48 protein-coding genes and 2 pseudogenes (2 of these 50 cut by a window edge) are annotated in these 57,671 nt (G+C 32.5%); 45 read left to right on the top strand and 5 right to left on the bottom strand.

What is annotated here, in order from left to right; translation table 11 throughout:
* The 4 genes from LK443_RS07185 to LK443_RS07200 all read left to right on the top strand — a co-directional run.
* Positions 1 to 425, top strand: the 3' portion of a protein-coding gene (locus LK443_RS07185; RefSeq protein WP_227931256.1) for a peroxiredoxin. 67 nt of this gene lie to the left of the window's left edge; the window shows 425 of its 492 coding nt (coding positions 68–492); its start codon lies off the left edge, out of view; the stop codon is at positions 423 to 425.
* 14 nt (positions 426 to 439) lie between these two features.
* Complete coding sequence (gene pip, locus LK443_RS07190) at positions 440 to 1,381, top strand: prolyl aminopeptidase (RefSeq protein WP_227931257.1); 942 nt, start codon at positions 440 to 442, stop codon at positions 1,379 to 1,381.
* A 320-nt stretch (positions 1,382 to 1,701) separates the two neighbouring features.
* Entirely contained in the window at positions 1,702 to 5,268 is a 3,567-nt protein-coding gene (locus LK443_RS07195; protein WP_227931258.1) for a Cna B-type domain-containing protein, read from the top strand.
* A 121-nt stretch (positions 5,269 to 5,389) separates the two neighbouring features.
* Positions 5,390 to 6,753, top strand: a protein-coding gene (locus LK443_RS07200; protein WP_227931110.1) for an IS3 family transposase whose coding sequence is annotated in 2 segments (ribosomal slippage) — positions 5,390 to 5,831 and positions 5,831 to 6,753 — 1,365 coding nt in all. Because the reading frame shifts where the segments join, the coding sequence is not laid out codon by codon here.
* A 610-nt stretch (positions 6,754 to 7,363) separates the two neighbouring features.
* Here LK443_RS07200 and LK443_RS07205 read toward each other — a convergent pair.
* Together LK443_RS07205 and LK443_RS07210 are read right to left on the bottom strand one after the other, a co-directional pair.
* On the bottom strand, positions 7,364 to 7,522 hold the full coding sequence (locus tag LK443_RS07205; RefSeq protein ID WP_227931259.1) for a hypothetical protein: 159 nt from the start codon (positions 7,520 to 7,522) through the stop codon (positions 7,364 to 7,366).
* Positions 7,523 to 7,636: 114 nt separating this feature from the next.
* A complete protein-coding gene (locus LK443_RS07210) occupies positions 7,637 to 9,160 on the bottom strand; it encodes an AMP-binding protein (protein ID WP_227931260.1) in 1,524 nt (507 codons plus the stop codon).
* Positions 9,161 to 9,316: 156 nt separating this feature from the next.
* On the opposite strand from LK443_RS07210, the gene gtfA reads away from it, so the two are divergent.
* A complete protein-coding gene (gene gtfA / locus LK443_RS07215) occupies positions 9,317 to 10,759 on the top strand; it encodes a sucrose phosphorylase (RefSeq protein WP_227931261.1) in 1,443 nt (480 codons plus the stop codon).
* Between the two features lie 134 nt (positions 10,760 to 10,893).
* On the top strand, positions 10,894 to 13,533 hold the full coding sequence (adhE, locus tag LK443_RS07220; RefSeq protein WP_416217908.1) for a bifunctional acetaldehyde-CoA/alcohol dehydrogenase: 2,640 nt from the start codon (positions 10,894 to 10,896) through the stop codon (positions 13,531 to 13,533).
* 80 nt (positions 13,534 to 13,613) lie between these two features.
* Here the strand turns inward: adhE and LK443_RS07225 are convergent, their stop codons facing one another.
* Entirely contained in the window at positions 13,614 to 14,933 is a 1,320-nt protein-coding gene (locus LK443_RS07225; RefSeq protein WP_227931263.1) for an ISL3 family transposase, read from the bottom strand.
* Between the two features lie 289 nt (positions 14,934 to 15,222).
* On the opposite strand from LK443_RS07225, the gene LK443_RS07230 reads away from it, so the two are divergent.
* The 5 genes from LK443_RS07230 (at position 15,223) to LK443_RS07250 (ending at position 21,511) form a co-directional block, all read left to right on the top strand.
* Positions 15,223 to 15,630, top strand: coding sequence for a metal-dependent transcriptional regulator (locus LK443_RS07230; RefSeq protein WP_227931264.1), 408 nt, complete (start codon positions 15,223 to 15,225; stop codon positions 15,628 to 15,630).
* 37 nt (positions 15,631 to 15,667) lie between these two features.
* A complete protein-coding gene (locus tag LK443_RS07235) occupies positions 15,668 to 16,984 on the top strand; it encodes a DRTGG domain-containing protein (protein WP_227931265.1) in 1,317 nt (438 codons plus the stop codon).
* A gap of 8 nt (positions 16,985 to 16,992) precedes the next feature.
* On the top strand, positions 16,993 to 17,964 hold the full coding sequence (locus tag LK443_RS07240) for a DHH family phosphoesterase (protein ID WP_227931266.1): 972 nt from the start codon (positions 16,993 to 16,995) through the stop codon (positions 17,962 to 17,964).
* Between the two features lie 121 nt (positions 17,965 to 18,085).
* On the top strand, positions 18,086 to 19,651 hold the full coding sequence (gene rny, locus LK443_RS07245) for a ribonuclease Y (RefSeq protein WP_227931267.1): 1,566 nt from the start codon (positions 18,086 to 18,088) through the stop codon (positions 19,649 to 19,651).
* Positions 19,652 to 19,807: 156 nt separating this feature from the next.
* Positions 19,808 to 21,511, top strand: coding sequence for an IS1182 family transposase (locus tag LK443_RS07250; RefSeq protein ID WP_227931268.1), 1,704 nt, complete (start codon positions 19,808 to 19,810; stop codon positions 21,509 to 21,511).
* Here the strand turns inward: LK443_RS07250 and LK443_RS07255 are convergent, their stop codons facing one another.
* Both LK443_RS07255 and recU read right to left on the bottom strand, forming a co-directional pair.
* Complete coding sequence (locus tag LK443_RS07255; protein ID WP_227931269.1) at positions 21,512 to 24,007, bottom strand: transglycosylase domain-containing protein; 2,496 nt, start codon at positions 24,005 to 24,007, stop codon at positions 21,512 to 21,514. It lies immediately after the preceding gene.
* Positions 24,008 to 24,017: 10 nt separating this feature from the next.
* Positions 24,018 to 24,605 carry a Holliday junction resolvase RecU gene (gene recU, locus LK443_RS07260; RefSeq protein WP_227932469.1) on the bottom strand — a complete coding sequence of 196 codons (588 nt, stop codon included), beginning with the start codon at positions 24,603 to 24,605 and terminating at the stop codon, positions 24,018 to 24,020.
* Between the two features lie 233 nt (positions 24,606 to 24,838).
* Between recU and tig the strand changes: the two genes are divergently transcribed.
* The 34 genes and pseudogenes from tig to LK443_RS07430 all read left to right on the top strand — a co-directional run.
* On the top strand, positions 24,839 to 26,119 hold the full coding sequence (gene tig / locus LK443_RS07265; protein ID WP_227931270.1) for a trigger factor: 1,281 nt from the start codon (positions 24,839 to 24,841) through the stop codon (positions 26,117 to 26,119).
* 148 nt (positions 26,120 to 26,267) lie between these two features.
* Positions 26,268 to 27,506, top strand: coding sequence for an ATP-dependent Clp protease ATP-binding subunit ClpX (gene clpX, locus LK443_RS07270; RefSeq protein WP_227931271.1), 1,239 nt, complete (start codon positions 26,268 to 26,270; stop codon positions 27,504 to 27,506).
* Between the two features lie 16 nt (positions 27,507 to 27,522).
* On the top strand, positions 27,523 to 28,797 hold the full coding sequence (locus tag LK443_RS07275) for an MFS transporter (RefSeq protein ID WP_227931272.1): 1,275 nt from the start codon (positions 27,523 to 27,525) through the stop codon (positions 28,795 to 28,797).
* 2 nt (positions 28,798 to 28,799) lie between these two features.
* On the top strand, positions 28,800 to 29,393 hold the full coding sequence (gene yihA / locus LK443_RS07280) for a ribosome biogenesis GTP-binding protein YihA/YsxC (RefSeq protein WP_227932470.1): 594 nt from the start codon (positions 28,800 to 28,802) through the stop codon (positions 29,391 to 29,393).
* A gap of 5 nt (positions 29,394 to 29,398) precedes the next feature.
* Positions 29,399 to 29,824 carry a GNAT family N-acetyltransferase gene (locus tag LK443_RS07285; RefSeq protein ID WP_227931273.1) on the top strand — a complete coding sequence of 142 codons (426 nt, stop codon included), beginning with the start codon at positions 29,399 to 29,401 and terminating at the stop codon, positions 29,822 to 29,824.
* Between the two features lie 62 nt (positions 29,825 to 29,886).
* Positions 29,887 to 30,189, top strand: a complete 303-nt coding sequence (locus LK443_RS07290; RefSeq protein ID WP_227931274.1) for a HesB/YadR/YfhF family protein — start codon at positions 29,887 to 29,889, stop codon at positions 30,187 to 30,189.
* A 147-nt stretch (positions 30,190 to 30,336) separates the two neighbouring features.
* Positions 30,337 to 31,482, top strand: coding sequence for a tRNA guanosine(34) transglycosylase Tgt (tgt, locus tag LK443_RS07295; RefSeq protein ID WP_227931275.1), 1,146 nt, complete (start codon positions 30,337 to 30,339; stop codon positions 31,480 to 31,482).
* 56 nt (positions 31,483 to 31,538) lie between these two features.
* Entirely contained in the window at positions 31,539 to 31,838 is a 300-nt protein-coding gene (yajC, locus tag LK443_RS07300; protein ID WP_227931276.1) for a preprotein translocase subunit YajC, read from the top strand.
* A gap of 15 nt (positions 31,839 to 31,853) precedes the next feature.
* The gene (locus LK443_RS07305; protein WP_227931277.1) at positions 31,854 to 32,138 is read left to right on the top strand and encodes a post-transcriptional regulator; all 285 of its coding nucleotides are present in this window, start codon (positions 31,854 to 31,856) and stop codon (positions 32,136 to 32,138) included.
* Between the two features lie 356 nt (positions 32,139 to 32,494).
* Complete coding sequence (locus tag LK443_RS07310; RefSeq protein ID WP_227932471.1) at positions 32,495 to 32,719, top strand: hypothetical protein; 225 nt, start codon at positions 32,495 to 32,497, stop codon at positions 32,717 to 32,719.
* A 36-nt stretch (positions 32,720 to 32,755) separates the two neighbouring features.
* A complete protein-coding gene (locus tag LK443_RS07315; RefSeq protein WP_227931278.1) occupies positions 32,756 to 33,349 on the top strand; it encodes an ATP-binding cassette domain-containing protein in 594 nt (197 codons plus the stop codon).
* Positions 33,346 to 34,527, top strand: coding sequence for an ABC-2 transporter family protein (locus LK443_RS07320; RefSeq protein ID WP_227931279.1), 1,182 nt, complete (start codon positions 33,346 to 33,348; stop codon positions 34,525 to 34,527). Before LK443_RS07315 ends, LK443_RS07320 begins: the two co-directional genes overlap by 4 nt.
* A gap of 263 nt (positions 34,528 to 34,790) precedes the next feature.
* Entirely contained in the window at positions 34,791 to 36,917 is a 2,127-nt protein-coding gene (locus tag LK443_RS07330; RefSeq protein WP_265416414.1) for a heavy metal translocating P-type ATPase, read from the top strand.
* A 41-nt stretch (positions 36,918 to 36,958) separates the two neighbouring features.
* Positions 36,959 to 37,348 (top strand): annotated as a pseudogene (locus tag LK443_RS07335) (MarR family transcriptional regulator); the annotation flags it as partial.
* Positions 37,349 to 37,351: 3 nt separating this feature from the next.
* Positions 37,352 to 37,534: pseudogene (locus tag LK443_RS09545) on the top strand (hypothetical protein); the annotation flags it as partial.
* Positions 37,535 to 37,635: 101 nt separating this feature from the next.
* On the top strand, positions 37,636 to 38,736 hold the full coding sequence (locus LK443_RS07340; protein WP_227931280.1) for a 3D domain-containing protein: 1,101 nt from the start codon (positions 37,636 to 37,638) through the stop codon (positions 38,734 to 38,736).
* 157 nt (positions 38,737 to 38,893) lie between these two features.
* The gene (locus LK443_RS07345) at positions 38,894 to 39,670 is read left to right on the top strand and encodes a class I SAM-dependent methyltransferase (protein WP_227931281.1); all 777 of its coding nucleotides are present in this window, start codon (positions 38,894 to 38,896) and stop codon (positions 39,668 to 39,670) included.
* Positions 39,670 to 40,401 carry a class I SAM-dependent methyltransferase gene (locus LK443_RS07350; RefSeq protein WP_227931282.1) on the top strand — a complete coding sequence of 244 codons (732 nt, stop codon included), beginning with the start codon at positions 39,670 to 39,672 and terminating at the stop codon, positions 40,399 to 40,401. Before LK443_RS07345 ends, LK443_RS07350 begins: the two co-directional genes overlap by 1 nt.
* A gap of 13 nt (positions 40,402 to 40,414) precedes the next feature.
* Entirely contained in the window at positions 40,415 to 41,350 is a 936-nt protein-coding gene (locus LK443_RS07355) for an ABC transporter permease (protein WP_227931283.1), read from the top strand.
* Positions 41,347 to 42,132 carry an ABC transporter permease gene (locus LK443_RS07360; RefSeq protein ID WP_227931284.1) on the top strand — a complete coding sequence of 262 codons (786 nt, stop codon included), beginning with the start codon at positions 41,347 to 41,349 and terminating at the stop codon, positions 42,130 to 42,132. Before LK443_RS07355 ends, LK443_RS07360 begins: the two co-directional genes overlap by 4 nt.
* On the top strand, positions 42,132 to 43,646 hold the full coding sequence (locus LK443_RS07365; protein ID WP_227931285.1) for an ABC transporter substrate-binding protein: 1,515 nt from the start codon (positions 42,132 to 42,134) through the stop codon (positions 43,644 to 43,646). Before LK443_RS07360 ends, LK443_RS07365 begins: the two co-directional genes overlap by 1 nt.
* Positions 43,646 to 45,073 carry an ABC transporter ATP-binding protein gene (locus LK443_RS07370; protein ID WP_227931286.1) on the top strand — a complete coding sequence of 476 codons (1,428 nt, stop codon included), beginning with the start codon at positions 43,646 to 43,648 and terminating at the stop codon, positions 45,071 to 45,073. The genes LK443_RS07365 and LK443_RS07370 overlap by 1 nt, the downstream gene beginning before the upstream one ends.
* A 159-nt stretch (positions 45,074 to 45,232) precedes the next feature.
* Entirely contained in the window at positions 45,233 to 46,672 is a 1,440-nt protein-coding gene (locus tag LK443_RS07375; RefSeq protein WP_227931287.1) for a hypothetical protein, read from the top strand.
* Between the two features lie 9 nt (positions 46,673 to 46,681).
* Positions 46,682 to 47,674 (top strand): glycosyltransferase family 2 protein, encoded by a 993-nt coding sequence (locus LK443_RS07380; protein ID WP_227931288.1) that lies wholly within the window; start codon positions 46,682 to 46,684, stop codon positions 47,672 to 47,674.
* Between the two features lie 212 nt (positions 47,675 to 47,886).
* Positions 47,887 to 48,054, top strand: a complete 168-nt coding sequence (locus LK443_RS07385) for a hypothetical protein (RefSeq protein WP_227931289.1) — start codon at positions 47,887 to 47,889, stop codon at positions 48,052 to 48,054.
* 187 nt (positions 48,055 to 48,241) lie between these two features.
* A complete protein-coding gene (locus LK443_RS07390) occupies positions 48,242 to 48,493 on the top strand; it encodes a hypothetical protein (protein ID WP_227931290.1) in 252 nt (83 codons plus the stop codon).
* 31 nt (positions 48,494 to 48,524) lie between these two features.
* Positions 48,525 to 48,725 carry a hypothetical protein gene (locus tag LK443_RS07395; protein WP_227931291.1) on the top strand — a complete coding sequence of 67 codons (201 nt, stop codon included), beginning with the start codon at positions 48,525 to 48,527 and terminating at the stop codon, positions 48,723 to 48,725.
* A 731-nt stretch (positions 48,726 to 49,456) separates the two neighbouring features.
* Entirely contained in the window at positions 49,457 to 50,773 is a 1,317-nt protein-coding gene (hisS, locus tag LK443_RS07400) for a histidine--tRNA ligase (protein WP_227931292.1), read from the top strand.
* A 15-nt stretch (positions 50,774 to 50,788) separates the two neighbouring features.
* Positions 50,789 to 52,546: an aspartate--tRNA ligase gene (gene aspS / locus LK443_RS07405; protein ID WP_227931293.1), complete on the top strand. Its 1,758-nt coding sequence runs from the start codon at positions 50,789 to 50,791 to the stop codon at positions 52,544 to 52,546.
* A 76-nt stretch (positions 52,547 to 52,622) separates the two neighbouring features.
* The gene (locus tag LK443_RS07410; RefSeq protein ID WP_227931294.1) at positions 52,623 to 53,390 is read left to right on the top strand and encodes a DeoR/GlpR family DNA-binding transcription regulator; all 768 of its coding nucleotides are present in this window, start codon (positions 52,623 to 52,625) and stop codon (positions 53,388 to 53,390) included.
* Positions 53,391 to 53,409: 19 nt separating this feature from the next.
* Positions 53,410 to 54,120 (top strand): tRNA (adenine(22)-N(1))-methyltransferase, encoded by a 711-nt coding sequence (locus LK443_RS07415; RefSeq protein WP_227931295.1) that lies wholly within the window; start codon positions 53,410 to 53,412, stop codon positions 54,118 to 54,120.
* Positions 54,107 to 55,231, top strand: a complete 1,125-nt coding sequence (locus tag LK443_RS07420) for a Nif3-like dinuclear metal center hexameric protein (RefSeq protein ID WP_227931296.1) — start codon at positions 54,107 to 54,109, stop codon at positions 55,229 to 55,231. The genes LK443_RS07415 and LK443_RS07420 overlap by 14 nt, the downstream gene beginning before the upstream one ends.
* Positions 55,232 to 55,251: 20 nt before the next feature.
* Positions 55,252 to 56,478 carry a peptidase T gene (pepT, locus tag LK443_RS07425; protein ID WP_227931297.1) on the top strand — a complete coding sequence of 409 codons (1,227 nt, stop codon included), beginning with the start codon at positions 55,252 to 55,254 and terminating at the stop codon, positions 56,476 to 56,478.
* Positions 56,479 to 56,745: 267 nt separating this feature from the next.
* Positions 56,746 to 57,671, top strand: partial view of an Rqc2 family fibronectin-binding protein gene (locus tag LK443_RS07430; RefSeq protein WP_227931298.1) — the 5' portion only. 799 nt of this gene lie beyond the right edge of the window; the window shows 926 of its 1,725 coding nt (coding positions 1–926); the start codon lies at positions 56,746 to 56,748; its stop codon lies off the right edge, out of view.

The raw sequence follows: 57,671 nt of genomic DNA on the forward strand, positions 1-57,671 counted from the left end.
CTCCTCACTTTTCATTAGAATGTATTCATGGAGAAATAAAAACTCCAGAATCATTTGCTGGAAGAGTAACGTTAATCAGCGTTGTTCCAGATATTAATACTCGAGTTTGCGATATTCAAACAAAATCCTTCCATAAAAAAATGAAAGAACATCCAAGTATTCAATTAGTGACGATTAGTAAAAATAACAAAGACGAATTTAAAAATTGGTGTTCGGCAAATGATGTTGCTATGGAAATGTTATGTGATGTTGATTTTACATTTGGAGAAGCATATGGTATTTATGTTCCTGAATTAAGCGTAGACCAACGTTCGATTTTTGTACTCGATCAAAATGGAACAATTGTTTATCAAGAAATTGTTCAAGAAATGACAGATGAACCAAATTACGATGAAGCCATTCGAGTAGCATTAACTCACTTATAAAAGGGGGAGAAATAATGGAAAACGTTAGTTTATTTCCACCAATTGAACCTTTTAATGAGTTTTACTTAGAAGTTTCTTCAGCACATCAACTATTTGTGATGGAATCAGGAAATCCAAGTGGAAAGCCGGTCATTATTGTTCATGGTGGACCAGGAGGAGGTTCAAGTCCGGTAACCCGTCAATTGTTTAATCCGGAGGTTTACCGTATGATTCAATTTGACCAACGTGGTTGCGGGAAAAGTGTACCGTTTCTTTCATTAGAGGAGAATACCACGCAACATTTAGTTTCTGATATGGAGAAAATCCGTGAAAAGCTTGGAATTGAAAAATGGATTGTGTTCGGTGGAAGTTGGGGGACGACTTTATCTCTTCATTATGCCATCCAATATCCAGAAAGAGTTATGGGATTAATTCTACGTGGGATTTTCTTAGGGAGACAAGAAGATACTGATTGGTTGTACCAAAAAGGAGCTAGTGATTTCTTCCCAGATCAATTTGCGCCTTATTTGAACCATATTCCAGTTGAAGAACAAGATGATTTAGTAACAGCTTATTATAAAAGGTTAACTAGTGATGATGCGTCTATCCGTTTAGAAGCTGCTCGTCAATGGGCTAGATGGGAAGGTGGCATTGTTACCTTATTACCTAGAAAAACTATTGGTGAGGAATCAGACGAAGATATGCTTGCGATAGCCATTATGGAATGTCATTATTTCTACCATCATTGCTTTGTAGAAGATGATAATTATATTCTTAATCATGCAGATTCATTAAAAGGTATTCCAATTAAAATTGTTCATGGTAGATATGATGTCGATTGCCGTCCAAGTGGGGCATATGATTTACATCAAAAATTGCCACATGCTGAATTAGTCATTTCTACTGCTGCAGGACATGCACAAATGGAACCATCAACGGTCAAAGAATTAATGAGATTTGCAAGGGAGTTTGAATAATTTTCTTTGGAAGTTATTTCTGTATACTGATACAACATTAGGGGATAGTTTAAAATTTTGCTGAATTGTTTGATATGAATGACAGATAACGCTGGTAATAAAGTAAGCTATTTGATATACTATATTTATATATATAAAGATGAAAGAAGTTGACACACAATGAAAAGTATGTACACAATTTTTAGACAGACAGACAGACAGAACTAGCCTTCTGCTTATTTGATAGTATCAATTTTTAATTAGCGATAGTATACACTATCGTCATTTTTTATTAAAAGCAATTATAATAAACTAAGCAAAGTGAGGTAATTGAGGTAATTATGGTTAAAAGAAAGAGAAAATTTAAATTACTTGTATCTATCATATTGGTGTCACTGCTATTTTTAGGGCATCTGGTTTCAGGATATACAACATTTGCAGACAATCAAGGTGAAAACAATTCTGAGGATAACGAATACAGTCTTAATCTCAGATTGTTTCGTCCTGATTTTTCTAATTTTGAAAGCATATTTGCAACATACACAAATTATTGGATGCATGACCCTGAACAAAAGGTTTTTGACCAAGATGAATGGGCATTAAAAGATTTTCTTGTTGAACATGAGCTTCATATAGAGGGAGAAGCAAATACAGTTGTAAAAAATATGACATATACGGCAGAGATCTACAACTGGGATGGAAATATATCCTTTGAAGATATAAAGATTCCATACAACAAGGTAGAAGTAGAATATTATAATAAAGATGACGGAAATCCGGTGGAGCCATATCTACTTCATTATGATTTATATCTTAAAAAAGCCGATGGAAAAATGATCCTGAAAATTCCAAGACTTGCACCAAAGGCAACATATACAGGTTCAATCGAAGATGTAAAATTGATTATTGTAAAAGAAATTAAAATTGGCGAAGCTGATCCTGAAAGGAACAATGTATATTTAGATGGTGTTTCAGGCGATGATAGCTTAGATGGGAAATTGGGCAGAGCTGTCAAATCTTTTGCTCGAGCAAAGGAAATAGCTACTAACAATCAGAAAATAAAGAGAATTATTGTAATTGGTACTACTCGTATAGAAGGTGAAGTATCATTAGCAGGAACGAATGCAAAGATACTCAGAGGAAAAGATTTTAATGATTATTTGTTCCGTGTAGAGTCTGGAAAAGAAGCCACACTATCGGATATTGCAGTTGATGGCAATGGAGAAAATAATAAAACAATTGAAAAATCTCTTGTTGAGGTGAATAGTAAAGCAATATTAAATATTAATGATGGCTCAGTTTTAAAGAATAATCAAATCAAAGCTATCGAAGATACTGCAACGATAGGGGGTGCTATTTATGCGTCATCTGCAACCATAAATATGACGGGTGGAAGCGTTGAAAACAATCAAGCGACATATGGCGGAGGAATTTATTTAGATAGTTCCACAATGAATTTTTCTGGTGGAACTGTTCAAAATAATAAATCCGATTTAGTTATAGATAGAAGTGTTTCACCTACTCAATATTATTCAGCTGGTGGTGGAATACTTGCAAATGAGGGATCTACTATAAATATGTCTACCGATGCAAAAGTATTAAATAACTATGCACAAGAAATTGGTGGTGGAATCAGCTTAGGTTCTAACCAATGGGGTGCTACAAATGTTCTAAAAATGAGTGGTGGAACAATTGATGGCAATATAGCGGGTTCAGCTGGTGGTGGAATTTTTGTTCAAGCAAAGTATTTTAGTGGTGGTGCTTCTAAAGCATATATTGATGGAGGTAAAATTACCAATAATGAGATGGATGCAAGTGGATATACTGAAAAAATGTTTGGCGGTGGTAGAATCTATGTAAATGGTGCGAATAATAATTATAATGTTCAAGGTGCTAATGGTGAGCTTTACCTAAAGAATGTTGTAATCACTGATAATGAATCCATAGAAGAAGGCGCTGGATATGCTTCATGCCCAATATCAAAAACTAAAATTTATGTGACAAATGGTGCTGCTATCTACGGCAATAAAACGACTTCAAATGTTAATGAAATCTATATATTATGTATGAAAAATCTATGGCTTCATGGTGGTAATCCTGAATATGATATTTCCAAAAGGATGTTAGGAGGAGTACCATACAACTGGAAAAATGAGGATAATTCTCCTTTAGATGAAAGTAAGCATAAGGGCATTTTAAGTAAGGATGGAGAATATCTAGGTTTACACACAGATGAGAAAGGTAATGAATTAACTGCAAATCTCAAAAAAGTATTAATTAGTGGTAACAAATCAAAAACTAAAGGTGGTGGTATTGGTAGCAATGGTACTGTTACTATAGGTACAGAAGAAACGACAAGTGTATCGGTAGAAAAGAAATGGATAGAGGATAATAACGTTGATCAAAAGCACCCGGAATCAGTTACGGTTAAATTAATTGCCAATATCGAAAATAAAGAATATGAAATCGAAAGCAGACAATTAAGTGAAGAAAATAATTGGAAAACAACTTTTACTGATTTACCTACTAAAGCAGGTGAAAAAGATATAATTTACTCTATAAAGGAAGTTAAAGTAGATGGGTATACTGGGAAAATCACAGGAACAGCTAAAGATGGATTTGTAGTAACAAATACAAGAGAAGTAGAAAAAGTATTCGTTGAAGGTGCTAAGACTTGGAACGATAAAAACAATCAAGACGGAAAGAGACCAACAGAAATCACAATCAATCTGTTAAAGAACGGAACTAAAGTGGCTACAAAGAAAGTTACCGAAAAAGATGGCTGGAAATGGAAATTTGAAAATCTTGACAAATATGAAAATGGGGAATTGATCAACTACACAATCGTAGAAGAAAAGGTAGAAGGTTATACAACAGAAGTAGAAGGATATAATGTTAAGAACTCATACACACCAAGAAAGACAAGTATACAGGTAACAAAGGCTTGGAAAGATGGAAATAACCAAGATAAGAAGAGACCTGATAGTGTAACAATAGAATTACTAGCAGACGGAAAAGAAACAGGAAAGAAAGTTGTATTAACAAAAGATAATAACTGGACAGGAAGTTTCACAGACCTTGATGAATACAAAGACGGAAAGAAAATAGTATATACAGTTAAGGAAAAAGCTGTAGGAAATGGTTATGTAAGTGTTGTTACAGGAACAGCTAAAGATGGATTTGTAGTAACAAATACAAGAGAAGTAGAAAAAGTATCCGTTGAAGGTGCTAAGACTTGGAACGATAAAAACAATCAAGACGGAAAGAGACCAACAGAAATCACAATCAATCTATTAAAGAACGGAACAAAAGTAGCTACAAAGAAAGTTACGGAAAAAGATGGCTGGAAATGGAAGTTTGAAAATCTTGACAAATATGAAAATGGGGAATTGATCAACTACACAATCGTAGAAGAAAAGGTAGAAGGTTATACAACAGAAGTAGAAGGATATAATGTTAAGAACTCATACACACCAGGAAAGACAAGTATACAGGTAACAAAGGCTTGGAAAGATGGAAATAACCAAGACGGAAAGAGACCTGATAGTGTAACAATAGAATTACTAGCAGACGGAAAAGAAACAGGAAAGAAAGTTGTATTAACAAAAGATAATAACTGGACAGGAACTTTCACAGACCTTGATGAATACAAGGCAGGCAAAAAGATTGAATATACAGTCAAGGAAGAAGCTGTAGGAAATGGTTATACAAGTGTTGTTACAGGAACAGCTAAAGATGGATTTGTAGTAACTAATGTTAGAACACCAAATGTACCGCCTGAAAAACCAAATAAAGAATTACCAAAAACAGGAGATGGAATGAATTCATCTTTATATGGGGGGCTTATGTTAACATCAGGTTCTTTGCTGTTACTTATTGGATATATACGCAAAAAATATATAAAGTAGCAATAACTATTAAATAAAACACATTATCTGAGGGGCGACTATATGTAAAATAAAAACCACTAGTTCTGTACTGCACCCCAAAAGTTAGACATGAAAAATCTAACTTTTGGGGTGTTTTTTAATGAAATTAACTTATGAAGATAAAATAGAAATTTATCAACTAAGAAAACAAGGTGAAAGTTTAAAGAATCTTTCAAAGAAATACGATATTGCCGATTCTAATATTAAATACTTAGTTCGATTGATTGATCAATATGGAATAGAAATTGTTAAAAAAGAAAAAAATCGTTACTATTCACCAAAACTAAAGCAGGAAATAATGAATAAAGTTCTTTTAGAAGGTCGTTCACAAACAAGTGTGGCTATTGATTATGCACTTCCTAATCGTTCCCTACTTTCAAATTGGCTAGCACAATATAAGAAAAATGGGTATACTATTGTTGAGAAAACAAGAGGGAGACCAAATTCAATGGGACGTAAGCCAAAGAAAAAATTAGAAGAAATGACAGAATTAGAACATCTTGAATTAGAAAATCTATACTTAAAGGCGGAAATTGCTGTTCTAAAAAAGTTGAGGGAACTACGATTGAAGGAGGAAAAAGAGAAAGAAGAAAAACTGAAATTGTTCAAGAATTAATCAATGAATTTCCATTGGATATTCTTCTTAAAGTAATTAATTTAGCTCGTTCAACGTACTATTACCATTTAAAACAAATGAACCAACCGGATAAGGATCAACAGCTTAAAGATGAAATACAAGATATTTTTACAGAACATAAGGAAAACTATGGTTACCGTAGAATTCATTTAGAATTAAGAAATCGTGGCTTTAAAGTGAATCATAAGAAGGTACAACGCTTAATGAAAGCACTTGGTTTAATTGCCCGTATTCGTCGTAAACGCAAATATTATTCATACCAAGGAGATGTTGGAAAGAAATCAGATAATCTGATTCAACGTGATTTTGAAGGATCTAAACCAATGGAAAAATGTTACACAGATGTAACGGAGTTTGCCATTCCAAGTAGTGAACAGAAACTATATTTATCACCAGTCTTAGATGGATTTAACAGTGAAATTATTGCGTTCAATCTTTCTCGTTCACCTAACTTACATCAACTAAAGGCAATGTTAAACGAGGCATTTACAGATGAAAAATACAAAAATACTATTCTCCACAGTGACCAAGGTTGGCAATACCAGCATGATTCTTATCATCGATTTTTAGAAAGTAAAGATATAAAGCCGTCTATGTCACGTAAGGGGAACAGTGCAGATAATGGTATGATGGAATCTTTCTTTGGTATTTTGAAATCAGAAATGTTTTATGGATTTGAAAAAGAATTTAAGTCTCTTGAGGAATTAGAGAAAGCTATTATCGATTATATTGATTATTACAACAACAAACGTATAAAAATTAAACTGGATGGACTAAGTCCTGTAAATTACAGAATAACTCATTCAAACTCTGCTCGTATTGCTTAACTAGTAAATCTAATTGAAAGTTTAATAATATTTCCAAGAAAAAACGCGCCAAAAATTTTGGCGCGAACCCCCTAGGGGGTTATTCATACATTTTGTTTTATTAATCAAAAAGAGACGACTTAAGTCGTCTCAAAAAAGTCTAACTTTTTGGGGTCACTTCATTCAACTAGTGGTTTTTATTAATACTTATTTATAGACTTTTTATCATACTCTCTTGGGGAGAGTGTATAAACGGCCTCTCTCAACATATTTTTTATATTAAAAATTGCACTGATTACTCAAATACACAATAATTAATGAAGCGATAAAAATGAAAACAACCAGCTTAATTGCTGAAGAGAACTTTTGTGTATGTATCAACTGTTTTGAAACTTCATTCAAGCATCGATATTAAAAGAATCAACTCTTAGAAGTCGATTTTTTTAGTGGGTGCATGTGCAATTTCTATCGTGTAATTGTATCAATTTTATAGTTGCAATGAACCATTTTCGGTGTGAATTGTTCGAAGATATCTTGACATTTTCATTTTGTTTTCTTTTTTGTACACGTAATTGTTTCTTCTTCAGTTTCCTCTTCTGACGTTTCTTGTTGAGACATTTCTTCTTCCGAATCAAACAAACTCATTTGATTTGGATGTACTGTCATTTTTTTCTGAAGATTTACCGAACAGTTTTTTAAAAATTCTAATTCTTAGTTTTAGGATAGGTGTATGTTTTTTCCTCTTTTGTGTTTTTTGATGAACGTTTAGTGGCACAATTTGTTTTGTCATTTTACTTCCTCCATTTCTACTGCTATAGAAGAAGTTACGAACCGATGATAGACACCTTGTTATAGGACGCTTATGTTCGATACGGAAGTTTCTTTTGATGTTTTGGTTAAAATTTTAATGAAACAACAATTGTTCTAGTTCACGTCGTTGTACTTTCATGGTTGCTGTTCTTGGGATTTTTTCGTATTCCATCATAATTGGCTCATTTAGATGAGGTAAGTTTTCAATAGCTTTAAACCATAATTCATCTTGGAAGAGTTCTCCATCGGCAATAGCTACAATTGGTTGAGGATAGCCCTGATTATCACGAATAATGACGACTTCTTCTAGGAAGGGTAGATGGTCTAGTAAATAATCTTCAATAGCTAGTGTACTTTCCAAAGTTTCTACTAGGTCTACTTGACGGTCATGAAGGAGTAATTCACCTTTATCATTGATAAGCCCGTAATCACCAGTATCCCACCATTCATCATATACATTTTCTTGGAATCGAGCATCTTCTTTAAAGTACGTTAACGCTCGTCCTTTAGAATATAATTGAATGTTTCCTGGTGTATTCGCTGGTAGAAGTGTTCCGTCATTTGTTGCAATTCTTGCTTTTGTAAAATGTTCAAATCCAATCCCCATATTTCGGATATTGATTGCTGGTAATGATTCTAATGTGTGTTTACGAACGATTGCAGGTCCGCATTCACTTTGTCCATATATTTGTAAATAAATACCATTTTTCTCACGATTCGTTTTTAAGAAAGTAGCCATCGTTTTTTTATTAATCGCATCAAATGTCGAGTGATAATAGCGAGTATGTTCAAATAAGTCTGGGCGATTTTTAGCCAATGTAGCCCATTGAACAAAATTATTCGGATGTGTTTCAATTCCAATTGGTTGGTATTGTTGCAGTAAATGCTCGATATTTTGAATACTAGGATCTTTAATCGCTAAATAAGGAAATCCTAAACTCATTAAAGAAGACATTCCAATATTAAAACGAGAGTGTACTGGAGAAATATGGAATGCTAGCAATCCTTTTTCTTCCATTTTTGAAAAAATACTTTTTTGGAAAGCAGTTCTCCATCCCATGCTATTAGCAGAGTGTGCAATTAGTTTAGGAATACCGGTTGTACCAGAAGTGTGTGTCATATAACTAATTTCATTTGGATTAAGAGAAACGAAAGGGGTAATGGTTTCAGTTTGTTCTTGGATATCTTGTATAGAAAGAGCCTTCGCTTTATTCTTTTCTTGTAAAAGCATCACTTTCTCTGCTGTTTCATCATCATAAATTAACCAAGCATCTTCTAATCGGTCGAAAAATGTATCGATAATGGGAGTAGGAAGATGAGCAGAAGTCATGACAGGAATAGCTCCTAAATAAGAGATTGCACAAGCTAACCAATATGTATCGACAGCAGAAGATTTGTATACCATTACCTTTTCTGTTGCTTTAATTCCTAAACTAACTAATTGGAAGGCACGTTTTTGAATGAATTTCAAACTTTCTTGATACGTAGTTTTTAATCCAATTTCAGGAAAAGCAGATAACATTTCATCAATATAAATTTTTTTATCTGGAAAATTAGAACAAGCTTTTTCATAATTTTTGTATAAGTGTAAAGGTTCATGTTCGTATATATTAGGCATAATAACTTCCTTTCAAAAATAGTCTTTATCCAGTATACAGGAGAGATATAAAATTTGCAAAAAAATTTAAGCATAGCAGTATGCAAACGCTTTAATTTTTGGTAAAATATATTTATGCAACCGGTTTAATACTGGTACGAATAGGAGTTGATAAATGTGCAAATAAAAAACGAAGCAATGCTGATTACTTATTCAGATAGCTTAGGGAAAAACATGAAGGATCTAAAATTTGTTTTAGAAACTTACTTTAAAGAATCAATTGGAGGAGTACATTTACTTCCATTTTTTCCTTCAACAGGTGATAGAGGATTTGCACCAAGTGATTATACGACAGTTGATCCAGACTTAGGAAGCTGGGAAGATGTCGATGCATTAGGAGAGCAATATTACTTAATGTTTGATTTTATGATTAATCATATTTCTCGTGAATCAAAATTTTTTCAAGATTTCAAAAAGAATCATGAAAATTCTCCTTATAAAGATATGTTTATTCGTGTGCATGAATTTTTCCCACCAGGACGTCCAACACAAGAAGATATTGATTTAATTTATAAGAGAAAAGATAAAGCGCCTTTCCAAACAGTTCATTTCGAAGATGGTACAACAGAAGAAGTATGGAATACATTTGGCGAAGAACAAATTGATTTAGATGTCAAAAAAGAAATTGTAAAAGCATTTATTCGTGAAACGATTAAAGATATGGCAAGTCACGGATGTTCTTTAATTCGTTTAGATGCTTTTGCCTATGCTGTGAAAAAATTAGATACAAATGATTTCTTTGTAGAGCCTGAAATTTGGGATTTATTAGATGAAGTACGTGCAGAAGCTGCTAAATATCAAGTAGAATTATTACCTGAAATTCATGAACATTATTCGATTCAAATGAAAATTGCAAATCATGATTATTTCGTTTATGATTTTGCATTACCAATGGTTGTGTTATATTCACTTTATAGTGGGAAATCAAATCGCTTAGCTAATTGGTTAAAAATGAGTCCAATGAAACAATTTACAACATTAGATACACATGATGGCATTGGTGTTGTAGATGCAAGAGATTTATTAACAGATGAAGAATTAGATTATACTTCAGAACAATTGTATAAAGTTGGTGCGAATGTTAAGAGAGTGTATTCTAGTGAGAAATATAATAACTTGGATATTTATCAAATTAATAGTACTTACTATAGTGCATTAGGAAATGATGATGCCAGTTATTTATTATCAAGAATTTTACAATGCTTTGCTCCAGGAATTCCTCAAATTTATTATGTAGGATTATTAGCTGGAGAAAATGATATTGAACTTCTTGAAGCAACAAAAGAAGGACGTAATATTAATCGTCATTACTATACGTTAGAAGAAATTGAAAAAGAAGTTGAACGACCAGTTGTTAAACAATTAATATCATTATTACGCTTTAGAAATACTTCAAAAGCATTTGATTTGGAAGGGAAAATTGAAATTTCAACTCCAGATGAATCAACGATTGAAATTGTTCGTACAAGTGCTGATCAACAAACGAAAGCTCGTCTAGTAGCAAACTTAACAACAAAAGAATTTACGATTGAAGAAAATGGTGTAACCATTCAATTGTAAAATAGCAGTTATAAAAATCTGTTTTCAATCTTAATGAAATAATTTTCTTTTAAAAAAATTGTTTTCTCCTATTTACAAAATGAAGAAAATAGGTTATTATAATTATGTGATAAAAATAACAAGCAACGGAGGAAATCACAGTGACTGAAGAGAAAAAAGTAGTAGACTCTCAAAAAGAAGTGAATGAATTAGTAGAGAAAGGGCTAGTAGCTTTAGAACAATTTAGATTGCTCAACCAAGAACAAGTTGACTATATTGTAGCTAAAGCATCAGTAGCAGCTCTTGACCAACATGGTGTGTTAGCAGCACACGCTATCGAAGAAACTGGTCGTGGAGTATTCGAAGATAAAGCGACTAAAAATTTATTTGCATGTGAACACATAGTTCATAATATGCGTCATACGAAAACCGTTGGAGTTATTGAAGATGACGAAGTAACAGGTTTAACATTAATCGCAGAACCAGTTGGGGTTGTATGTGGTATTACACCAACAACTAACCCAACATCAACAGCAATTTTCAAATCGTTAATTGCATTGAAAACACGTAACCCTATCGTATTCGCATTCCATCCATCAGCTCAAAAGAGTTCAGCTCATGCAGCTCAAATCGTTCGTGATGCAGCGATTGCAGCTGGAGCACCTGAAAACTGTATTCAATGGATTGAACACCCATCAATTGAAGCAACAAATGCTTTAATGAATCATGATGGAATTGCAACTATCTTAGCAACAGGTGGTAACGCAATGGTTAAAGCTGCTTATTCATGTGGAAAACCTGCTTTAGGGGTAGGCGCTGGTAACGTACCTGCTTATGTTGAAAAATCAGCAAACATTCGTCAAGCTGCTCACGATATCGTAATGAGTAAATCATTTGATAACGGAATGGTTTGTGCTTCGGAACAAGCAGCTATTATTGATAAAGAAATTTATGATGAATTTGTAGCAGAATTAAAGAGCTACCACACTTATTTTGTATCTAAAAAAGAAAAAGCATTACTTGAAGAGTTCTGCTTTGGAGCAAAAGCTAACAGCAAGAACTGTGCTGGTGCTAAATTAAACGCTAATATCGTAGGTAAACCTGCTGCATGGATTGCAGAACAAGCAGGATTCTCAGTTCCAGAAGGAACAAACATTTTAGCAGCTGAATGTAGCGAAGTAGGGGAAAAAGAACCTTTAACTCGTGAAAAATTGTCTCCAGTCATTGCAATCTTAAAATCAGAATCTCGTGAAGATGGTGTTGAGAAAGCAAGACAAATGGTTGAATTTAATGGTTTAGGACACTCTGCAGCTATTCATACAGATGATGCTGATTTAGCAAAAGAATTTGGACGTATTGTTCGTGCGATTCGTGTAATCTGGAACGCTCCATCTACATTTGGTGGTATCGGGGATGTTTACAATGCCTTCATTCCATCTCTAACATTAGGTTGCGGTTCTTATGGACGTAACTCAGTTGGTGATAACGTAAGCGTTGTGAATCTATTAAATATCAAAAAAGTAGGGAGACGTAGAAATAATATGCAATGGTTTAAAGTTCCTTCGAAAATCTATTTCGAACGTGATTCAATTCAATACTTACAAAAAATGAAAAATGTAGAACGTGTAATGATCGTAACAGACCAACAAATGGTTAACTTAGGATTCTTACAACGTGTCATTGAACAATTAGAATTACGCCCTAACAAAGTACTTTATGAAGTATTCTCAGATGTTGAACCGGATCCAGACATTACAACAGTTAACCGTGGTGCTGAAATTATGAAATCATTTAAACCAGATACAATCGTAGCTCTTGGTGGTGGTTCTGTAATGGATGCTGCTAAAGTTATGTGGATGTTCTACGAACAACCTCAAATTGACTTCCGTGATTTAGTACAAAAATTCATGGATATTCGTAAACGTGCATTCAAATTCCCTGAATTAGGTGAAAAAGCTAAATATGTTGGTATCCCAACAACTTCAGGTACAGGTTCTGAAGTAACTCCATTTGCTGTTATTTCTGATAAAGCAAATAACCGTAAATATCCTTTAGCAGACTACTCATTAACTCCAACAATTGCAATTGTTGACCCAGCATTAGTTATGACAGTTCCAGGATTTGTTACAGCAGATACAGGTATGGACGTGTTAACTCACGCAGTTGAAGCATATACTTCAACATTAGCGAATGACTACACTGATGGTTTAGCATTACAAGCAATCAAGTTAGTATTTGAAAACTTAGAAAGTTCAGTTAAAAATGGAGACTTCGTATCAAGAGAAAAAATGCATAATGCTTCTACAATGGCTGGTATGGCATTTGCCAATGCATTCCTTGGAATGTCTCACTCAATGGCTCATAAAGTTGGTGGATTCTTCCATACAGTTCACGGACGAACAAATGCAATCTTACTTCCATATGTTATCCGTTACAATGGTACTCGTCCAGCTAAAACTTCTACATGGCCTAAATACAACTACTACCGTGCAGATGAAAAATTCCAAGACATTGCTAGAATGTTAGGATTACCTTCATCAACTCCTGAAGAAGCAGTAGATGCATTAGCAAAAGCTGTTTATGAATTAGGAGAACGTGTAGGAATTGAAATGAACTTCAAAGCTCAAGGTATTGATGAAAAAGAATGGAAAGAAACAATCCGTGAAATCGCAATGTTAGCTTATGAAGATCAATGTTCACCAGCGAACCCTCGTTTACCAATGGTTGCTCATATGGAAGAAATTCTTGCAGATGCATACTATGGATACAAAGCTCGCCCAGGACGTTTAAAATAATCGATTAAACAGATATCAAGCGTAGTAGTTTTTTGGGCTCTTTGTCAAATAGGGTTGATGAAACAATTTTAGTGAAGGAATTAAGCAGCGTCAGGTTGCTTAATTCCTTTTTTAGTTGTTGGAGTAAATAGTTTAGACATTAGTAGAATTCTATTTCTAAAATGAGTGAAACTAGTGTAGCCATAAGCGTTTTTTTTAAGTACTTTTATCTTGTTGTTAATCCCTTCAATAGGTCCATTTGAAAGTGTTGGATACTCACAAGAATTTTGTAAATACGGTAAAAATTTCTTAAATGTTTGGAGAACACGATTTAATCCATCAGACAGAAGTTTTGGTTGTACACTCATCAATTCTTCTTTAAATTCAATGAAATTTCTCTCTTTAAAAGCTTCTCTTAATTGATGTACTGTTTCATATTCTGGTTTAAGTGAAGGTACTTCTTGTAATAAATAATCTACAATTCCTTGAGAATGCGTTAACCAATCGAATAATCGGTAATAGCTGTAGTGATAGGATTGAAGGTCATCTCGATTTTTTAAGATTAGTTTCCAGTAACGTTTTAATTTATTATAAAGACGTCTGTCTTTATAACGTACTTGATTCATTTTTCTTGTTCTTGTCTTGTTTAATTCTCTATTTAAAGCTTGAATAATATGGAATGAATCAATAATAATTTTAGCCTTAGGGAATAAATGTTTAATCACTTTAATGTATGGAGCATACATATCAATCGAAATTGTTTTAACATTTAAGCGAGTTTGTAAAGGAAATCGGTTGAAATAACGAACTAAATTCTCCATTTTTCTATCTTGAACAACATCAACAAGTTGATGAGTAATAGCGTCACAATAAGCAAAACTCATACTAGCTTCAGCGGAGGCTACAGACTTAAATTCATCCCAACACATATGTTCAGGTAACTCATTTAAAGGTTTAATTCTAAGAGATTCAGCAGTTTCATTGACAACTCTACGAACAGTATGAACGGAAACATTCATTTCTTTGGCAATATGGGATTCAGAAACTGTTTCGCAAGCTTTAACTTTAATTTCATTTTTTACATTTTTAGAAATAAAAGCATTAAGGTCTACAATACTAGTTGTATCAGCAGTAAAACTATGAGAGCATTCACGGCAGAAGAAACGCTGTTTTCTTAATTTAAGAAAAGCAGGCAATCCAGAAACCGGATTAAGCGTAATTCTAGAAGTACGAGTACCGTTTTTAACAATAGAAAAATCACGCTTTACACAACCACACTTAGGGCAAGCATCTGGGCAATAGGTATAGGTAGCGAAGAAAAACAAGCTTTTTTTCTTCTTAAAATACCCTTCTTCTACATTATCTTCCCATTTTACATTTTTATCTTTGATTTGTAGCACAACTTCTTGTATAGTAGTCATAGGGTTTCATCTCCTCTTAAATAGTTTAGACGCTTTTAATATAAGGGATGAAGCCCTTTTTGTATACACTAAAATAGGGTTGGTGGATTTTCTCCATCAACCCTATAAATTATAGAACCGTTTTTTGACTATTACGCTTTTTCTTTATATAAAATTTTACTGATTAGAATCAATACTAATACAGATGTTCAGTTTATTTTAATACAGTTTTGTGGTATACTATTGGAGGAATAAAAGGTTATTCAATCTTTTAAATAAGTTGTCAGTGAGGATTAAAGGAGGAAACAATATGACCCCTAATAAAGAGGATTATATCAAGGTAATATACAAATTAGGCGGTAATCATGAAATCGTTTCTAATAAGTCAATCACTAAGATGCTTCAAATATCAGCAGCGTCTACAACTGAGATGCTCAATAAGCTAGTAACAGAAGATTATGTAGTTTATGTAAGATATAAAGGAGCTAGACTGACAGAAAAAGGGATTTTATTTGCTGAACGTTTAATTCGTACACATAAAATATGGGAAGTATTTTTAGTACAGTCATTAGGATTTTCACCAGATGAAGTTCATGCGCAAGCAGAAGTTTTAGAACATGCCTCTACACCTGAATTGATTAATCGTTTAGTAGATTTTCTGGATGATCCTACACATTGTCCACATGGAGAAATTATTCCTACAATACATGAAAATTAAGCAATGCATGAAATAAATACTGATTTGGAGGGGAAATATGTCAACCAAACATCAACGAATTATTGAATACATTGAATCTTTGCCTGTTGGTGAAAAAATTTCTGTCCGTAGTATCGCTAAAAATATGCAACTAAGCGAAGGTACTGCTTATCGTGCGATTAAAGCAGCAGAAAATTTAGGAGTAGTCTCAACTATTGAACGTGTTGGGACAATTCGAATTGAACGTAAATCTAAAGAAAATTTTGAAAAACTTTCTTTTGGTGAAATTGTAAAAATTATCGAAGGGGAAGTATATGGTGGTTCTGAAGGTTTAGATAAAATTTTAAATCGATTTGTAATCGGTGCGATGACAGAAGATGCGATGACTCGTTATATTCATCCAGAATCATTAGTGATTATTGGGAATCGTAAAGAAGCTCAATTATTAGCACTTGAACAAGGGGCAGCTGTATTAATTACAGGAGGATTTACTGCATCAGATGAATTGATTCGTAGATCTGATGAATTAGCAATACCGGTAATTGGAACAACTTATGATACATTTACCGTTGCGTCACTGATTAATCGTGCAATGACGGATCAACTGATTAAGAAAAAAATCATAATTGTGTCAGATATTTATACGGATTATTCACACACACATTATTTAATGATTGATGATACAGTGGAAGATTATAGAAAAATGAATCACAAAACTGGAAATTCTAGATTTCCTGTTATTAATCATTCTAATCGTCTTGTAGGAATTGTAACAGCTAAAGACGTTATTGGAAAAAGTGATCATCTTGTTGTTGAAAGAGTGATGACGAAAAATCCAAGCGTGACTAAATTGCATGCCAGTGTTGCCAGTGTTGCCCATTCTATGATTTGGAACGGATTAGAAATGCTTCCTGTTGTTCAAGATAATATGGAATTATTAGGTATTATTTCTAGACAAGATGTGATGAAAGCTATGCAATTAGCGCAACGTCAACCTCAAGTTGGGAATACTTTTGAAGATGATGTAGCTGAAAGTTTAAATGTGTTAGAAATGGATGCACAACAAGCTAAATTTCAATTTACGGTAACACCTCAAATGACGAATAATTTAGGGATGTTATCATTTGGTGTTCTTTGCGAAGTTGTCAGTGTAGCATCGAAAGAATTTATTTCTCGTAGTCAAAGAAGAAATGCAGTTATTGAACAATTAGATTTGCATTATTTAAAAATGATTCCAATTGACAGTGAAATTGTTTTAAAAATTGAATCCTTAGATAATGGAAGAAAAGTAACAAAATTAGATGTTTCAGTATATCTAGAAAATACACTTGTAGCAAAAGCTGTCATGTCTAGTCAGTTAATGGAAAGGAATTAATTATTAGAATGAATAAACAAGAATACTTATTAGCGATTGATCAAGAAATTCAAAAGGCGGATTCTATTGTAATTTTACGACATGAGTTACCTGATCCAGATGCCATTGGTTCTCAAATTGGGTTGAAAAAAATTATTGAAGCAACTTACCCAAATAAAACAGTATATGCTTTAGGAGAAATGAATGAAGATTTAGCATACATTGGTAAAATGGATGCCGTTTCTCAAGAAGTATTCGAAGCTTCATTAATTATTGTGAATGATACTGCGAATACTCCTCGTATTGATTCGCCATATGAAGTAACTCCTTCAGAAGTGATTAAAATTGACCACCATCCTGATAGAGATGTTTATGGAAAAATTTCATACGTTGATACAACTGCTAGTAGTACTAGTGAGATTTTATGTCAATTTGTATTTAGTGAAAATTCACCTTGGAAAGTAAACGAAGAAGTTGCAAATGCGTTATATGCAGGAATTGTAGGAGATACAGGACGTTTCTTATATCCTGCAACAACAACAGTGACATTTGAAATGGTTTCTAAATTATTAGAGTTCCCAGTAAAAATTTCAGAAATTGCTTATCATATGATTACGAATCCTGTTTCAGTGAGTCGTTTAGCAGGGTATATTTACCAAAATATGGAAATTTCTGAAAATGGTGTAGCGATTACGATTTTAAGTCAAGAACAATTAAAAGAGTTTGGAGTAGAAGAACATCAAACTCATGGAGTCATTTCATTACCGAGTACAGTTGAAGGAGTTCATTGTTGGTGTCTATTTGTAGAGCAACCAGATGGTACATATCGTTGTAATTTACGTTCAAAAGGACCAATTGTAAATGAAATTGCAGCAAATCATGGAGGTGGAGGTCATCCGCTTGCTTCTGGTGCTGTCGTGAAAACATTAGAAGAAGTTCATCAAATGGCAGAAGAACTAAATGAATCTTCTAAAAAATTTCTTGCTGCATTGAATAAATAAAGACTTATAGTTGACTTTAGTTGGATAGAATAATACAATGGTTATTGAGTTGGATTATTCTATCCAACGATTGTTTATGCAATTAATTTTGAAAAATTAAAAATGAGACGGAGGTGACTCAATGAACTCAGGACTATTAACTGGAGGCCTCGCGATCTTAACTTTAGTAATCGGAATTGTTGCTGGATATTTTGTTTTCAAATCCAATTATGAGAAAAAAGTTGTAGCTGCTCGTGAATCGGCTGAAATGATTTTAGAAGATGCAAAAAAAGATGCTGACCGATTGAAAAAGGAAGTATTATTAGAAGCTAAAGAAGAAAATCATAAATATCGTACTGAAGTTGAAAATGAGTTAAAAGAAAGAAGAAATGAAGTTTTACTTCAAGAAAAAAGGATGATTCAAAGAGAACAAAATCTTGATCGTAAAGATGAAGTTCTTGAAAAACGTGAACAATCTATTGAAGATAAAGAAAATAAACTTCAAGAGAGAGCACAAGTCATGACTGGAAAAGAAGAAGAAATTGACGCTGTGTTATCTGAACAAAAAGCGGAATTAGAACGCATTTCAACGATTAGTCGTGAAGAAGCACAACAAATTATCATGCAGGAAACACGTGATGAATTAAGACACGAACGTGCTATCATGATAAAAGAAGCTGAACAACGTGCAAAAGATGAAGCAGATAGAGCTGCTAAAGGAATTATCTTACAAGCCATTCAGCGCTCAGCTGCTGATTTAGTAGCAGAAAATACAGTTACTGTGATGACACTGCCGAATGACGAAATGAAAGGACGAATTATCGGACGTGAAGGAAGAAATATTCGTACATTAGAATCATTAACAGGGATTGATTTAATTATCGATGAAACACCAGAAGCTGTAGTACTAAGCGGATTTGATCCAATTCGTAGAGAAATTGCTAAAATGACTCTAGAAAAATTAATTGCAGATGGACGTATTCATCCTGCAAGAATTGAAGAAATGGTTGAAAAATCTCGTAAAGAAATGGATGAAAGAATTCGTTCGATTGGGGAACAAGCAACATTTGAAGTTGGAATTCATTCATTACATCCAGACTTAATTAAAATTTTAGGTCGATTATATTTCCGTACAAGTTATGGACAAAATGTTTTAAATCATAGTATTGAAGTTGCTAAACTAGCAGGAATTATGGCTGGTGAGCTTGGAGAAGATGTAAATATTGCTAAAAGAGCTGGTTTACTTCATGATTTAGGAAAAGCCTTAGACCATGAAATTGAAGGTTCACATGTTGAAATTGGTGCGGAAATAGCTCAAAAATATAAAGAAAACAAAATTGTGGTTAATGCGATTGCATCTCACCATGGGGATGTGGAAGCAACCTCGACAATTGCGATATTAGTAGCAGCAGCAGATGCTTTATCAGCTGCAAGACCAGGAGCACGTAGTGAATCATTAGAAAACTACATCCGTCGTTTAGAACGCTTAGAAACTATTGCAAATGAACATGAAGGTGTTGAACGTAGCTTTGCTATTCAAGCAGGTCGTGAAATCCGTGTGATGGTACACCCAGAAAAAATTGATGATGCAAGTTCTATTTTATTAGCACGTGAAATTCGTAAACAAATTGAAGAAGAACTACAATATCCAGGACATATTAAGGTTACAGTTATTCGTGAAACAAGAGCTGTAGAGTATGCTAAATAATGAAGAGGCTGGGCAAAAAGTCTCAAAAATAGAAGAAAGCACTATAAAATTCTGAAACAGGATTTTATAGTGCTTTTTAGTCTTATAAATTAAACATAGGAGTCTACCTCTGTTATAATAAGTTTGAATGAAATAAAATAAGAAAGGGTGACTCCTATGTACAAAAATTATACCACACCAACAGATACTTTAGAACTAAATTTTACATTAACCGTCCCTAAAAACCACATTGCTCAATTTATTAATCAGTTTGTAGATTCTATTCCAGATTCTATTATCTTTCCTAATACAACATCAAAAATGGGTAGACCTGCTCATCATCCTCGTATGTTATTAAAAATGATTCTCTTCGCTTATACTCGTTCTACGTATAGTGGTAGAAAAATTGTTCAATTAAATGAAGAAAATATTCCGATGCAGTGGCTTTCTCAACAAACTTATGTCTGTTACCATGTTATTAATAATTTTAGAAGTAATGAACAGTTTTCCTCTATCATTAAAAACATTTTCGTATACTTTACTTTATTACTCCAACACTATCATATTATTGATTCAGATAGTTTATTTATTGATGGTACAAAAGTTCAAGCAGATGCCAATCGTTATTCATTTGTATGGCGTAAAGCTATTGAAAGATATGATGAAGCTTTAAATGAAAAAATTAGTACATTATATGATCAATTAATTCAAAATCAAGTGAATATTGCTTTATCAGAAGAAGAAAAAATTACTGAATATGGTGTTCATGCCATGATTGAAGCTACTAATAACTCTCTAGAACAGTTAGAAGAACTCATTGAAGAAGAACCTAAACATATTGTTGGTGGTTCTAAAAACAAACAGAAAAAACGCTTGTTAAATTCTTTTAAACGTCAACTTGAAAAAGATTTTCTGCCTCGTAAAGAAAAATATACGATAGCTAAGGAAACATTTGATAACCGGAATAGTTATTCTAAAACAGATAACGATGCTACTTTTATGTGTATGAAAGAAGATGCCATGAAAAATCGAGAATTAAAACCTGGCTATAATCTTCAAATCGCAACGAATCATCAATATGTTTTAGGTTTTGATGTATTTCCTAATCCTACAGATATGCGTACTCTTAAACCATTTTTAAATTCATTTAAACTATTAGACAAATTTTCTATTATTATTGCGGATGCTGGATACGGTAGTGAAGAAAACTATCAATTGATTCTTGAAGAGTATGAAAAGACACCTTTGATTCCTTACACAATGTACGAAAAAGAACAAACGAAGAAATTTAAAAATGATCCATCTAATAGACAAAATTGGTATTACAATGAAGAGGAAGATTATTATATTGATCATTTAGGTGTAAAATTTAGTTTTAAATATTATTCAACAAGAAACGATAAGAATGGATTTACTCGTAGATTTAAAGTGTATGAGACAGATTCAATTCAAGAAACAGAAGCATTGGATGAATTAGCGAAAACTCCTACTGGACAACAACGTCAAATCCGTGTAAACCAAGTTTGGGAATCTTATAAAGAAACGATTAAAGAAGCGTTACATAGTGACCGTGGAAGTAGTATATATGCTCAACGAAAAATTGAAGTTGAGCCAGTTTTCGGTCAAATGAAGCGCAATTTTGGCATGCGCAGAACTCATGTTAGAGGTAAAAATGCAGTTCATAATGACATTGGTCTGCTCTTTTTAGGGATGAATTTGCAGAGATTAAGGAAATATATCTTAAATAATATGAATCAAGGGTGGTTTATCCCCCTTGATTTTACTGAATTTATTAAAAAGCACGTCCTAATTTTGATTTCAGTCAAAATCGGGACGTGCTTTCTTCTATTTTTGAGACTTTTTGCCCAGCCTCTTTTATGATTAATTGTTTTCTCCAGTTGCCTGTGTTGTTAATTCATTTCTTACAGGATCTTGGGTCGTTTGCCTATTTTGCTGTGTTGATTGTTGTTGCTTAGGATTTTGTGGGTTTGCTGTTGTGCTAGTTTTTTCTTTTTCCTCTGGCTTAGTACTTAACTGAAGTTCATGTGTTACTGGATCAGAAGTTTTATCTTTAATTGTAACAGTTAGACTAATCGTAACAGTTTCACCTGCAATATTTTTGAAGGTAGCACTTGTTTTATCAACAGTTTGTGTTTGACCTCCAACTGTTATGGTATATTTAGGTTTCTCTTCGTCAGATTTTACAGCATTCCAAGTAATGGTAATTTCTTTTTTATTAGCATCGTAACTAACATTTAATCCAGTAGGAGGGTCAATTTTTTCTTCTACATATTGTTCAGTTGGTAAGGCTCCTTTGACAAATAATTCTGTACTTACTTTATCAGATGGAGTTTTATCGGTTGCCAATACTAAAGGATTTGAACCCACAACAATTCTTGAAGAAGTAACACTAGAAGGTTGCTCCCAATCTTTAACCGGAGTTTGTTTCATGGCAAAATTCATTAAGTGACCGTAAATCCATTTTGAATAATTGGCTTCAGTTTGAGATAATCCATGACCTTTTGTATAAGGATTATCATACCCAGTCCAAACAGAAATGGTGTATGTAGGAGAGTATCCAATAAACCATGAATCTGGAATGACAAATTCATTATCTGAAGCTCCAATTTGTTTTCTTTGTTCTGGTGTATAGTTCGTTGAGCCGGTTTTAGCAGCATGTGGAAGATTTCCCATTTTTAAATCATTCGCAAAACCATAAGTGAAAGTATCTTTAAGCATATTTGTAATCATATAAGCTGTAGAGTCTTTCATAGCTTGATGTTGTTCAGGTTTAAACTGTAATACTTGTCCGTCACGGGTTGTAATTTTTGTAACCGTATATGGTTTAGAATAAGTACCATAGTTGGCAAATGCAGAATAGGCTGCAGCCATTTTTAATGGAGATAAGTTTGCTCCAATGGAGTTACTTTCTACTAAAGATTCTTTTCCATCATTTGTAACAGATAAGTCTAACTTTTTAAGGAAAGCTTGAATATTATCATTTCCAACTGCTTTAAATGTTTGATAGGCAGGTGTATTACGAGACAATACTAATGCTTTACGCATCGTCATTGTTCCCATATATTGATTATCCCAGTTATTTAATTCAAAACCATTAGAGTATTTTGTTGGTTTATCGACCATTGTTTGCCCAGTAGAGTAATTTAAGTATTCAATGGCTGGACCGTAATCCATAATTGGTTTAATCGTTGAACCAGTACTTCTATCGTTTTGAATAGCACGGTTATAAGCTAATAAATTTGTTTGCTTACGACCACCATTAATCGCTCTTACAGCACCTGTGGTAGAGTCTAACATAACAACCGCATTTTGTACGTTATCATCTACATATTGAACGTAGCGATTTGTATTCAGAATTTCATATAAATAATTTTGCGCCTGTGAATTAACAGTAGTTTCAATGGTTAATCCATCGGAGTAAACATCTAAACCAGTTTTTTCTTTTACTTCATCAGCAACCATTGTTAAAAATGAATCGAAAATTAAACGGTTATCATCATTAGAAACTTGTTCGTGCTCTTCTACTAATCCTTCGTCTATAGGAGTCGATTTAGCTTCTTTTAATTGAGCATCTGTTAATTTGCCATTGTCTTTCATAGATTGCAGTACAAGGTCACGACGTTCTTTTGCTGCTTCGGGATGAGCATATGGATCATAAGAACTTGGTGCTTGTGGCATCCCGGCTAGTAGGGCTAATTGAGGAATGGTTAATTCTTTTAATTCTTTTCCAAAATAGTAATTAGCAGCAGTTCCAAATCCATAAGTATTATTCGCCATATATACTTTATTCAAATAATAAGTTAGAATTTGCTCTTTTGAAAATTCACGTTCGATTTGTAACGCTAATAAAATTTCTTGGATTTTACGTTTATAAGTTTGATCTTCTTTTTTAGTAGAGAAAACAGATAGTTTAATTAATTGTTGAGTAATCGTACTACCACCTTGAGTAATATGCCCTGCACGTAGGTTGCGAACGAAAGAACCAACAATACGAAGTGGATCAATACCCATATGAGAATAATAACGTTTATCTTCAATAGAAGTAATTGCGTCTTTTAATCCTTGAGGAACTTCTTCCGGAACAATTAAATCACGATTTTCTCCCCCTAATTTTGTAATGAGTTCTTGATTCATATCAAGAATTTGTGTTTCTGTAGCTCCTTGTAAGTCAGCTGTTGTAACTTCTGGTGTAGTGGAAGCATAATAGAAAACTAATCCAGTAAAACAAACAAAGGCAAGTACAAAGATTGAAAATAATGTCATGAATATTTTTTTCCAAACAGATTTATTTTTTTCGTTACTTGTTTTATTTGTTTTACTGTGTTGTGTACGTCTAGTTTGGCGTGATTCTGGCATAAAAAACCTCCTAAATTTTATCAATCAATTTATCAACTATTGGAATATAATCCAAAATGGATTGAACGGTTAATGAAATGGGTTCTCCATATTGTTTAATATACTCTAATGGAATTGATTTTTTATTTTCTTTATTCTCCTTGATAAAGGAAAGTAAATACTGACTTTCTAATAAATAGTATTCATTTAATGAAGAAAAGTAAAAAATAACAAATACAATTCCACCTTGATAGATACATTCTTCCATATGTTGTAATTGATGTTCATGTATATTTATCAAAGGAAACGAAGTTTTATTTTTCGTTTCTTTTGCTTCGAAATCAATATAGCATCCACGATAAACTCCATTATAGTCTGTTGTAGATGCATGACGATAATAAGCTTCTTTAATCACTGCTGCGCTTCGTTTTGGATAATCTACTTTAACGACTTGAATAGGAGTTGGCTTTTTATGGATAACAGCTATTTTTTTTAATCGATAATAATCATTTGTTTGATTCAATAAAGTTTCTAAGAACATTCCACGACTACCATATGAAATAGTAGAAGTTTGAGTAGAAGAGACTCTTTGTTGTCCTGTTGGGTATTGAATCATAATATCACCTCAAATCTATCCTTATTATACCATTGATTGAACACTAAAAGCTAAAATTATTGTTAAAAATGACAACAACTATATTACAATTTTATTTCTAAACAGAATTTTAGAGAATTATTTTTAAAAAATAAACAGAAATATTTTACAATTTTACAAAGGTAGTGTAAAATAAATGAGTATGTAAAACCCTCATCGATTTATTTGATGAAGTAAGAATTTTTTGGAGGAAAGCTATGACAGCAAAATTTGAAAAAATCAACACAAATGAAGTTGTGTTAACATTTGAAATTTCAGAAGAATCAATTAAACAAGGTTTAGAAGTTGCTTTTAACCGTGTGAAAAAGAACTTAAACGTTCCTGGTTTCCGTAAAGGTAAAGTAAGTCGCCAAGTCTTTAATAAAATGTATGGTGAAGAAGCATTATATCAAGATGCATTAAACTACTTATTACCAGATGCATATGACAATGCAGTAGAAGAAACTGGTATTTTCCCAGTAACTCAACCAAAAATTGATATCGAATCATTAGAAAAAGGTCAACCATGGGTAATTAAAGCAACTGTAATTGTTAAACCTGAAGTTAAATTAGGTGAATACAAAGGATTAACTGTTGAAAAACAAGATCGTACAGTTTCTGAACAAGATGTAGAAGATCGTTTGTTACAAGAACAAGCTAAATTTGCTGAGTTAGTTGTTAAAGAAAGTGCAGCTGAATTAGCAGATACAGTAGTAATCGACTTTGAAGGTTTCTTAGGTGAAGAAGCATTTGAAGGAGGAAAAGGTGAAAACTACGCATTAGAATTAGGTTCAGGCTCATTCATTCCTGGATTTGAAGATCAATTAGTAGGCGCTAAAGAAGGCGACAATGTTGAAGTGAAAGTTACATTCCCTGAAGAATACCATGCAGAAAACTTAAAAGGTCAAGATGCTGTATTCAAAGTAACAGTTCACGAAGTTAAAACTAAAGAATTACCAGAATTAACAGATGAATTCGCTAAGGATGTTGATGATTCAGTTGAAACATTAGCTGAATTAAAAGAAAAATTCCGTAAAGAATTAGAAGAAGCTAAAGTTGAAGCAGCTGACGAAGCAGTAGCTGACTTAGCATTACGTCAAGCAGTTGCAAATGCTGAAATCGTAGAATTACCAGCTGAAATGGTTCATGAAGAAGTACAACGTCAAATGCAACACTACTTAAACGACATGCGTCGTAACGGTATTACACCAGAAATGTACTACCAAATCACAGGTACAACTGAAGCAGACTTACACCAAATGATGGAAAAAGATGCTGACGTTCGTACAAAAACTAACTTAGTATTAGAACAAATCGTTAAAGATGAAAACATTGAAGTAACAGATGCTGATGTTGATGCTGAAGTGAAAGAATTAGCCGCTCAATACGGTATGGAAGAAGGAGCTGTTCGTTCAGCTGTTTCAGTTGAAATGTTGAAAAACGATATCTCAATGAAAAAAGCATTAGCTTTAATTACTGATTCTGCAGTAGAAGCTTAATATTACAATGACGAGAGAACAATCTTGGAAACAGGATTGTTCTTTTTTATGGAAAATTTTCATTCTAGGATGGACTTTTCTTGTTCAAACTACTCAGATATGCTAATCTACTATTGTAGTGTCAAAAAATGAAATGGAGGGTTCTTAGTTGTATAAAGATGAACCAAAACATGTCTGTTGTTCATTTTGTGGGAAGTCACAAGAGCAAGTGAAGAAAATTATCGCTGGACCAGATGTTTTTATTTGTAATGAATGTGTAGATTTATGTAAAGAAATTATTGATGAAGAATTATTAACACAATTTTTTGAAGGTGAAATTACAGTACCCAAACCACAAGAAATTCGTGAAATTTTAAATGAATACGTGATTGGACAAGACAATGCTAAGAAAGCATTGGCGGTTGCAGTTTATAATCACTATAAACGAATCAATCATTTTGTGGAAGAAGATGGGGTTGAGTTACAAAAGAGTAATATTTGTTTAATTGGACCAACTGGTTCTGGGAAAACTTACTTAGCTCAATCATTAGCACGTCTATTAAACGTACCATTTGCAATTGCAGATGCAACAACATTAACCGAAGCTGGATATGTTGGGGAAGATGTGGAAAATATTTTACTAAAACTTCTTCAAGCAACAGATTATGATGTTGAACGTGCACAAAAAGGAATCATTTATATTGATGAAATTGATAAAATCGCACGTAAAAGCGAAAATGTATCCATTACTCGTGATGTAAGTGGTGAAGGTGTACAACAAGCTTTATTAAAAATTTTAGAAGGAACGATTGCATCAGTTCCTCCTCAAGGTGGACGTAAGCATCCACAACAAGAATTAATTCAAATCGATACGACGGATATTTTATTTATTGTTGGTGGAGCTTTTGATGGCATCGAAACAATTATTAAAGAGAGACTAGGAGCTAAAGTCATTGGTTTTGGTTCTTCAAATAAAAACTTTAGCGAGCATGAAAGTTTAATGCAAATGATTATTCCGGAAGATTTACAAAAGTTTGGATTAATTCCAGAATTTATTGGACGTTTACCAATTATTGCAGCATTAGAAAAATTAGAACAAAAAGATTTAGTATCTATTTTAACAAAACCTAAAAATGCATTAGTGAAACAATATCAAAAACTATTCTTAATGGATGAAGTTGAATTAGAGTTTGCTCAAGATGCGTTAGATGCAATTGCAACAAAAGCCATTGAACGTAAAACAGGAGCTCGTGGACTTCGTTCCATTATTGAATCTGTGATGATGGATTTAATGTTTGAAATTCCAAGTAGAGAAGAAGTCTCTAAAGTCATTGTAACAAAAGAGGTTGTAGATAATGAAGAACAACCAGAGTTGTACAATAAAAAAGGAAAATTATTGAAAGCTTAATTTTAGGAGGAGTTTTATGTCTGCAATTCGTAAGTTTTTTGCAAGTCGATATACGAAAGAAGAATTTTCGTGGATTTTACAAGATTGGGCTAATTCAGTGTATTCATTAATGATTACTACCGCTATTTTTCCAATTTTCTTTAAAACAGTAACAACTAATGCAGGAGTAACTGCTGCTAATTCAACCGCTTATTTAAGTTATGCAAACTCAATTGCTACATTTGTCGTTGCAGTGATGGCACCAGTATTAGGAGCACTAGCAGACTATCGAGGATACCGAAATCCTATGTTCACCATTTCAACGATGGTAGGGGTATTTTCTGTATTAGGAATGATGTTTGCTGGTAGTGATCAGTGGATGTTTTTATTAATTTTATATACTATTTCTGCTATTGGATTTTCTGCATCGAATATATTTTATGATAGTTCGATTATGGACGTAACTACGTACGAAAGAATGGACAGAATTTCTGCTGCAGGATTTGGATATGGTTATATCGGCAGTGTTATTCCATTTGTAGTATTTATGATAATTATGCAATTTTCTCAATTGCCTGGAGATGTCATTGTTAAAATCGGATTTTTCATTACTGCTGTTTGGTGGTTTGTTTTTACCATTCCATTTTGGAAACATGTAAAACAAAAACACTTTATGGAACATGATAAACATCCTGTTTATGACAGTTTTTCACGATTATTTACAACGATTAAACATATTCGTGAACATAAACATGTGTTTTTATTCTTAATTTCTTATTTCTTCTATATTGATGGAATTGGAACAATTATTAAAATGGCAACAGCCGTCGGTAGTGATGTGGGATTAGATGGAAATAGTTTGATTGTAATATTACTAATTGTACAAATTGTAGCATTCCCATTCAGTATTATTTATGGTTATCTAGCAAAGAAAATTGGATCGAAAAACACTGTCTTTTTAGGAATTGCTACTTATGTGATTATTTGTATTTTAGCAACAGGATTAAAAACTTATACGGATTTCTTATTATTAGCCATTTGTATCGGTACAGCTCAAGGTGGGGTACAATCGATTAGTCGTTCTATTTTTGGACAAATTATACCGGCAAATCGTGCGAATGAATTTTTTGGATTTTATAATATTTTTGGAAAATTCTCATCTATTTTAGGAACAACATTATTAGGAATCACAGCCCAAATGACGGGTAATTCATTACATGGAGTCTTTTCTCTTATTCTTCTATTCTTAATTGGAGGAGGATTATTATTCTTTGTTAAAATCAATCCTCAAACAACAGAGGAAGGAGCATAATGATGAAAGTGACAAATGCTGAATTTACGATTAGTGCGGTGGGTCCTAATCAATATCCAACGGATCAAAAAGTGGAAATTGCTTTATCGGGTCGTTCAAATGTTGGAAAATCATCTTTTATTAATCGTTTAATTCAACGAAAAAGTTTAGCTAGAACTTCTAGTAAACCAGGTAAAACTCAGACATTAAACTTTTATCATATTAATGACTTATTTTACTTTGTCGATGTTCCTGGTTATGGATACGCAAAAGTTTCTAAAAAAGAACGCGAAAAATGGGGAAAAATGATTGAGGAGTACATTACAACTCGTGAAAATCTTGAACTCGTTTTAATCCTCGTTGATTTCCGTCATGAACCTAGTACAGAAGATGTTCAAATGCGTGAGTTTTTAGAGTATTATGAAATTCCTTATCGAATTATTATGACGAAGTGTGACAAAATACCTCGTGGTAAATGGAATAAACATGTGAGTCAAATTCGAAAAGCTTTTGGGAAACCATCGGAAGAATTATTTTTAACATTTTCTTCGGAAACAGGAGAAGGGGTGGAAAAAGCTTGGGAATGGATTGAATCAATCGTATTAGATGAGGAGTGAATAGGTTGATTGGCTATAAGATAAATGATGCAGTTTCTTTTGAAGAACTATTTCCATTATATGAAGCAGTAGGATGGACGAATTATACGTCTAATCCAATCATGCTTCAAAATGCGTTAGAACATAGTTTATTGTTATTTTCTGCAAGAGATGAAGAAGGAAAGTTAATTGGATTTTTAAGAGCAGTAGGAGATGGGTATTCGATTGTTTATATCCAAGATATTATAGTATTGCCTGAGTATCAAAGACAGGGAATTGGTACACAATTACTTCGTCAAACACTGGAGTATTTTAATGAGGTGTATCAGATTATTTTAACAACGGATAGTGAATTAAAAACAATCGCATTTTACGAAGCTAATGGATTTACAGCTTTGTCTCAATATGGGTGTACTTCTTTTATGGCTAATCCATTATTGCAAGCAAAGTAAAAGCAAGATTTTAGAAATTATGGTAAACTATCATCAAGAAATGAAGTTAAAGGATGGGACGTATGAAATTAACAATTGATGAAAAATCACAATTATGGTTTGAAGAAGAAATGGGAGTTTCTAAAGAACGAGGTGTTCGTTTTTTAGGAAAAGTTTATGGTTGTAGTCCAATTCATGAAGGCTTTTCTTTAGCTGTAGAAGTTGATGCACCAAATAATCCATTTGTTAGTGTCGAAAAAAATGGGATTACCTATTTTGTTGAAACAGGTGATGAATGGTTTTTCCAAGGACATGATTTAGATGTTGTCTTTGATGAAAAATTAAAAGAACCATCCTATAGTTATCGTGCCATTCAAACTGCATAATGAAAAATTTAACTTCAAAAGTTAGAAACTTTATCTGACTTTTGAAGTTTTTTCGATTATTTGCTCAAAATCTTATAAAATATTGGACAAATAGAGCATAGTAAGATACAGTTATATAGTTGAATGTACAAAGAAAGGAATGTAGCAATGACACAACCAGCTGTAACTTATCGCTTAATAAAAACAGAAAAACATACAGGTGCTCGTCTTGGAGAAATTATTACACCACATGGAACTTTTCCAACTCCAATGTTTATGCCTGTAGGTACATTAGCAACTGTAAAATCAATGTCTCCTGAAGAATTAGATGAAATGGGAGCAAATATTATTTTAAGTAACACTTACCACTTATGGTTACGTCCAGGTGCGGATATTGTAGATGAAGCAGGAAAACTACACAATTTTATGAATTGGAAAAAAGGAATTTTAACAGATTCTGGTGGTTTTCAAGTATTCTCTTTAAGTGATATGAGAAGAATTGAAGAAGAGGGCGTACATTTTAGAAACCATTTAAATGGGTCAAAATTATTCTTGTCTCCAGAAATTTCAATTGATGTTCAAAATAAACTTGGAGCGGATATTATTATGAGTTTTGATGAATGTCCAGATTTCCATCATACTCATGATTATGTGAAAAATTCCATTGCTCGTACGACAAGATGGGCAGAACGTGGATTGAAAGCTCATAAATCTCCAGAAACTCAAGCTTTATTTGGAATTTTACAAGGGGCAGGATACAAAGATTTACGAATGGATCATGCTAAGGATATGATTTCACTTGATTTTCCAGGGTATTCTATTGGTGGATTATCTGTAGGGGAAACAAAGCAAGAAATGAATGAAGTACTAGACTATGTGACACCACTGATTCCATCTCATAAACCACGTTATTTAATGGGAGTAGGTTCTCCTGACTCATTAATTGATGGAGTGATCCGTGGAGTTGATATGTTTGACTGTGTACTTCCAACACGTATTGCAAGAAATGGTACTTGTATGACGAGTGCCGGACGTCTTGTTGTGAAAAATGCGAAATATGAACGTGATTTCCGTCCAATCGATGAAAAATGTAATTGCTACACATGTCGCAATTACTCTCGTGCCTATATTCGTCATTTATTTAAAGCAGATGAAACATTTGGCTTACGTTTAACAAGTTACCATAATTTATACTTCTTATTAAACTTAATGAAACAAGTTCGACAAGCCATTATGGATGATAATTTATTAGAATTTAGAGAAGCATTTTTCGAAGAATATGGATTTAATAAAGAAAATGCTCGTAATTTCTAGTATTCTTTGGAAAAATTTGATACAGTAGTAATACATTAAATGAAGGAGTGTTAAAAATGAATCAATTAGCATTAATGTTACTTTATATTGTAGCTTTAGGAGGAGCTTGGTGGTTTTTTGGTCGTAAAAATCGAGAGCGTACTAAAAAAATACAAGAGCAAATGAATGCTTTGAAAGCAGGTGACCACATTGTTACGATTGGTGGTTTACATGGAGTTGTTCATTATATTGATACGGATGCACAAACTGTTGAAATCGATTGTGAAGGTGTTTATTTAACTTTTGAACGTCGTGCGATTCATCATGTTGTTCCAACTGTAGGCGATAGTGGTTTAGCTGTTGCTGATGCAGAATAGTGTTTTTGTGTTGGTATGATGAATAAGCAAGAGGAATTATTGGAACAGTTTCGTCCTTGGTTAAGTTATAAAATTATTGAATTTATAACTCAGGGATATGAATCGATTTCTAGTTATGATATTGCCACTTATTTTGTGACGTATCGCTGGAAGAAGCAGAAGCCTGAAAATTTGTTTGAACAAATTTATCAGTTGAATCAATTAACGATTAATGATTATTTTGATTATGAATCGATTATGGCTCAAACTTCAACGGAAATGACATTGGATACGATTGATTTGAGTGATTTGTTAGATTAGGAAATTTTAATCGTGAAACGTAACAACACTGTAATATGGTTGTTACGTTTTTCTTGGTTTTGTAGTTTAATGAAGTAAAAAGATCCCTAAGTATAGATTTAACATTGTTTTGGTAAACTTAGAAAAATGCAAACTTTTTAATTAAGAAGTGATAAAATTGAAATAAGAACATTTCGGTTAAATTATTAGAATTTGTTATAGAGTTTTTATTTTTTTAATTTTTTCTTAATAATTTTATTGCAAAAAAATAAATAATATGTTATATTGTAAGTGCTTTCGAAAGTGGTTGTATAAATTATAAAAATGAGGTGTATACAATGAAAAAAATATTAAAAGTAGTATTATTAACTACACTATTGTTTATCGGTCTTTTACAATCAAGAGCTTCTGCTGTTTCAGTTATTAAAAGTTATCGTTATGATTGGAATACGTACTTGAAATATAGCGGTAATTACCATAATTATCAGGAGATTGACATTCCTTCTTGGTCTTATTATGAAAGTTATGATGAGTATCCTGTTGGTGGCGATTGGAATTATGTTCGATACGAAGTGCTTAACCACTATTCTGGTGGATATTAAATGATAAGTTAGTTTTTATAGGAAGGAGAGTTTTATATGATTACACTTAGTAATGTTACCATAAAAACACGACAAACCATTATCGAAAATATTGATTTTACTTTTAATAAGGGAAAGGTTTATGGGATTGTTGCTATAAATGGGTCTGGAAAAACAACATTGTTTCGTGCTATAAGTCAGTTAATACCAGTAAATAGTGGAAATATAACAACTCTTTCTTCCTTTTTTTATTATGAAAATATAGAATGGTTCGATTTGAATTTAAGTGGAATTGACTATTTAAATTATATAAAAAATATCTGGAAATCAACTCAAAGTTTAAATGATGAAATAGATTTCTGGGAAATGAATGATTTTATTTATCTTCCAATTCGTAAATATTCATTAGGAATGAAACAACGATTATTAATTGCAATGTATTTTATTAGTCAAGCAGAATGTTGGCTAATGGATGAAATAACAAATGGATTAGATGAATATTTTCGTACTAAATTTTTTAACAGAATCGATAAATTAAATAGGGAAAATCACCTCATTATTTTAACTTCTCACTATAAAGAGGATTTAAGTAAAGTTTGTGATAAGCTTTTAACGATTGAAAATGGTGAAATTAAAGAGGGACAACTATGAAACAATTATTTATATTTTTATTTAAAAAAATTTTAAAAAGTCGTTTAAACATAGCAATTATTATCTTATTAACAATATGTCTTAGTGTTTCTTTTTATTTCAATAGTCAAACAGCACAACATCTTACCTTAGAAAATCGCTTAGAAACACATATTACAGAGAATGAAAAAGCAATCCAAAAAAATGAAGAAAAATTATCTACACTGAACGACACTTTATCTGACGAATATCAGTTTGCAAAAAATAATTTAGAATTACAAAAAGAACTATTGAAACAAAGAAATCAAATTCTTTCGTTATTAGAACAACAAAATTGGAAAGAAGCTTATTTCTTACAATGGAAAAACGAAGAAAGAAATTATGAAATTGTTTCGAAACAAGATTACAGTAGTACTGAGTTAAAAGTGGCTATTAATCTAGAAAAGGAAGTCTATAAATCCTTGTACCCACTTAACATAAAAGCTCATAACTTAGATTTTCCAACTTATGGTATTGATCAAATTGTATGGGTATCAAGTGCGATAATTCCAACATTATTTTTAATTTCAATTATTTTCTTAATAACTCAGTTGTTTACAGATAGGTATAAAGATGGTTTAGATACATCAATATTACTCCCTTTTTCAAGAGTGAAGTATGCGATTTGTACGCTTGGAGTAGGATTGAGTTATGTAAGTTTATTATATATCGGGCTTTGTATTTTTTCTTTATTATCAGGTATTTTTAACAATGGTTTTGGCAGGTTGGATTATCCATATCCAATATTAGATGTTGTAAGTCAGAATGTGTCTATTGTTAAAATACAAGATATATTATTCCATAGTTTAATGTTAAATTTTTTAACGTTTATTGTGATTGTTGAAGTTGTTTATTTAGTTAGTTTATTTTTAAAACAAAAAACAGTTTCCTTATTTATTTCATTAATTCTGATTGTTGGGTTAATTTTTGGAACAAATGCCATTCAACCTCTTCAAAAATATGCACATATTATTCCATTTACATATATACGTGCAGTTGACATATTATCTGGAAGATTTCCAATAAGGATTCAAAATGTTAATTTGAATGGGGATTTTGGGATAATGATTCTTCCTTTATTCATAGTCATCTTGTTTATTTTAATTATATTTTTTGAAAAATTTGATACTATGTCTGTAAAGAAATTATGGAACAAATAATTGAGTATAAAACGTAACAACACTGTAATACGGTTGTTACGTTTTTTTATATCAAATTTGTATATAGGATAAGTTATCGTTTGTTGCACTTGACTTGACAATTCACGGAATATTTTTATTTACTTGACTTATGATATAATAGCAGACGGATGCCAGCAAACCCGCGGTTTCATGATCTGCTATTATAATAAGTCATTTATTTTTTTATTGACATATGAATAAATATTCATGTATAATCAATTTAGTAAGAAAGGGAGTGGAGTATGAAACATCAATTTAAAGCTTTAGAAGAATTTATGGAAGTTTTTAAACTAAAATATCATCAATTATTGAATGGAAGAGCAACTGAAGAATCACATCATCATGAAGAACGCTCTGATGAACTGGAAGAACAGCACAGTCATCATCACACTCATGAACACGGGAAACATCACCACCATCATGAACATCACCAAGATGCCCATTGCCATCATAATCATGATTCTCATGAACATCATTCTCATACTCATTGTGGAAGTTGTTCTGGTCACCATCATCATGAAATTTCTTGGCAACGTTGGGTTCTTGCTATTGGAATGTTTATAGGAGCATTGATTTTAGAAAGAAGTGTAGGATGGATTGCGAATGCTTTATTCCTTTTAACGATTGCTTTTATTGGGAAAGAAATCATTGCTGAAGGCATTATGGATACAATACAGGAGACTAAACAATTTAAACAGTTTCGTCCAAATGTTCATTTACTGATGACACTTGCTGCTCTTGGAGCAATTTTTATTGGAAAATTTGAAGAAGCAGCAATGCTAATTGTTATTTTTACGATTGCTCATTCACTTGAAGAATATGTAGAAAAGAAAAGTCGTAAAGATATGACTCAATTATTACAATTGCAACCAAAAGTTGCATTAAAACAAATGAGTCATGGACATTTTGAGGAAGTGGATGCATCTTCTTTAGAAATTGGAGATATTATTCAAGTATTGAATGGAAGTCAAATTTCAGCAGATGGAATGATTATTGAAGGAATGTCTTCTGTTAATCAAGCTTCTGTAACTGGTGAATCTATTCCAGTTGAAAAAGAAGTAGGGAATGAAGTATTTGCTGGAACTTTAAATCTGACACAAACATTGCTGGTTAAGGTTACTAAAAAACAACAAGATAGTGTACTTGGAAAGATTATTACTTTAGTGCAAGAAGCCGGTCAATCATTAACTCGTACGGGAAGTTTTTTAAAGAAATGGGAACCAGTCTATGTCACAATCGTATTGGCTTTATTCCCTGTTGTATTAGCGATCGGAATTCTATTTTTAAACTGGGATTTCTTAACAGCTTTTTATCGTGGAATGGTTTATTTAATTGCCGTATCTCCATGTGCACTAGCCGCTAGTGCAACACCGGTAACAGTAGCTGCTATTTCAACTTTATCTAGAAAAGGAATCTTTATTAAATCTGGAGCTTCTTTAGAAAAAATGTCTGAAGTTGAAGCGATTGCTTTTGATAAAACTGGTACACTTACAAATGGAACACCGAAAGTTGTGTCCAAAGTAATGGATAAAGATCGTGAATTTGAATTATATTCCATTCTTGTATCGATGGAGAGAAAAGTAAATCATCCATTAGCCTTTGCAATCGTAGAATCTGGATTAGCTTATCCTACTTATTCATTATCTGTTATACCAAAAGTAGGAATTGGATTAGAAGCAACTTATAGAAATCGCACGTATCGTGTTGGAAAACCTTCTAGTTTCGCTACATTAGGAAAATATGCAGAAATTGTTGAACAGTGGATGAATGAAGGGAAAACCGTTGTAGTTTTGAGTGAAGACCATTTAGTAGTTGGAGCAGTAGCGCTATTAGATACTCCAAAAGAAAAAGCAAAACAAGTGATTGATTATTTCAAACAAGAAAATATTCAAACGATGCTTTTAACGGGAGATTCTATTCAAACGGCTGAGGCAATTGCTAACGAATTAGAAGTGGATGAAGTTAGAGCCAATGTATTACCAGAAGAAAAAGCAAATACTCTAAAAGAGTGGACCATGAAATATCCGACAATTGCAATGGTAGGAGATGGTATTAATGATGCACCAGCATTAGTGAGTGCAGAAGTTGGGATTGCAATGGGAAAAGGAACTGATGTTGCAATGGAATCAAGTGATATTGTATTAATGACTAGTCAATTAGATTCTTTAAAAACATTACATAAAGTTTCAAAATTAATGATGACCGTTACAAAGCAAAACTTACTTTTTTCACTATTTATTGTAATTTTATTAGTGATTTTAAATTTTCTAGGATGGAGTGATCTAACTCTTGGAGTCATTCTTCACGAAGGAAGTACAGTAGTAGTGCTATTACATGCATTAAGGTTAATTTTTACGCCAATTGAATAATCATGAAAATGTTTGATATTCAAACTAATTAGTAGAAAGGAATGGAAACAACTCTAGAGAAAATTAATGAGTATTTGGTAGACGTCCTTAATCAAATGCTTGATATTGAAGAATCTTCATTGGCGCAAAGTCAATTTAAAGATTTATCCATTAAAGAAATGCATGCCATTGAAGCAATTGGTATGTACCATGAACATACAACAACAGAAGTTGCCAATACATTAAATGTAACGGTTGGGACGCTAACAGTAGCAGTTAATGTACTAGTGAAGAAAGGATATGTTGTACGCTTAAAAGAGATTTCAGTTACAGTTATTGGAATGCAAAAAGGTCATACGTTACAAGAAAATATCGAGCGAAATTTTGGGCAAGTTCATCCAGAAGGATTTGCTTCGATTTTGTGGAAAGATAGTAAAAAAGCTGAACAAGCAAGTGAATTAATGAAGTTTACAAGTAAGAAATTAATGAAAGAAGGAATTGTCGATAAAATTATTTTAGAGAAAAACCGTTCGTTAAAAAATAGCGACAGAACTTCAAACTACTTTATTGGTATCTTTAAAAGAATGGCGTACCAAATCAAAAGAGGAACTAGTAAGCCAACGCTTAGAAAAATTTAGAAAATACTAATCGTGAAACGTAACAACACTGTAATATGGTTGTTACGTTTTTTTTATATAGAATTTGTATAATGAAGAATACTATGAGAAAAGTGTGGTGAATGGATCTGGATAAGCGATTAAGAAAAAATATTGTCATTACGGGAGTAGTAGGTCTATTATTGACACATTCTCCTATATCCATACATGCACAAGAAATCTCTCAAGAATCCATTCTTCAATTAGAGCAAGAGCTTTCTCAAAAATTAAATTTTGCTAATGAGAAATATCGTCAAGTTGCAACATTAAAGAACGATTTAAAGGAGTTAGCATCCAATCAAGCGTTATTAGAACAACAAATTAATCAACAACAAGAAAAATTAGTGGAGAAAGAATCAGTTGTGAAACAACGTTTATTAGCATTGCAGTCAAGTGGTATTGTTTATCAACGGTTTATTCAACTGGTTCAGGCAGCGAGTATTTCTGATTTTTTCCATCGCTTTTTTACGATTCAAGAGTTATTCAAAGCAGATATTTTAACAATACGAAACTATAAACAAGAAGTTCATTCATTAGTCATTTCAAAACAAGAATTAAAAGAGAATGAAGATAGTTTATTAAAAAAACAGCAAGATTTACAAACAGAATCTACTTTATATGAAGAAAGTATTCAAGTTTTAAAACAAAATCTTTCTACTAATAAAGAAGCATTGTTAGCAATTCGTGAAAAAGTAAAACAGTCGAGTGAAAATGAAGAACCAACCACTCATCACTCTCCTAGTGAAAGTAAAAAAGAAGAAAAGGTTAAAGAGTCTTCTATTGAAAATTCTAAAGAAACCACTTCAGCAACAGGTAAGAAATCTCTTGAAAATCAACAGCTAAACCAATCTTCTTCAAAGAGTAAAACAGTAACTAGTGAAACAAATTCTAGTTCTGTTGGAAAAGAATTTGTTGCAGAAGCAACAGCCTATTCTTATAAACAACCTGGGCTAAATAATTATACAGCAATGGGCATTGATTTAAGACAAAATCCTAATGTCATTGCAGTAGATCCCACTCAAATTCCATTAGGAACTTTAGTGGAAGTTCCAGGGTATGGAATTGCGATTGCTGGAGATACAGGTGCAGATATTAAAGGAAATCGAATTGATTTACATTATCCTGAAGTACAGCAAGCAATGGATTTTGGAAGAAAAAAGATTACGATAAAAGTGATGAATTAAGAAGAATTTCAGATTAAATCTGGAATTCTTTTTTGTTAACATAAGTTTTATAAAAAAATATTTTTTAAATGTGATGATTTGTTAACATTAAACCGAAAACTCTTTGATAAACTTGTAACTGAATTTATAAAAGTAAGATGAAAAGGGAGTAACAAATGTGAACCTGTTAGAAGAAATACAAAACTATTGGAATCATCGATATACAGGATATTCCAAAGTGAATCAAAAAGAATTAGAAGGAATTCAAAGAAAAAGATGGAAAGAAGAATTGAAGCGATTGTTACCAGCTAATCCAAATCTTAAAGTATTAGATATAGGGACAGGCCCCGGTTTTTTTTCAATTATTTTAGAAGAATTAGGTTATACAACTATAACAGGTATTGATGTTTCCGATAAAATGCTAGAAGTTGCCAAAGAGAATATTCAAAAATATGGCAAAGAACATTCAAGTATACAACTCATTCAAATGGATGCACAAAAGCTAGAGTTTAAACCAGAAAGTTTTGATATCATTGTAAGCCGAAATTTAACTTGGAATTTAGAAAAACCACAACAAGCTTATTCAGAATGGTTAAGAGTCTTGAAACCAAATGGAAGATTATTTATTTTTGATGCTAATTGGTATGCGTTTCTTCAAAATGAATCATTAGAAAAAGAGTTTGAAGAAAAACGTAAAAAAGCTATTGAAGAGAAGTTAGAAGATTATTGGCAAGGTGAAGGTGTTAATGAGGAAAAAATGAATTGGATTGTTGAGCAATTACCTTTGACGTATCAACAAAGACCGCAATGGGATAGGAATTATTTTTTGTCACAGAAAGGTATTTCAGTAGAAACAGAAGAAAACTTTGGAGATTTGGTGTGGGATTATGAAGAACAATTAAATTATGGTGCAACACCAATGTTTTGTATCAAAGTCGTAAAGGAGGATGTGTAATGACACCAGAACAAACGATACAAGAACGTGTTAAAAATTATTGGACAAATCGAAGCTCTTCTTTTCTTGAACAACGAATAAGAGAATTTCATAGTCCATTAAAAGATCGATGGATTACCGAATTTAAAAAATATTTACCACAAGAAAAATCATTAAAAATTTTAGATATTGGTTGTGGAACAGGATTCTTTACAGGCATTTTAAGTCAATTAGGTCATGAAGTAATAGGGATTGATTTAACAAAGGAAATGATACATTCAGCTACTGTTTTTGCTAAACAAGAAAAGTTTGATGCGCAATTTTTAGTCATGGATGCTCAAAATTTAGGATTTGCTGATGCAAGCTTTGATATTGTTATTGCAAGAAATGTCACTTGGACATTGCCAGATGTTCCAAAAGCTTATCGTGAATGGCTTCGAGTATTAAAAAAAGGTGGATTACTCATAAATATTGATGGAAATTATGGTGCTTCGAGCATGACAGATACGAGTCATTTACCACAGCATCATGCTCATCATCATTTAAGCAAAGATACTTTAACAGAATGCGAAATGATTCAAAGAAGCTTATCCATTTCTAGTGAAGTACGACCTCAATGGGATGTGCACTATTTATTAAATCAAGAAGTGGAATCTTTGCAAATTGATCGATCAATTAGCCAAAGGATTTATCTAGAAAAAGATGAATTTTATAATCCAACACCTTTATTCTTACTATGTGCTAAAAAGTAAGGAGTGGAAGTAAATGATTAAAGTAATGAAAAGACTTTTAACCATATGTATACTTTTTGTTGGCATTTCATTTTTTGTGTTTTTACTCATTCATATAGCACCTAGTGATCCAGCATCTGTAAAAATGTCAGCTGGAACAGGGAGAGTTTCCACAGAGGCTCTTGCACTCATGCGTGAGGAAATGGGACTCAATCAACCTTTACTAGTACAATATGGAAATTGGCTTTTTAAATTTCTTCAAGGAGATTTTGGGAAGAGTTTAATGTCAGATATACAAACAGAGAAATTAATGATTCCAGCAGTTATGAATACGATTCAATTAGCAGTGATAACATTAATGGTTTCACTAGGAATCTCAATTCCTTTGTCTATATTTTTTGTACGATGTCAAAACCGGATTGTAAAATCACTCTTGCAATTGATTCTATTTTTCAAAATGTCATTGCCATCTTTCGTGATTGGTTATTTTTTAATGTATGTATTTAGTGTTCAATTAAAATGGGTTCCATTACTAGCAAAACAAGGTGGTATTGGTTTAATCTTACCGATTATTACGATTGTTATTCCAGTGAGTGCAAAATTTATTCAACAATTTTCAGCGTTGTTAGAACAAGAATTGCAACAGGAATATGTTAAAGTGCTTTATTACCGTGGAATGGAAGAGTCAAAAATCTTTCAACGTCATTTAATGAAAAATATATTTCCTACAATGGTGACGATTATTTTACTATCGTTTGGTTCTTTAATGGCGGGTGTCGTTGTAGTTGAAACCATTTTTTATTGGCCAGGAATTGGGAAGTTATTAATGGATAGCATTAGTTCGAGAGATTATCCACTCGTACAAATGATTGTTGTATGTATAAGTTTTTTTTATTTATTGCTCACTCAAGTATCTGATGGATTACAAAATAGAACAGATACTCGTATTAAAGGTGGTGAGTGGCCATGATAAATAAGAAAAAATGGAGAATTGAAATTATTATTTTAGTAGTTGTATTACTATTGTGTAGTACATTATGTTTAAATTACGAAACAATGAATGCCAATGATTTGTTAAATCCACCAAATTCTCGTCATTGGTTTGGTACGGATGATTTTGGTCGTGATGTTTTTATTCGAGTGATTGTAGGAGCTAGATATTCGATTGGAGCTTCTCTGTTTATTGTTGGATTATCTTATTTAGGGGGAATGCTTTTAGGAGGACTAGCGGGAGTATTTGGTGGATGGATCGACAGAATCATAACAAATATGGTAGATATTTTATTAGCCATTCCTAGTTTACTCATTGCCATTACGGTAGCTGGAGTATTAGGGGGAGGGTTAAGAAATGGCGTCATTGCTCTTGTCATTAGTTATTTGCCGTATTATGCCAAATTAACAAGAGGAGAAATTCGTAATATTAAAGTTCGAGAATATGTCACCGTAATGTATATGCAAGGAGCTCCATTATGGTATCGGATGATTATAATTTTAAAAAATATCCAACTACCATTAGTGACGTATATGATGGTCAATATTTCGAGTACTATCTTAAGTTTAGCAACTTTATCTTTTTTAGGGATAGGTGTAAAAGTTCCTCAACCAGAATGGGGAGCAATGCTAAATGAAGGAAGATTATCGTTTGAACAAGCACCATGGTTAATGATTGCACCAGGACTTGCAATTACGATAACGATTATTATATTTAACGGAATTCACAATTGGATTCAACAGAAGAAAGGGAGAAAATGATGAAATTAAAAAATATGTTATTAACCATTGCAGCAGCAGTATTAGTGGGATGTGCACCTGTACAGCCAACCTCTCAACAACAAGAAAGTTCGCAAAATTCAACGTTTAAAATTGGATATTCTCAATTTACTGCAGGAATTGACCCCGCAAAAGATTGGGAAGGTTGGTATACGATTCGGTTTGGGATTGGTGAAACATTATTCCGTTTAACAAAGGATTTTGATGTAGAACCATGGTTAGCATCCTCTTATAAGATGATTGATGATCAAACATGGGAAATTCATTTAAAAGAAAACCTTACATTTTCAAATGGAAATCCTGTGACTAGTGATGCGGTTATTGCTAGCCTTCAAAGAGTAGGAGAAAACCATAAGTCAGGTAAAATTTTTAAAACAGCTACTTATACAGTACAGGATGCATTAACGTTTACAGTAAAAACTGAAAAAACAAGTCCTCAATTTATTCATGAATTAGTGGATGCAAAAACAGCTATTGTAGATGTAACTAGCACGGACAAAATAATAGGAACTGGTCCTTATGAAGTGACAGAGTTCAAACCAAATGATTCCATTTCATTAACGGCTTCGACTCATTATTGGGATGGCAATGCTTCGATTAAGGAAGTTCATTATCAATTAATTCCAGACCAAAAAACATTGGAATTAGCGATTAAATCAAAAGAGGTAGATGGTGGATTAGATTTAAATGATGATGTTGCTGATTCATTAATGAAAGATTCTTCTGTTCAAGTATATAATCAACCAAGTACGAGAACGTACCATTTAGAATTGAATAAAGCAAGATTACAAGATAAAAAAGTTCGTCAAGCGATTTTACATGCGATTAATAAACAAGAATTGACACAAGACTTCTTAAAAGGTCATGTCACTCCTGCAGACGGTGCCTTTTTAGATTCTAGTATTTATTCAAGTGGTACATTTGCTAATAAACAATACCAACCAGAATTGACGACAAAATTATTAGCAGAAGCTGGCTATAAAACTAAAAATGCAGATGGTATTTTAGTGAATGCTCAAAATGAGCCATTACAAATTGTTCTAAAAACTTATAAGAGATTAGCCAATAAAAAAATTGCTACAGCTTTGCAACAACAATTCAAACAAGTGGGGATTGATTTGAAAATTGATATTCGAGAAAAAGTCGACGGATTAAATCAATTAGATTATGACATTGCATTAGCTTCAGCATTAACATTGCCAACGGGAGATCCTCATTATTTCCTAAATGCAACTTTATCTAGTGAAGGGGCTTTGAATTATGTGAAAAATTCAGATTCATGGTTAGATGAAAAAATTTCTAACTTAGCTCATGAAGTAGATACCGATAAAATTCGTAGTGAAGTGGCAGAAATTCAAGATTATGCAAGAGATGAAGCAGTGGTTGATTATATTGGATTTGTTAACTTACATGGGGCAATGAACAATTATATTCATCATTTTGAACTTTCTCCATCTGATTTTTATCATATTACGAATAAATTGGTAAAAGACTAATGGGAAAAACAGTTTTTGACGTTAAACAATTAAATGCTTCATATGGAAAAGAACTAGTCCTTAAAAATTTAGACTTTTCAATTGCAGAAGGCGAAGTTATTGGGATTATTGGTGAGTCTGGAATTGGAAAATCGACTTTTTTAGAATGTATTCTTGGAAATATTCATCAAAAAGTAATAATGAATGCGACTGAAATGAAGCTTTTAGAAGAAAACTGGTTGAATTTAGAAAGTAAAAAAAGAAGAGAATATTTGAGGCAAGATATTGGCATTATTTTTCAAAATGGACAACATAGTTTGGACCCGTTATTTACAATTGGTCAACAGTTGGAAGAATTAATGGTACAATCAGAACCACAAAAAATAATCGAAACTCTGAAAATGCTTCAATTAGAAGAAAAGGTGTTGCACTTATATCCTCACGAATTATCTGGAGGAATGTTGCAAAGAGTTATGATTGCAATGGCTTTTATCAATCAGCCGAAATTAATTATTGCTGATGAACCCTTTAGTGCATTAGACGCTCCTTTGCAAATGGAAATGATGAAACTAATCGTTACTGTTGCTAAGCATCATAAAGTAGCAACCATTATGGTGACACATCAACAAGAATTAGCCTATCAATTTTGTACGAAAGTGTTGACTTTAGAAGAGGGACATTTTGTAGAAAAAGAGGAAGCACTACAAGAAAGAATTCCATTTGTTCGAGGCACTGCTGTCGAAAAAGAAGTATTTTTCCAATTGAAAAATGTATCCAATCATTATCAAAGTAATGATGCGATTCTTCAAAGCATTACGGTCGATATTCCAAAATACAAAGTAACCGGAATAATGGGTCATTCAGGAGCTGGAAAGACAACTCTTGCAAAGATTTTATCAGGCTTTATTCCATACGAAGGCAAAATTGAGATTGAAGGAAAAGAATTAGGAGAATTATTGATTCATGAAAAACAAAGTTATTACAGAAAAGTTCAATATTTATTCCAAAATAGCTTGTTATCTTTTAATCCGAATCAAACGATTTTGAAAAGCTTGGAAGAACCGTTAAGATTTATGCGAAAAATAAAATGTCGTCTGGAACGAATTCGAATGATACAGGAATTATTTACAAGCCTAGAGTTAGAATTCGATTGGTTAGAAAAATATCCTCATCAATTATCTGGAGGACAATGTCAAAGATGTGTGATTGCAAGAGCTGTTTTAGCGCAACCTGAGTGCTTGATTTGTGATGAAATAACAAGTTCACTAGATGATGCGAATCAAGAAAAGGTTATAAAAGTGTTACAAAAAATTCAAGAAGAAACAAATATGACGATACTTTTTATTAGTCATAATCAGTCGTTAATTGAATCGTTTTGCTCGAATGTTATTGTGTTAACAAAAGGGCGAGTGATGGATAGTTTTGATTTAGAAAAAATATCTGAATGAAAATTAAAAAAGATTTTAAAATAGAATATATTATTTGAGAATCCTTTACTAATAAAATGGTAGGGATTTTCATTTTACAAAATATTAAAGATATTCGACGAATTTTATTAGATTATGATATAATACTTGTACATTATGATACATTTAGGGGGATGTTCATTGAAATTTAAAAAGGATTTTTTCATTGGTAATTTTGTATCCTTTGTTTTAATGATAATAGTTTGGTTATCAATGACGACAAGTGTTCGAAAAGGTTTAGCACTTTATGATGCAAGTATATTTGAATATTTTGGATATGCGATGAATCATGGTCAAGTAATGTATACTAATTTATTTGATCATAAAGGACCATTTATTTTTATTTTTAATGCTTTAGGCTACTTTATCGCAGGACCATTAGGGATAAAAGCATTATATTTATTGTGTATATATTTATTTTTTTATTGGTCTTATCGTATCTCACGATTATTTTCGGATAAAACCATTTCTATATTGGTTAATGTTATTGTGTTTATTATTTTTGAAAAGTATTTTGAAGGTGGATGGGGATTAGAAGGTTATATTTTACCTTGTATCAGTTATTCTTTATATGTATTTTTAAACTATTCATTAACTTGTAAAATTAAACCAATGGAAGTTGTACTAAATGGTTTATTTTTCTCTATTGTATTTTTTACAAAAGCTAATATGGTAGGAATGTGGTTATTTTTTACTTTATACATTACTGTAAATTTAGTCTATCAAAAAAAGTATAAAGACTTAATTCAATTAATAGGATTATTTTTAAGTGGAATTCTTCTAATTCTTGTGCCATTATTTTTATATTTAATGATGAATGGTGCATTAACTGATATGTTTTATCAGTCGTTTATTGTAAATATGATTTATTCGAAACAACCGAGTGAGTATTCGTTAAAAGAAGTAATCGAATGGTATTTATTTCAAACCAATTATCTACAAATTAACTTATTCATTGTATTATCTAGCCTACTAGCATTAAAAAAATATCATTGGAAAGTCATTGCTTATAATCTATTAGTGATTTTTTGTATTGTGGTTGCATTAGTTTCAAAGAGAACATATTTCCATTATTTATTAGTGTTGATTCCATTATATGTACCTTATATTAGTATTTTTATGGAGCATTTTAACAGTTATTTATCAAAATATGGAATTGTGATATTACTAATTGGAATGTGTATCATTTATTATCATCCTTTAAAGGAAATAAAAGATAATATTTCACATCGTTATCAAGACTTGTCTGTTAATGAGAGAGAAGTAGCTAACTATATTCGTACTCATACATATAATGACGATAGAATTTATTCCCATAGAATGAATGGAATTATTTATTTAGAAAGTGATCGATTAGCTAGTACAAAATTTTTCTTTATTCCATCGTTAAAGGATGAAACACCTTTAATTGATGATTTTAAAAATTCTATCCTAAATAATCCACCGAAATATATTGTTTTTGATTCAAGATGGGATTATCGTAGATTAACAGATGAATTTATTAAAGAATATATAAAAGAATACTATGATTTTGAAAAAGAAATTGAAAGTATGAGTATTTATAAATTTAAAAATAATTAAGGAGTTTCAATGAAGAAAAAGCCAATCTTATATATAGTTATTCCATGTTTTAATGAAGAAAAAGTTTTACCTTTTACCAATGTGAGTTTTAAAGATAAAATTCAAGAATTGGTAGAAAAAGAAATCATTTCTCAACAATCAAGAGTGATGTATGTGAATGATGGAAGTACTGATGATACGTGGAATTTAATAGAAGAATATTTAAATAATGAGTTCGTTGTTGGAATTAGCCAAAGTAGAAATCGTGGACACCAAAGTAGTGTTTTAGCAGGACTATTCGAGGCTAAAACATTTGCAGACGTAGTTATTACCATTGATGCCGATGGACAAGATGATATTCATTGTGTAAATAAAATGCTAGAAGCTTATGAAAAAGGTTCTGAAATTGTATATGGAGTAAGAGAAAATAGAGAAACAGATACATTTTTTAAAAGATTTACAGCGGAAAGTTTTTATCGTTTAATGAGCTTTTTTGGTGCTGAAATTATATTTAATCATGCAGATTATCGTTTGATGAGTAAACGATTTATTGAAGAATTAAGTAAATATAAAGAAGTTAACTTATTTTTAAGAGGAATTGTGCCTTTAGTTGGTTTTCAATACTCGATTGTAACTTATAAACGAGAAGAAAGAATCGCAGGAGAGAGTCATTATCCACTTTCTAAAATGGTTAAATTAGCAGTTGATGGTATTACAAGTTTATCTGTAAAGCCTATTCGTATGATTACTATTTTAGGAGTTTGTACATCATTTTTTAGTTTTCTACTAATTGTTTGGGTTCTATGGACTAAATTTACAGGAGAAAGTGTTGCAGGATGGGCTAGTACCTATGCTATTGTTAGCTTATTAGGGGGAGTACAACTCATTAGTTTAGGGGTTATTGGTGAATATATAGGAAAGATTTATTTAGAAACTAAAAACAGACCCAGATATATTATTTCTAAAAGAACATATGAAGAAAACAATAGTAGTGAATACAGAGATGGTTTATTTAATGAATAAAAAATTTATCATCAAAATTTAACATTTCTATTCACATTACTGTTAAGTGCAAATTAAACTGAGCCGAAATATCCTAATTTGTAACATTAATTGGATAGTACCACTTGTTTATGACGGATGACAGCGTCAATGGTTCTCTCAATTGACTGAGAAGCGTTATAAAGAGTATAATATAGATAATTATTATGGTAAATTAAATAGGAGGTTTAGATATGGCTACAATTAGTATTACTCGTGAGATAGTTTTTACTGAAGAAGATTTGAAAAAAATTAAGCAATCAGCTCCAACTAAAAAATTCCTAGATGCTATTAAGAAATCTTCTAAACCAGTTGAAAGACCAAATAGGACAGAAGGCAGATTTGATGCTTACCTCAGATGATTTAGTTATGACCCCATTAAAAGAGTTCTACAAGGATGTCATCTACAATACTATGTGGAAAAAATGGATTGAAGATGGAAGGCTAAATCCATCTAATGAAAAAAGTGTTAATCATTTTAAAGAAGAAACCTAATTAGCTCTTTCTAATCTGGTAATAGAAGAGTTTGATTTTAATGGAAACCAAGATATGCTTGATTATTTTTCTAAATTAGCTATAAAGGATGAGTTGGATAATAAGACACGTTCGTTTATTGTGGAAGCGCCGAATTCTTCTAGTGATTTGCTTGGAGTTTTCTCTCTAACATTGAAAGTTGTTAAAATGGATGACTTATCAAATAGTCAAAAGAAGAAGCTTTTGAGCAGTGGAAAGCGTTCTGCAGCAAAACATATTTCAGAAATTCCAGCTATTCTAATAGCCCAATTCGGAAAAAAACTATAAAGCTGATAAGAGAATCAGTGGTGATGAATTGATGAATTTAGTTCTTACTCAAATTCAAAAAGCTCGGAAGATTATTGGTGGACAGACTATTGTGTTGGATAGTGTAAACCATGATAAGGTAATCAATTTTTATGAGAGTTTTGGTTTTACTAAATATGGTTCGATAGTAAGTGATGAAAATCAATCTTTTCAGCCGATGGCATTAGACTTGACTAAGCTTGAGAATTCGTAATGCTGTTGTTTTGCTTTTTAACACTTTATAGAATCAAAAAGGCTCCTAAACCTTGTTACGACAACGTTTTAGGAGTTTATTTTCTTTTTTTAAAATGCGTACTTTTTACTGCTATGTAAATTTTTAACATGAAGAATACTAATTAAAAGTACAAATAAGAGAAGTGAAAAAGCTAAATATAGTTAGATATAACAGAAGACCCAGCAAAGGTTGGAACGCTTTCGTAATCTCGTTCTTCCACTATTGGTAGATAAGTCATTAGTATATTCATACAAGATGTAACGTAGGAAAAAATAAAATTGCGAATTCTGTTTTTTTTAAATTATAACATTGAATGGAGCATATTATTTGGCATATTTTTACGTGTGTTTAATTGTGACATTATCACTTGTGTTTGACACAAAATTTAACAATTCAATCCACATCACTTGACAAATTGTCAACTTTTTAGTAAATTAGTATCAATTTCATAGGAAATCCATTGAAGGAGCTAAGTAGATTCGCAGCAATTAGAGAGAGAAATCATGGCTGAAAGTTTCTCAAAAGACTGAGAGAATTGAAAGACACTCTGGAGGAGAATAATGCAAAGTTATTCCGGTAAAATAGCCGTTATTTAGTAGAGGAATAGAGAAAACTCTGTTCAAATTTAGGTGGTACCACGAAATAATCGTCCTGACTCATTGAGTCAGGATTTTTTTACATATTTTTTATACATAGAAAGTAGGGATAAAATGATTCAAAAACCAAAAGGAACAGCCGATTTATTACCAGAGGAAATAAAGATTTGGCATTATATTGAAGAAACAGCTCGCATCATTTTAGGTGATTATCAATTTGAAGAAATGCGTACACCAATGTTTGAAAGCTATGAATTATTTAGCCGAGGTGTAGGTGATACTTCAGATATCGTTTCAAAAGAAATGTATGATTTTTATGACAAGGGTAACCGTCATATTACATTACGTCCAGAAGGAACTGCAGCTATCGTTCGTGCATATGTAGAAAATAAATTATTTGGTCCAGAACATAAGAAACCTTATAAAGTATATTATATGGCACCAATGTTCCGTTATGAACGTCCACAATCAGGTCGTTTAAGACAATTCCACCAATTAGGGGTAGAAGTATTTGGTTCAACAAATCCAGCAACAGATGTTGAGACTATTGCAATGGCATGGGATTTATTAAAAGAACTTGGTTTGTCAAATATGCGCTTAGTGATTAATTCTCTTGGTAAAACAGCTGATCGTATTGCATACCGCCAAGCTTTAATTGATTATTTAGAACCATTTACAGAAGAATTAAGTGAAGATTCAAAAAATCGTCTTCATAAAAATCCATTACGTGTATTAGATAGTAAAGATAAACGTGATATCGAAATCGTTAAAAATGCACCACGTATTTTAGAATTTTTATCTGATGAAGCACGCACTCACTTTGAAAAAGTGCAACAATATTTAACAGCCTTAGAAATTCCATTTGAAATTGATGAAACAATGGTTCGTGGATTAGATTATTATCAAGATACAATTTTTGAAATTATGACGGATTCAAAATCATTTGGTGCTAAAACTACGATTTGTGGTGGAGGACGTTATGATGGTCTCGTTCAAGAGTTAGATGGACCGGAAACTCCGGGATTTGGGTTTGGATTAGGAATGGAAAGACTTGTATTATTAATGAAAGATGAACAAGTTGAAATTCCTGACTTACAAGAATTAGATGCTTATATTGTCAGTTTAGGGGAAGAAACAGAAGAAGAAGTATTAAAACTTTCTATTTCATTACGTCAACAAGGTTATTCTGTGGATCGTGATTTCTTCGGTAGAAAAGCAAAACCTCAATTTAAAAATGCTCAAAAATATGGAGCAAAAGTTGTGATTACATTAGGGGAAGAAGAGTTGGCAAGTCGTCAAGTTCCACTGAAAGTAATGAGCACTGGTAAAGAGGTAAAAGTTGACTTAGCAGATGTATATGAAGATTTTGATAGTTTATTCCGTCAAGCAACAATGGATACGACAGCAATTGATGAATATTTTGGCAAATAGAAAGTAGGGATTTGTATGAAAAAGAGATCAATTTACTGTGGATTAGTCACAGAAGAATTAGTAGGAAAAGAAATTACATTACATGGTTGGGTACAAAAACGTCGTGACCATGGTGGGGTTATTTTTATCGACTTACGAGACCGTGAAGGTGTGATGCAAGTTGTATTTAACCCACAACATAATCAAGTAGCTTTTGAAATTGCGGACACATTACGTCCTGAATACGTTATTGAAGTAACAGGGACTGTTGCTTTACGTGGTGAAGGATTAACAAATCCAAATTTAAAAACAGGTACAATGGAATTAGAAGTTCACCATGTTGAATTATTAACAAAAGCTAAAACTCCACCAATTTACATTGAAGATGACAAAGTAGCTTCAGATGAATTACGTATGAAATATCGTTATTTAGATATGCGTCGCAAACCTGTATTAGAAAACTTGCGTTTACGTCATAAAACAACTCGTGCGATTCGTGAATATTTAGATACGGAAGGATTTATCGATGTAGAAACACCATACTTAGCAAAATCAACTCCAGAAGGAGCTCGTGACTACTTAGTACCTTCTCGTGTACATGAAGGAAGTTTCTATGCATTACCACAATCACCACAAACATTTAAACAATTATTAATGGGTGGGGGATTAGACCGTTACTACCAAATCGTTCGTTGCTTCCGTGACGAAGATTTACGTGGAGACCGTCAACCTGAATTTACACAAGTCGATATTGAGACAAGTTTCTTATCAGCTGAAGAAATTCAAGAAATGATGGAAGGCTTATTGAAAAAAGTCATGAAGGATACATTAGGAGTAGAAGTCACAACACCATTCCCACGTCTTTCATTTGCTGAAGCAATGAGCCGTTATGGGAATGATAAACCAGATACTCGTTTTGCATTAGAATTAATCGATGTAGCCGATATTGTAAAAGATTCTGACTTAAAAGTGTTTAGTACAGTTGTTGAAAATGGTGGACATGTCAAAGCTTTAAACTTAAAAGGATTAGCAGATGCATATTCACGTAAAGATGCCGATAACTTAGCTCAATTTGTTGCTAAGTATGGTGCAAAAGGATTAGCTTGGTTGAAAGTGGAAGAAGATGGTCTTAAAGGTCCAATTGCTAAATTCTTAGTGAATCAAGAAGCAGCGTTAAGAGAACGTTTAGATGCAGAAGTGGGAGATATTATTTTCTTCTGTGCGGATAAACCAAGTGTTGTAGCTCAATCATTATCTGAATTACGTTTGCACTTCGGTAGAAAACATGAATTAATTGATCAATCTAAATTCAATTTCTTATGGGTTGTTGATTGGCCATTATTAGAATATGACGAAGATGCAAACCGTTATCAAGCAATGCACCATCCATTTACTCGTCCAGTTAATGAAGATTTCAATGCTTTATTAGAAAATCCAGCAGCAGCTAAAGCTCAAGCTTATGACATTGTATTAAATGGATATGAATTAGGCGGAGGATCATTAAGAATTTATAGAAGAGACATGCAAGAAGCAATGTTTGAAGTATTAGGATTCACAAAAGAATCTGCACAAGAACAATTTGGATTCTTAATGGATGCGTTAGATTATGGATTCCCACCACACGGAGGAATTGCATTAGGATTAGACCGTTTAGTCATGTTATTAGCTGGGGAAGATAACATCCGTGAAGTGATTGCATTTCCTAAAAACGGTTCAGCAATGGATACTATGACACAAGCACCAAGTCCAGTATCTGAACAACAATTACAAGAATTATCACTAAAAATTCGCTAAAATCAATGAACAATGGAGAAGTCGTCAATGAAGGCTTCTCCTCTGTTCTTCATAGAGAATAAAGGAACGAATACTAATGAAAAATAGCAAAGGTGTTGTGTTTAAGAGACAACAAGAAATTTTGAAATTATTACAGGAACATAGGCAATTATCTGTGGAAGAATTATCTTCCAGATTAGAAGTTTCTGAAATTACAATCCGTAGAGATTTACAACGTTTTGAAGATCAAGGATTGATTGAACGTTTTTATGGTGGAGCAAAATATATTTCAGGTAAGATTGAAAAAGAAAATATTGATCAAAAACAATATAATTCCACTAAGAAAAATATTGCACGTCGAGCTTCTGGTTTAGTCCGTGAACATGATATGGTCTTTATTAATTCAGGTTCTACTGCCTTTTTATTATTGAATTATTTAGCAGATGAAAATGTTACAATTTTAACGAATAATGGACGTTCTATTTTTAAAAAAGCCTCTTCAAAAGCTTCGATTGTGTTAAGTGGAGGAGAAATTTTTGAGCAAAAGAAATCTTTAGTCGGAGATTTTGCCATTAACTCTTTTTCAAAGGCTCGTGCCAATATTTGTTTTTTAGGTGTCGGTGGCATTAATAAAAATGGAATTACGACTGTTGCCTTACCTGAAACAGCTGTTAATCGTGTGATTTTAGAACGAACGAATGGTCCTAAAATTGTTGTTGCAGAAGGAGCGAAAGTTGGAAGAGAATCCAATTTCCATACGGCAGATTGTTCCATGATTACGCATTTAATTACAGATTATTCGGCAGATGCTGAAACAGTAGCCTATTTAAAGAGTATTGGTGTAAAAGTTTTATTTATTTCTTAATGTGAGAAAGGAGTAAGAGATGTCAGTAGAATTAAGCCCAAGACTAAAAACAGTTGCTTCTTTTTTAGAAGGAGTGACATTATTATGTGATGTTGGTTCTGACCATGCTTATTTACCGGTTTATGCGATTCAGCAAGGATTAATTACTAGCGCTATTGCTGGAGAAGTTGTAAAAGGTCCTTTCGAGTCTGCCCAACAAACGGTTCAAGATTATGTTCTAAATGATAAAATTTCTGTTCGTTTAGGGGATGGATTAGATGTTGTCACTTCTAATGATAAAGTTTCAGCCATTTCTATTTGTGGAATGGGCGGAGAATTGATTGCTCGTATTTTAGAACAAGGTCGAGTAAATGGAACTTTAACAGGGAAAGAAAAATTAGTGTTGCAGCCAAATGTTGCAGAACATTTATTAAGACAGTGGTTGGTAGACCATCACTATGAAATTTTAGAAGAAGTTGTAGTGGAAGATCATCATCGTTTATATGAAATTATTGTAGCTGCAAAAAGAGAACAGAGTATCTCCTTAACAGCAACACAAATTAAATTTGGTCCAAAATTAATAGAGAACCCAACGGAGTTAGTGGTTCGTAAATGGGAACGTCAGTTACGCAAAATTGAAGAAATTTTAGCGCAATTGAAAGAGAGCAAAGAACTTCCAACTGATAAAGTAGAAAAATTTAACCATCAATATCTTGAATTGAAAGGACTGATTGAAGATGTCAACCGTTAGAGAGATTATTCGTAAATTTGAACAAAGAGTTCCGAAGTCTTTAGCAATGGGAAAAGATCCCATTGGGTTACATTTTGGGGATTGGAATCAAGAGGTTCAAGTAGTGATGACGACGTTAGATATTCGTCCTTCAATTATTCAAGAAGCGATTGAAAAAAATGTTGATTTAATTATTGCACATCATCCACCAATTTTTAGACCCGTACAACAATTTGATTTAACAAATCCGCAACATAAAATGTATCAAGAAATTTTAAAACATGATATTGCGATTTATGCGGCTCATACAAACTTGGATGTTGTATCAGGGGGTGTCAATGATTGGTTAAGTGAAGTGCTGCAATTAGAAGAAGTAGAAGTACTATCTCCAACAGGAAAACTTCGTCAAATGAAAATTTCTGTGTTCGTACCGAAAGAACAAGCAAGCACAGTTCGACAAGCAATGCATGAAGCAGGAGCAGGACAAATTGGTGATTGTTATAAGGATTGTAGTTTTACAACTAGTGGAGTAGGTCGCTTCACAGCAACAGAAGGAGCAAATCCTGCTATTGGACAAGTGAATCAACCAGAACAAGTAGCAGAGGAAAAAGTAGAAGTCATTTGTTATGAAAACCAAGTAGACGCTATTATTATTGCTATGAAAGCTAGCCATCCTTATGAAGTTCCAGCTTATGAAGTTTGGGCATTAGAAAATGATGCAAAAACACTAGGGATTGGACGTATTGGACAATTACCTAAAGCATTATCTGTTGAAGAATTTGTCACTTATGTGAAAAATCAATTCCAATTAAAAGGATTACGTTTTGTTACTCCAAGAAATCGTTCGTTAGACAAAATTCGTAAAGTTGCCGTTTTAGGCGGTTCTGGTGGAAGCTTTTACCAAGCTGCTGTAAGTAAGGGAGCAGATGCTTTTGTAACAGGCGATATTACGTATCATGTCGCTCATGATATTCAAGAGTCACCAATGTTATTAGTGGATGCAGGGCATCATATTGAAGTCGTTTGTATTGAAAAATTAGCGAACTGGCTTGTACAATGGAATCAAGAAGAAAATTGGAATGTAAAAGTGATTAAGAGTACGACTTTTACGGATCCATTTGAATTTTTATAAGAAGAAAGAAGGAATTAAACATGCCAAATCAATTAGTTGATCGTTTTATTCGTTATGTAAAAAAAGAAACTCGTTCAGATGAAACAAGTACAACTGTTCCGTCAACACCAAGTCAAACAGAGTTTTTAAAAGATTTAGTAGAAGAATTAGTAGCATTAGGATATCAAGATGTAAGATTAAATCCTAAAAATAGCTTCGTAACGGCAACAATTCCAGCTACCACTACAAAAGAAGTACCAGTTGTTGGATTTATTGCTCACGTAGATACAGCTGATTTTGAAGCTCGTAATGTACAACCACAATTCCATGAAAACTATGATGGAGAAGCGATTGTATTAGATAAAGAAGGTAAATTTGTTTTATCTCCAAAAGATTTTCCTAATTTAAAAAAATATGTTGGGAAAACATTAATTACAACAGATGGTACAACTCTATTAGGAGCTGACGATAAAGCAGGGGTGAGTGAAATTGTAACAGCAGGTGCTTACCTATTAGCTCATCCTGAAATCGAACACGGAAAAATTCGTGTAGCATTTGGCCCAGATGAAGAAATTGGACGTGGTGCTGATTTATTTGATGTGGAAGAATTTGGCTGTGACTTTGCCTATACAATGGATGGAGGTCCAGTTGGAGAATTAGAATATGAAAGTTTTAATGCTGCTCAAGCTGAAATTACAATCCAAGGGAAAAATGTTCACCCAGGAACTGCAAAAGACACAATGGTGAACGCCTTAGAAATTGCTCGTCAATTCCAAAATGCTTTACCTGAATTTGAAGTACCAGAACATACTACTGGACGTGAAGGATTCTATCACTTAATGTATGCCAATGGCGTCGTAGAAGAAGCAAAATTAGTCTATATTATTCGTGACCATGATCGTAACTTATTTGAAGCGAAAAAAGCTTATTTACAATTAGTTGCAGATCGACTAAACGCATCGTTAGATAGCAATCGTATTTCAATTGATATGAAAGATCAATATTACAATATGGCTGAAATCATTGAAAAAGACTTTAGAGCTGTTGAAGTGGCTCAAAAAGCAATGGAAAACTTATCGATTACGCCAATTATTGAACCAATTCGTGGTGGTACAGATGGTTCTAAAATTTCATTTATGGGCTTACCAACTCCAAACATTTTTGCAGGTGGAGAAAACTTCCACGGACGTTACGAATTCGTCGCTGTAGAATCAATGGAAAAAGCACGAGATGTCATTATTGAAATTGCACAATTACTAGCCAAATAGAAAGATAAAATATGGCTTTTAGTAGCTAAGGACGGCAGCAGCTTCGCAAAGCGAATCTCATTGCGCCGTAGCTACTATAGAAAAGCTAATTGTATTTGTCATTTATGATGGCTTTTTATCATATCAGTAGATAAATTTGTTAAAAATCGTTACAATAGAGTAGAGTTTAACAGTAAAATCTAATCTAATAACAATACAAAATATAATAGATTTGGATTTATAATTAGATAAATTCAAATCTATTTTTTTATCTATATGGAGGAAGTTATGACATTTGATGGTTTGTTTACAAAATGGATGACGGATGAAGTTTCTAAAGAAATTATTGGAGGAAGAATTAGTAAAATTCATCAACCCCTTCCTTATGAAATTCAATTAACGATTCGTTCCAATCGAAAAAATTATTTATTATTATTATGTGCTCATCCAATGATGGCACGTTTTCAGTTTATCGCTGAAAAAGGGGATAATCCTGAAATCGCTCCTAATTTTTGTATGATTTTAAGAAAATATCTTGAAGGAGCCATTATTCAAGATTTTACCCAAGTTGGAGCTGACCGAATCATTCATTTAGATGTGGATACAAGGGATGAACTTGGGGACGAAGCAAAATGGCGTTTGACACTTGAAATGATGGGAAAACATAGTAATGTTTTCTTAGTGGATCGAAGAAGTCAGCAAATTATCGATTGTTTAAAACGAATTCCATTAAGTCAAAATACGTATCGTACCTTACAACCAGGGGCTACTTATCAATTACCTCCACATCAAACAAAATTGAATCCATTTGAAATGACTCTTTTTGAATTAGATGCCAGATTGAATAGAGAAATTTCTGAAGATTCATTAACCAAATCATTAATGAGTATTGTACAAGGGATAAGTACGCTAACTGCTAATGAAATTGTTGAACGTTCTATGATGTTTGATGAAACAATTGCTGAAAGTTTATGGAAGTTTTTAGAACAAAATAATGAGAAACCAACACCAACTTTGGCAAAATTATCTAATGGAAAAAGCTACTTCACAGTATGTCCATATTACTCATTCCAAAATGCTGAAAATCAATCATTTGAAACATTGTCTGAATTATTAACAGCTTATTATGTTCATAAAGTTCAGGAAGAAAAAATTCAACAGCTGGCAGGTAATTTACTTCAAATGTTGAAATCAGAATTGAAAAAAAATCGAGA

The sequence above is a fragment of the Granulicatella elegans genome (assembly GCF_020735385.1).
GTDB classification, from domain to species: Bacteria; Bacillota; Bacilli; order Lactobacillales; family Aerococcaceae; genus Granulicatella; species Granulicatella elegans_B.

What these genes read in the sequence shown, in the direction of transcription:
- LK443_RS07340 (WP_227931280.1), top strand. Translation starts at nt 37,636, where the DNA reads ATGGATCTGGATAAGCGATTAAGAAAAAATATTGTCATTACGGGAGTA.
- tig (WP_227931270.1), top strand. Translation starts at nt 24,839, where the DNA reads ATGACAGCAAAATTTGAAAAAATCAACACAAATGAAGTTGTGTTAACA.
- LK443_RS07210 (WP_227931260.1), bottom strand. Translation starts at nt 9,160, where the DNA reads ATGCCTAATATATACGAACATGAACCTTTACACTTATACAAAAATTAT.
- LK443_RS07305 (WP_227931277.1), top strand. Translation starts at nt 31,854, where the DNA reads ATGATGAATAAGCAAGAGGAATTATTGGAACAGTTTCGTCCTTGGTTA.
- aspS (WP_227931293.1), top strand. Translation starts at nt 50,789, where the DNA reads ATGAAAAAGAGATCAATTTACTGTGGATTAGTCACAGAAGAATTAGTA.
- LK443_RS07330 (WP_265416414.1), top strand. Translation starts at nt 34,791, where the DNA reads ATGAAACATCAATTTAAAGCTTTAGAAGAATTTATGGAAGTTTTTAAA.
- LK443_RS07410 (WP_227931294.1), top strand. Translation starts at nt 52,623, where the DNA reads ATGAAAAATAGCAAAGGTGTTGTGTTTAAGAGACAACAAGAAATTTTG.
- tgt (WP_227931275.1), top strand. Translation starts at nt 30,337, where the DNA reads ATGACACAACCAGCTGTAACTTATCGCTTAATAAAAACAGAAAAACAT.
- LK443_RS07235 (WP_227931265.1), top strand. Translation starts at nt 15,668, where the DNA reads ATGTCAACCAAACATCAACGAATTATTGAATACATTGAATCTTTGCCT.
- pepT (WP_227931297.1), top strand. Translation starts at nt 55,252, where the DNA reads ATGCCAAATCAATTAGTTGATCGTTTTATTCGTTATGTAAAAAAAGAA.
- LK443_RS07395 (WP_227931291.1), top strand. Translation starts at nt 48,525, where the DNA reads ATGAATTTAGTTCTTACTCAAATTCAAAAAGCTCGGAAGATTATTGGT.
- LK443_RS07415 (WP_227931295.1), top strand. Translation starts at nt 53,410, where the DNA reads ATGTCAGTAGAATTAAGCCCAAGACTAAAAACAGTTGCTTCTTTTTTA.
- yajC (WP_227931276.1), top strand. Translation starts at nt 31,539, where the DNA reads ATGAATCAATTAGCATTAATGTTACTTTATATTGTAGCTTTAGGAGGA.
- pip (WP_227931257.1), top strand. Translation starts at nt 440, where the DNA reads ATGGAAAACGTTAGTTTATTTCCACCAATTGAACCTTTTAATGAGTTT.
- hisS (WP_227931292.1), top strand. Translation starts at nt 49,457, where the DNA reads ATGATTCAAAAACCAAAAGGAACAGCCGATTTATTACCAGAGGAAATA.
- LK443_RS07365 (WP_227931285.1), top strand. Translation starts at nt 42,132, where the DNA reads ATGAAATTAAAAAATATGTTATTAACCATTGCAGCAGCAGTATTAGTG.
- LK443_RS07380 (WP_227931288.1), top strand. Translation starts at nt 46,682, where the DNA reads ATGAAGAAAAAGCCAATCTTATATATAGTTATTCCATGTTTTAATGAA.
- LK443_RS07370 (WP_227931286.1), top strand. Translation starts at nt 43,646, where the DNA reads ATGGGAAAAACAGTTTTTGACGTTAAACAATTAAATGCTTCATATGGA.
- yihA (WP_227932470.1), top strand. Translation starts at nt 28,800, where the DNA reads ATGAAAGTGACAAATGCTGAATTTACGATTAGTGCGGTGGGTCCTAAT.
- LK443_RS07360 (WP_227931284.1), top strand. Translation starts at nt 41,347, where the DNA reads ATGATAAATAAGAAAAAATGGAGAATTGAAATTATTATTTTAGTAGTT.
- LK443_RS07350 (WP_227931282.1), top strand. Translation starts at nt 39,670, where the DNA reads ATGACACCAGAACAAACGATACAAGAACGTGTTAAAAATTATTGGACA.
- rny (WP_227931267.1), top strand. Translation starts at nt 18,086, where the DNA reads ATGAACTCAGGACTATTAACTGGAGGCCTCGCGATCTTAACTTTAGTA.
- LK443_RS07195 (WP_227931258.1), top strand. Translation starts at nt 1,702, where the DNA reads ATGGTTAAAAGAAAGAGAAAATTTAAATTACTTGTATCTATCATATTG.
- LK443_RS07230 (WP_227931264.1), top strand. Translation starts at nt 15,223, where the DNA reads ATGACCCCTAATAAAGAGGATTATATCAAGGTAATATACAAATTAGGC.
- LK443_RS07255 (WP_227931269.1), bottom strand. Translation starts at nt 24,007, where the DNA reads ATGCCAGAATCACGCCAAACTAGACGTACACAACACAGTAAAACAAAT.
- LK443_RS07275 (WP_227931272.1), top strand. Translation starts at nt 27,523, where the DNA reads ATGTCTGCAATTCGTAAGTTTTTTGCAAGTCGATATACGAAAGAAGAA.
- LK443_RS07290 (WP_227931274.1), top strand. Translation starts at nt 29,887, where the DNA reads ATGAAATTAACAATTGATGAAAAATCACAATTATGGTTTGAAGAAGAA.
- LK443_RS07205 (WP_227931259.1), bottom strand. Translation starts at nt 7,522, where the DNA reads ATGACAAAACAAATTGTGCCACTAAACGTTCATCAAAAAACACAAAAG.
- LK443_RS07225 (WP_227931263.1), bottom strand. Translation starts at nt 14,933, where the DNA reads ATGACTACTATACAAGAAGTTGTGCTACAAATCAAAGATAAAAATGTA.
- LK443_RS07420 (WP_227931296.1), top strand. Translation starts at nt 54,107, where the DNA reads ATGTCAACCGTTAGAGAGATTATTCGTAAATTTGAACAAAGAGTTCCG.
- LK443_RS07320 (WP_227931279.1), top strand. Translation starts at nt 33,346, where the DNA reads ATGAAACAATTATTTATATTTTTATTTAAAAAAATTTTAAAAAGTCGT.
- LK443_RS07250 (WP_227931268.1), top strand. Translation starts at nt 19,808, where the DNA reads ATGTACAAAAATTATACCACACCAACAGATACTTTAGAACTAAATTTT.
- LK443_RS07355 (WP_227931283.1), top strand. Translation starts at nt 40,415, where the DNA reads ATGATTAAAGTAATGAAAAGACTTTTAACCATATGTATACTTTTTGTT.
- LK443_RS07385 (WP_227931289.1), top strand. Translation starts at nt 47,887, where the DNA reads ATGGCTACAATTAGTATTACTCGTGAGATAGTTTTTACTGAAGAAGAT.
- LK443_RS07315 (WP_227931278.1), top strand. Translation starts at nt 32,756, where the DNA reads ATGATTACACTTAGTAATGTTACCATAAAAACACGACAAACCATTATC.
- LK443_RS07390 (WP_227931290.1), top strand. Translation starts at nt 48,242, where the DNA reads ATGCTTGATTATTTTTCTAAATTAGCTATAAAGGATGAGTTGGATAAT.
- LK443_RS07240 (WP_227931266.1), top strand. Translation starts at nt 16,993, where the DNA reads ATGAATAAACAAGAATACTTATTAGCGATTGATCAAGAAATTCAAAAG.